Origin of the sequence: Micromonospora palomenae, assembly GCF_007829925.1 — a bacterium.
Classification (GTDB): domain Bacteria; phylum Actinomycetota; class Actinomycetes; order Mycobacteriales; family Micromonosporaceae; genus Micromonospora; species Micromonospora purpureochromogenes.
This window is the reverse complement of sequence record NZ_VIXA01000002.1, coordinates 1870911-1927539: the sequence shown is the minus strand read 5'-3', so window position 1 is coordinate 1927539 and position 56629 is coordinate 1870911. Positions and strand designations below refer to the sequence as shown.

53 protein-coding genes and 1 tRNA gene (2 of these 54 only partly in view) are annotated in these 56629 nt (G+C 73.5%); 24 read left to right on the top strand and 30 right to left on the bottom strand.

Annotated features, from left to right (window positions below; genetic code table 11):
* The 5 genes from FHX75_RS20095 to FHX75_RS20075 all read right to left on the bottom strand — a co-directional run.
* Positions 1-1436: the 5' portion of a putative bifunctional diguanylate cyclase/phosphodiesterase gene (locus tag FHX75_RS20095; protein WP_154941804.1), read on the bottom strand. The gene continues 1111 nt to the left of window position 1, outside the view; 1436 of the gene's 2547 nt are visible here — the first part of the coding sequence; the start codon lies at positions 1434-1436; the stop codon falls past the left edge of the window.
* A gap of 885 nt (positions 1437-2321) precedes the next feature.
* Positions 2322-2609 (bottom strand): DUF1905 domain-containing protein, encoded by a 288-nt coding sequence (locus tag FHX75_RS20090; protein ID WP_154941803.1) that lies wholly within the window; start codon positions 2607-2609, stop codon positions 2322-2324.
* Between the two features lie 81 nt (positions 2610-2690).
* Positions 2691-3887, bottom strand: a complete 1197-nt coding sequence (locus FHX75_RS20085) for an epoxide hydrolase family protein (RefSeq protein ID WP_154941802.1) — start codon at positions 3885-3887, stop codon at positions 2691-2693.
* Between the two features lie 283 nt (positions 3888-4170).
* Positions 4171-4593, bottom strand: coding sequence for a hypothetical protein (locus FHX75_RS20080; RefSeq protein WP_154941801.1), 423 nt, complete (start codon positions 4591-4593; stop codon positions 4171-4173).
* A gap of 325 nt (positions 4594-4918) precedes the next feature.
* A tRNA-Tyr gene (locus tag FHX75_RS20075) sits at positions 4919-5002 on the bottom strand.
* 148 nt (positions 5003-5150) lie between these two features.
* Between FHX75_RS20075 and FHX75_RS20070 the strand changes: the two genes are divergently transcribed.
* The 5 genes from FHX75_RS20070 (at position 5151) to FHX75_RS20045 (ending at position 10137) form a co-directional block, all read left to right on the top strand.
* Positions 5151-5645 (top strand): YajQ family cyclic di-GMP-binding protein, encoded by a 495-nt coding sequence (locus tag FHX75_RS20070; RefSeq protein WP_170285410.1) that lies wholly within the window; start codon positions 5151-5153, stop codon positions 5643-5645.
* Positions 5646-5945: 300 nt separating this feature from the next.
* Complete coding sequence (locus FHX75_RS20060; RefSeq protein ID WP_154941799.1) at positions 5946-6158, top strand: FIMAH domain-containing protein; 213 nt, start codon at positions 5946-5948, stop codon at positions 6156-6158.
* An 83-nt stretch (positions 6159-6241) separates the two neighbouring features.
* On the top strand, positions 6242-7819 hold the full coding sequence (locus FHX75_RS20055; RefSeq protein WP_154941798.1) for a serine/threonine-protein kinase: 1578 nt from the start codon (positions 6242-6244) through the stop codon (positions 7817-7819).
* 416 nt (positions 7820-8235) lie between these two features.
* Positions 8236-8631 carry a hypothetical protein gene (locus FHX75_RS20050; protein WP_154941797.1) on the top strand — a complete coding sequence of 132 codons (396 nt, stop codon included), beginning with the start codon at positions 8236-8238 and terminating at the stop codon, positions 8629-8631.
* Between the two features lie 333 nt (positions 8632-8964).
* Positions 8965-10137, top strand: coding sequence for a low temperature requirement protein A (locus FHX75_RS20045; RefSeq protein WP_246158235.1), 1173 nt, complete (start codon positions 8965-8967; stop codon positions 10135-10137).
* 206 nt (positions 10138-10343) lie between these two features.
* Here FHX75_RS20045 and FHX75_RS20040 read toward each other — a convergent pair whose 3' ends face one another.
* The 8 genes from FHX75_RS20040 to FHX75_RS20005 all read right to left on the bottom strand — a co-directional run bounded on the left by FHX75_RS20040 (position 10344) and on the right by FHX75_RS20005 (position 19762).
* Positions 10344-11603: an MFS transporter gene (locus FHX75_RS20040; protein WP_154941795.1), complete on the bottom strand. Its 1260-nt coding sequence runs from the start codon at positions 11601-11603 to the stop codon at positions 10344-10346.
* Between the two features lie 137 nt (positions 11604-11740).
* The gene (gene htpX, locus FHX75_RS20035) at positions 11741-12619 is read right to left on the bottom strand and encodes a zinc metalloprotease HtpX (protein ID WP_154941794.1); all 879 of its coding nucleotides are present in this window, start codon (positions 12617-12619) and stop codon (positions 11741-11743) included.
* A 310-nt stretch (positions 12620-12929) separates the two neighbouring features.
* Entirely contained in the window at positions 12930-14420 is a 1491-nt protein-coding gene (locus tag FHX75_RS20030) for an NADH-quinone oxidoreductase subunit N (RefSeq protein ID WP_154941793.1), read from the bottom strand.
* A gap of 154 nt (positions 14421-14574) precedes the next feature.
* Positions 14575-16077, bottom strand: a complete 1503-nt coding sequence (locus FHX75_RS20025; RefSeq protein ID WP_154941792.1) for a complex I subunit 4 family protein — start codon at positions 16075-16077, stop codon at positions 14575-14577.
* A gap of 205 nt (positions 16078-16282) precedes the next feature.
* Complete coding sequence (locus FHX75_RS20020) at positions 16283-18214, bottom strand: NADH-quinone oxidoreductase subunit 5 family protein (RefSeq protein ID WP_154941791.1); 1932 nt, start codon at positions 18212-18214, stop codon at positions 16283-16285.
* Complete coding sequence (gene nuoK, locus FHX75_RS20015) at positions 18211-18609, bottom strand: NADH-quinone oxidoreductase subunit NuoK (protein WP_246158234.1); 399 nt, start codon at positions 18607-18609, stop codon at positions 18211-18213. The genes FHX75_RS20020 and nuoK overlap by 4 nt, the downstream gene beginning before the upstream one ends.
* Positions 18606-19172, bottom strand: a complete 567-nt coding sequence (locus tag FHX75_RS20010) for an NADH-quinone oxidoreductase subunit J family protein (protein ID WP_246158231.1) — start codon at positions 19170-19172, stop codon at positions 18606-18608. The genes nuoK and FHX75_RS20010 overlap by 4 nt, the downstream gene beginning before the upstream one ends.
* Entirely contained in the window at positions 19172-19762 is a 591-nt protein-coding gene (locus FHX75_RS20005) for a NuoI/complex I 23 kDa subunit family protein (RefSeq protein WP_154941790.1), read from the bottom strand. Before FHX75_RS20005 ends, FHX75_RS20010 begins: the two co-directional genes overlap by 1 nt.
* Before the next feature lie 104 nt (positions 19763-19866).
* On the opposite strand from FHX75_RS20005, the gene FHX75_RS20000 reads away from it, so the two are divergent.
* Together FHX75_RS20000 and FHX75_RS19995 are read left to right on the top strand one after the other, a co-directional pair.
* The gene (locus tag FHX75_RS20000; protein WP_154941789.1) at positions 19867-20439 is read left to right on the top strand and encodes a Uma2 family endonuclease; all 573 of its coding nucleotides are present in this window, start codon (positions 19867-19869) and stop codon (positions 20437-20439) included.
* Between the two features lie 88 nt (positions 20440-20527).
* Positions 20528-23047, top strand: coding sequence for an MSCRAMM family protein (locus tag FHX75_RS19995; protein WP_154941788.1), 2520 nt, complete (start codon positions 20528-20530; stop codon positions 23045-23047).
* 110 nt (positions 23048-23157) lie between these two features.
* Here the strand turns inward: FHX75_RS19995 and FHX75_RS19990 are convergent, their stop codons facing one another.
* Positions 23158-23565: an ester cyclase gene (locus FHX75_RS19990; RefSeq protein WP_154941787.1), complete on the bottom strand. Its 408-nt coding sequence runs from the start codon at positions 23563-23565 to the stop codon at positions 23158-23160.
* Between the two features lie 134 nt (positions 23566-23699).
* On the opposite strand from FHX75_RS19990, the gene FHX75_RS19985 reads away from it, so the two are divergent.
* Positions 23700-24737: a glutathione S-transferase family protein gene (locus FHX75_RS19985; protein WP_154941786.1), complete on the top strand. Its 1038-nt coding sequence runs from the start codon at positions 23700-23702 to the stop codon at positions 24735-24737.
* Between the two features lie 10 nt (positions 24738-24747).
* Here the strand turns inward: FHX75_RS19985 and nuoH are convergent, their stop codons facing one another.
* Together nuoH and FHX75_RS19975 are read right to left on the bottom strand one after the other, a co-directional pair.
* Positions 24748-25710 (bottom strand): NADH-quinone oxidoreductase subunit NuoH, encoded by a 963-nt coding sequence (nuoH, locus tag FHX75_RS19980; protein ID WP_088960216.1) that lies wholly within the window; start codon positions 25708-25710, stop codon positions 24748-24750.
* Positions 25710-26492, bottom strand: a complete 783-nt coding sequence (locus tag FHX75_RS19975; protein ID WP_154941785.1) for an NADH-quinone oxidoreductase subunit C — start codon at positions 26490-26492, stop codon at positions 25710-25712. Before FHX75_RS19975 ends, nuoH begins: the two co-directional genes overlap by 1 nt.
* Positions 26493-26597: 105 nt before the next feature.
* On the opposite strand from FHX75_RS19975, the gene FHX75_RS19970 reads away from it, so the two are divergent.
* Positions 26598-27644 (top strand): glucose 1-dehydrogenase, encoded by a 1047-nt coding sequence (locus tag FHX75_RS19970; RefSeq protein ID WP_211364502.1) that lies wholly within the window; start codon positions 26598-26600, stop codon positions 27642-27644.
* Positions 27645-27657: 13 nt separating this feature from the next.
* Here FHX75_RS19970 and FHX75_RS19965 read toward each other — a convergent pair whose 3' ends face one another.
* From FHX75_RS19965 to FHX75_RS19955, 3 genes are all read right to left on the bottom strand, one after another.
* On the bottom strand, positions 27658-28974 hold the full coding sequence (locus tag FHX75_RS19965; RefSeq protein WP_154941783.1) for a DUF2252 domain-containing protein: 1317 nt from the start codon (positions 28972-28974) through the stop codon (positions 27658-27660).
* 120 nt (positions 28975-29094) lie between these two features.
* Entirely contained in the window at positions 29095-30978 is a 1884-nt protein-coding gene (locus tag FHX75_RS19960; RefSeq protein ID WP_170285409.1) for an MSCRAMM family protein, read from the bottom strand.
* Between the two features lie 82 nt (positions 30979-31060).
* A complete protein-coding gene (locus FHX75_RS19955) occupies positions 31061-31639 on the bottom strand; it encodes an NADH-quinone oxidoreductase subunit B (protein ID WP_154941781.1) in 579 nt (192 codons plus the stop codon).
* A 165-nt stretch (positions 31640-31804) separates the two neighbouring features.
* On the opposite strand from FHX75_RS19955, the gene FHX75_RS30890 reads away from it, so the two are divergent.
* The 3 genes from FHX75_RS30890 (at position 31805) to FHX75_RS31275 (ending at position 33882) form a co-directional block, all read left to right on the top strand.
* Positions 31805-31963 carry a hypothetical protein gene (locus tag FHX75_RS30890; RefSeq protein ID WP_170285408.1) on the top strand — a complete coding sequence of 53 codons (159 nt, stop codon included), beginning with the start codon at positions 31805-31807 and terminating at the stop codon, positions 31961-31963.
* 175 nt (positions 31964-32138) lie between these two features.
* Positions 32139-32687 (top strand): SigE family RNA polymerase sigma factor, encoded by a 549-nt coding sequence (locus FHX75_RS19950; protein WP_154941780.1) that lies wholly within the window; start codon positions 32139-32141, stop codon positions 32685-32687.
* Positions 32680-33882, top strand: coding sequence for a COG1361 family protein (locus FHX75_RS31275; protein ID WP_154941779.1), 1203 nt, complete (start codon positions 32680-32682; stop codon positions 33880-33882). The genes FHX75_RS19950 and FHX75_RS31275 overlap by 8 nt, the downstream gene beginning before the upstream one ends.
* A gap of 49 nt (positions 33883-33931) precedes the next feature.
* Here FHX75_RS31275 and FHX75_RS19940 read toward each other — a convergent pair whose 3' ends face one another.
* Genes FHX75_RS19940 through FHX75_RS19930 form a run of 3 tightly spaced genes read right to left on the bottom strand, consistent with a single transcriptional unit; the run spans position 33932 to position 37112 of the window.
* The gene (locus FHX75_RS19940; protein ID WP_154941778.1) at positions 33932-35386 is read right to left on the bottom strand and encodes a pyridoxal phosphate-dependent decarboxylase family protein; all 1455 of its coding nucleotides are present in this window, start codon (positions 35384-35386) and stop codon (positions 33932-33934) included.
* The gene (locus tag FHX75_RS19935; protein WP_154941777.1) at positions 35383-36765 is read right to left on the bottom strand and encodes an MFS transporter; all 1383 of its coding nucleotides are present in this window, start codon (positions 36763-36765) and stop codon (positions 35383-35385) included. The genes FHX75_RS19940 and FHX75_RS19935 overlap by 4 nt, the downstream gene beginning before the upstream one ends.
* A gap of 32 nt (positions 36766-36797) precedes the next feature.
* Positions 36798-37112, bottom strand: a complete 315-nt coding sequence (locus FHX75_RS19930; RefSeq protein ID WP_154941776.1) for an MGMT family protein — start codon at positions 37110-37112, stop codon at positions 36798-36800.
* Between the two features lie 61 nt (positions 37113-37173).
* Here FHX75_RS19930 and proB point away from each other — a divergent pair, with 61 nt between their 5' ends.
* The 8 genes from proB (at position 37174) to FHX75_RS19890 (ending at position 42677) form a co-directional block, all read left to right on the top strand.
* On the top strand, positions 37174-38283 hold the full coding sequence (gene proB, locus FHX75_RS19925; RefSeq protein ID WP_425463504.1) for a glutamate 5-kinase: 1110 nt from the start codon (positions 37174-37176) through the stop codon (positions 38281-38283).
* Positions 38284-38314: 31 nt separating this feature from the next.
* Positions 38315-39559, top strand: coding sequence for a glutamate-5-semialdehyde dehydrogenase (locus FHX75_RS19920; RefSeq protein ID WP_154942061.1), 1245 nt, complete (start codon positions 38315-38317; stop codon positions 39557-39559).
* A gap of 85 nt (positions 39560-39644) precedes the next feature.
* On the top strand, positions 39645-40043 hold the full coding sequence (locus tag FHX75_RS19915) for a YbaB/EbfC family nucleoid-associated protein (protein WP_154941774.1): 399 nt from the start codon (positions 39645-39647) through the stop codon (positions 40041-40043).
* A 2-nt stretch (positions 40044-40045) separates the two neighbouring features.
* Positions 40046-40372 (top strand): WXG100 family type VII secretion target, encoded by a 327-nt coding sequence (locus FHX75_RS19910; RefSeq protein ID WP_154941773.1) that lies wholly within the window; start codon positions 40046-40048, stop codon positions 40370-40372.
* A 28-nt stretch (positions 40373-40400) separates the two neighbouring features.
* The gene (locus FHX75_RS19905) at positions 40401-40895 is read left to right on the top strand and encodes a WXG100-like domain-containing protein (RefSeq protein WP_154941772.1); all 495 of its coding nucleotides are present in this window, start codon (positions 40401-40403) and stop codon (positions 40893-40895) included.
* Positions 40888-41517 carry a hypothetical protein gene (locus tag FHX75_RS19900; RefSeq protein ID WP_154941771.1) on the top strand — a complete coding sequence of 210 codons (630 nt, stop codon included), beginning with the start codon at positions 40888-40890 and terminating at the stop codon, positions 41515-41517. The genes FHX75_RS19905 and FHX75_RS19900 overlap by 8 nt, the downstream gene beginning before the upstream one ends.
* Positions 41514-42131 carry a hypothetical protein gene (locus FHX75_RS19895; RefSeq protein ID WP_154941770.1) on the top strand — a complete coding sequence of 206 codons (618 nt, stop codon included), beginning with the start codon at positions 41514-41516 and terminating at the stop codon, positions 42129-42131. The genes FHX75_RS19900 and FHX75_RS19895 overlap by 4 nt, the downstream gene beginning before the upstream one ends.
* 30 nt (positions 42132-42161) lie before the next feature.
* The gene (locus FHX75_RS19890) at positions 42162-42677 is read left to right on the top strand and encodes an SUKH-4 family immunity protein (RefSeq protein ID WP_154941769.1); all 516 of its coding nucleotides are present in this window, start codon (positions 42162-42164) and stop codon (positions 42675-42677) included.
* Here FHX75_RS19890 and FHX75_RS19885 read toward each other — a convergent pair.
* From FHX75_RS19885 to FHX75_RS32270, 6 genes are all read right to left on the bottom strand, one after another.
* The gene (locus FHX75_RS19885) at positions 42661-43491 is read right to left on the bottom strand and encodes a prenyltransferase/squalene oxidase repeat-containing protein (RefSeq protein WP_154942060.1); all 831 of its coding nucleotides are present in this window, start codon (positions 43489-43491) and stop codon (positions 42661-42663) included. The genes FHX75_RS19890 and FHX75_RS19885 overlap by 17 nt on opposite strands.
* Positions 43492-43594: 103 nt before the next feature.
* Entirely contained in the window at positions 43595-44776 is a 1182-nt protein-coding gene (gene moeZ / locus FHX75_RS19880; protein WP_154941768.1) for an adenylyltransferase/sulfurtransferase MoeZ, read from the bottom strand.
* A gap of 110 nt (positions 44777-44886) precedes the next feature.
* Positions 44887-45732 (bottom strand): DUF3152 domain-containing protein, encoded by an 846-nt coding sequence (locus FHX75_RS19875; RefSeq protein WP_246158228.1) that lies wholly within the window; start codon positions 45730-45732, stop codon positions 44887-44889.
* A gap of 83 nt (positions 45733-45815) precedes the next feature.
* The gene (locus FHX75_RS19870; protein ID WP_246158225.1) at positions 45816-46667 is read right to left on the bottom strand and encodes a DUF3152 domain-containing protein; all 852 of its coding nucleotides are present in this window, start codon (positions 46665-46667) and stop codon (positions 45816-45818) included.
* A gap of 38 nt (positions 46668-46705) precedes the next feature.
* Positions 46706-47680 (bottom strand): alpha/beta fold hydrolase, encoded by a 975-nt coding sequence (locus FHX75_RS19865; RefSeq protein ID WP_154941767.1) that lies wholly within the window; start codon positions 47678-47680, stop codon positions 46706-46708.
* A 46-nt stretch (positions 47681-47726) separates the two neighbouring features.
* A complete protein-coding gene (locus FHX75_RS32270) occupies positions 47727-50978 on the bottom strand; it encodes a hypothetical protein (RefSeq protein ID WP_425463503.1) in 3252 nt (1083 codons plus the stop codon).
* A 150-nt stretch (positions 50979-51128) separates the two neighbouring features.
* Between FHX75_RS32270 and FHX75_RS19855 the strand changes: the two genes are divergently transcribed.
* Together FHX75_RS19855 and FHX75_RS19850 are read left to right on the top strand one after the other, a co-directional pair.
* Complete coding sequence (locus FHX75_RS19855; RefSeq protein WP_154941766.1) at positions 51129-51767, top strand: TetR/AcrR family transcriptional regulator; 639 nt, start codon at positions 51129-51131, stop codon at positions 51765-51767.
* Between the two features lie 65 nt (positions 51768-51832).
* Positions 51833-52060 carry a DUF3107 domain-containing protein gene (locus FHX75_RS19850; protein WP_088960194.1) on the top strand — a complete coding sequence of 76 codons (228 nt, stop codon included), beginning with the start codon at positions 51833-51835 and terminating at the stop codon, positions 52058-52060.
* Positions 52061-52117: 57 nt separating this feature from the next.
* On the opposite strand, the gene FHX75_RS19845 is transcribed toward FHX75_RS19850, so the two are convergent.
* Positions 52118-52765: a ferritin-like fold-containing protein gene (locus FHX75_RS19845; protein WP_154941765.1), complete on the bottom strand. Its 648-nt coding sequence runs from the start codon at positions 52763-52765 to the stop codon at positions 52118-52120.
* 291 nt (positions 52766-53056) lie between these two features.
* On the opposite strand from FHX75_RS19845, the gene FHX75_RS19840 reads away from it, so the two are divergent.
* Both FHX75_RS19840 and FHX75_RS19835 read left to right on the top strand, forming a co-directional pair.
* Entirely contained in the window at positions 53057-54736 is a 1680-nt protein-coding gene (locus tag FHX75_RS19840; RefSeq protein WP_154941764.1) for a DEAD/DEAH box helicase, read from the top strand.
* 296 nt (positions 54737-55032) lie between these two features.
* Positions 55033-56190, top strand: coding sequence for a class I SAM-dependent methyltransferase (locus FHX75_RS19835; protein WP_154941763.1), 1158 nt, complete (start codon positions 55033-55035; stop codon positions 56188-56190).
* A 49-nt stretch (positions 56191-56239) separates the two neighbouring features.
* Here the strand turns inward: FHX75_RS19835 and FHX75_RS19830 are convergent, their stop codons facing one another.
* Positions 56240-56629 carry the 3' portion of a hypothetical protein gene (locus tag FHX75_RS19830; RefSeq protein ID WP_154941762.1) on the bottom strand. The gene runs 51 nt beyond the window's last position, so only the last 390 of its 441 coding nucleotides appear in the window; the start codon falls outside the window, past its right edge; it ends in the stop codon at positions 56240-56242.

The following is a 56629-nucleotide window of genomic DNA, read 5'->3' as shown; positions in this document are numbered from 1 at the left end:
GAGGGCGCGCAGGCGCGCAGCCGCTCGGCCACCTCGACCAGGACCTTGTCGCCCGCGGCGTGACCGAGGGACTCGTTGACCTGGCGCAGTCCGTCCACATCGAAGAGCAGCACCGCCACCACTTCGCCAGGTGCGCGGATCTTGACCGCCTCGTCGAGCGCGCCGGTGATCCGGCGGCGGTTGGGCAGCTTGGTGAGCGCGTCGTGGTACGCGTCGTGGCGCAGCCGGTCGACCAGGCGGGAGTTCTCCAGGGCGACCGCGGCGTGCGCCGCGACGGTCTCGAAGATGGGGATGTCACTGTCGGTGAAGTGGCCGACGTCGCTGAGCCGGTTGGCCACTTCCAGGGTGCCGATGACGGCCTGCCCGGAACGCAGTGGTACGGCGATGACGTCCTTGACGCCGGTGGTGCGCAGCGACGCCCGCAGCTCCTCGTCCCCGCCCAGTCGTACGCCGAGCGCCAGGCTCCGCTGCTGCCGTCGGGTCTCCTCCCGGATCACCTCGGGAGTGGGCGCCACGTCGAGCAGACCCGAGTCGTCCACCCGGGCGGTCAACATGACCTCCGGATGCCGCCCCTGGGCGGGCAGCCAGAGGGTCGCGTACTCGGCCTGCATCAGCGCCCGGATCCGGCCGAGCAGGACGTCCACCAGGTTGCCGCTCTGCCCCTCCGCGGTCATCGCCTTGGTCAGGTCGTACATCCCGCCGAGCGTCCGGTGCTGCCGGAAGAACTGGGCGTACGAGCGGTAGACCAGGGCGACGGCGGCCGCCAGCGCGGCGATGAGGACCGCCGACCACCAGGTGGTGTCCAGCACGATGAGTACGACCAGACCGACCACCACGTTGACCGCGGAGGTCGGCAGCGTCGACGGCGCGTTCCGTAGCACCTTGGCACCGGCCTGCCAGCCGTGCATGACCGTGATGACCCCTGCCACGCCGAACAGGGTGGCCAGCGTGAACGTGCTGACCGAGGCGAAAAGGATGCCCCAGGTGCCCGGCCCCACCCCACGGATCGGCGGGAGAGCCAGCAGCACCAGCGCGGCGAAGGACGCCGCAGCGGAGGCGTTGGCCACGTTGAACGCGAGCTTGGCGACCCCGAACCGGTAACGGAGATGGGTGAGCAGGGTGGCCAGCGTGTACGCCAGCACCACCATCAGTGGCGGCAGGAAATAGAAGGCCAGGACCAGCGGGATCTCGGTGAGCCGCACCCCGAAGGACTGCCTGCCGATCACGAAGTTGAGCATCGGCAGGCCCGCCACCACCATGACGGTGAGCAGAACCGCGGCAATGCTCCATGACCCGAGCGGCGGCGACGTGACCAGGCCGATCGCGGTGGAGAAGACGATGGCCACGATGGCCAGCGGTCCGGTGACCAACCAGGCGTGTTCGGCGGGCCGCCGAGGGGACGATGCCCCCGCCGATGACGACCGACGGTCGGCCATAACTCTCCTCATCGGTCATCGTGCCGAGGACCGTGGACTGATGGGCGTCAGGTCGCCATCGACAAGCCTGTGCCCAGACCTGGGCGGGCGCCGACGGAACTACGGAGCCGGCGGGGCCGTCCAGACATAGTCAAAGGTCCGGATCTGAACCGGCCCGTTGCCGATCAGCCCAGCGCCGACACCAGCGGCGAGGGCGACGAGCATGAGCATCACGCCGACCCGCCGGGCCAGCCTTCGACCAGACATTCGCGTGCTCCTGTCGGCAGGGTTGTCGGAGGTGAAGATTCCACGATCGTGCCACAAGCGGGTCGACCCGCAAAGCGGACGGACGGCCCATCGGAGTGGGCCGTACCGGCCGGTTCGGACGGTCGACGACAAGTCACCAGACGGGGCGACCTGCGGGCGTGAGCAGCGCACAGATGACGCGTCTTCCGTCTTTAGCCGCGATTCCCATCGTCCCCCGGCGAGTGGGACCTTTGCCCCGAGAGCCGGCCAGTCAGAAGATCCGGTCAGAAGCGACGGAGGCGGCGGTACTGCCCGGACCGGCCTCAGCCCTCCCTGGGAGGTCGCGGCCTCCGGCCGCCGCAGCCCGGCGGGTGGAGCCGGGCGAGGAATCGGTCGACCGGCGCTCCGCCGACCGCCGACACATCCACGACCGTCAGAATGCTCTACCCGACGCAGAAGCGCCAGCCCTTAGCCGACAGTAAGCGACGTGAATACGCTCACCCGTCGGCGGCGGCGGACCGGACGAGGGCCACCAACCCGCTTCTCCGCAGGTCAGGCCCCTCGGGCCCGCTGCAGGCCAGCCGCCTCGGGCCAATCACTCCGCTGGGTGCCGGGGCGGGCGATGCAGGGCCGGCACCCGGAAAGCGGGGCGCCGGCTGCTCACCCGCCGACCACGAGCTGGACCGTCACCAGGTCTCCGACCTTGAGCCGTTCGGCCGCTCGGACGCCCGCCTTCACCGGCACCACGTACCGCCCGTCCTTGGGGAACAGCGACGTCGTCCACCGGGTCCGCCCGATCCGGGCCGTGACCGGCACCATGCCCCAGCCGTAGCTCACGGACGCGGCGGTCGCGTTCAACTCCAGGCATTCCTCGTCCGGAACGGTGACGAAGTGCCAGGGCGCCGGGCCCTTCCAGAACCACACCTCGCCGCTGAACTCCAGCTCCATCGGGCCAGGATAGGAGCGCGCCCGGCGGAGTGGGGGGCCGGCGGTTCACTGACCAGGAGGGTCACGCGATCCGGGGCGGGCTCAGGATTTCCGCAGTGGCCGGAACGCGGCCCGCACCTCGGCGGAGAAGAGCTCCGGCTCCTCCCAGGCGGGGAAGTGGCCGCCGTTGCCGACCTCGTTGAAGTACGCGAGGCCGGGGTACACCGTCTCGACCCAGCTGCGCGGGGCAGCCCAGATCTCGCCGGGGAACGTCGTGAAGCCGACCGGAACCGCGACCGGCGGAGGAGCCTGGCCGGCCGCACCGGCTGCGGCCACGGTCCGTCCGAATTCCCAGTACCACCGGGCGGCCGAGGCGCCGGTGCCCGTCAGCCAGTACAGCGTGATGTTGTCGACGATGTTGTCCCGGGTGAGATTGCCCGCGGGCTCGCCGTCAACGAACGCGCGGGACATCTTGTAGTAGCTGTCCGTGTCGTGGTCGAGCATCCAGGCCGCCAGCCCGACGGGTGAATCCAGCAGGGAGTAGCCGATCGTCTGCGGCCGGGTGGACTGCTCCAGGAAGTAGCCGAAGCCGTCCGTCGTGAACGTGTTGAGCGCGTCGAGCGCCGCGCGTTCCTGCGCGGACTCCGCCGGCAGTTTGTCCTTGATACCGAGTGCCCCGGCGAGCAGGTTGACGTGGATGCCGAGCAGCCCCTCGGGTGCTTGGCGGCCCATCGCGTCCGTGACGCTGGCGCCCACGTCGCCCCCTTGGGCGACGTAGCGCGGATAGCCGAGGCGGTCCATCAGCTCCGCCCAGGCGCGTGCGATGCGGCCGGAGTCCCAGCCGAGCTCGGTCGGCTCGCCCGAGAAGCCGTAGCCGGGCAGGGACGGCAGCACGAGGTGGAACGCGTCGTCGGGGGTGCCGCCGTGAGCGGTCGGGTCGGTCAGCGGGCCGACGGTCTCCAGCAGCTCGATGACCGAGCCGGGCCAGCCATGGGTCATGATCAGCGGCAGGGCACTCTCATGTCGCGACCTGACGTGGATGAAGTGGATCTCGACCCCGTCGATCTCGGTCGTGAACTGGGGCAGCGCGTTCAGTCTCGTCTCGCACCTACGCCAGTCGTACTCATTCGTCCAGTAGCGGGCCAGCTCCTGGACCGTCGCCAGCTGCACGCCCTGGGAGCGATCGGCGACCAGCTCTCGGGTGGGCCAGCGGGTGGCCGCGATCCGGCGACGCATGTCGGCGACAGCTTCTTCCGGCGTGTCGAGCCGGAAGGGGCGGATTTCGTTGTCGTTGGACATGTTCTCCACCTGCCGGGATCGGGTCGACCGGCGCCGGGGCGCCGGCGGAGCTGGCACGCGCCCAGCTTCGCACCGGCCCGGCGACCGGCGGACCGGAACGCGATTTCGCGCTCGGGTTCGGCCCGGACCGGGATCACCTCGCCGGGCACCACAAGGGCTACCAGCCTCCCCGGACGGGGCCAAGGTCGTTCGGCTGGTGAGGCGCTCCACCTTGTCCTCGTCCGGGGAGGCTGGACGGTCTGCAACTGCCCGACGAGGAGATCCCTACCAACAGGCACGCTGACTACAGTTCACCTGCTGCGGCCACCAGCACGACTGGCAGTTCCGTATCCCACTGACCGACGCCGACACAGACACTGCGGTCCTCAAAGCGCCAGGCAGACACGGACGGCACGAAGTTCGAGAGGAGGCCGGCAAGCGCCGGGACGGCCTCTCCCTGCATCGCGCGATCAAGGACCGGACTCAGATCAACACTTTCCGCCGGCCCCCACACTCCGCCAAGTGCCTCCGTGAGCCCCACGCAGTCTTGTGAAAACTGGTCCCAGACCTCGTTGGCCTGCGACCGGTCCTCCCAGAAAGCCTCACTCGTGCTGAGGTACAGGACCAGGTAGCCGGGCCCGCCCTGCGTCGACACAGCGGCGTCGGCGCGCGGTAGCGGTGCGTTCCTCAGTTCGAGCACCCGCTCCAAGCAGTCAGTGAGATCCACGGTCCTGCACTGTAGGTGTTCCTGCGGCAGTCGCCTCAGCACCCAACCTGACAATCAGGGAGCCACGGCCGGGAGCAACCGGGGCGAACGAAGCCGGACCAGCCCGGACCGATTCAGTTGCCGTGAGCGCGGGGACCAGGGCGAGGCGGACGTTGCCGAACGGCTGTCGCGGCGCCCAGTGCCACCGTTGCTCGGCTGGACTGGTCACCGTGCCCGTTGCGTGCCCGATCGGCTGGCTGGTCAGGGCCAACGGCGGTCAACAGCAACAGGAGACGACGAAGGCCCCCAACCGGCGTTTCCGCAGGTCAGAGGCCTTGCCGATCCCTGGTGGCGGGTAGAGGATTCGAACCTCTGTAGCTTTCGCGACGGATTTACAGTCCGCTCCCATTGGCCGCTCGGGCAACCCGCCAGGGCATACCACCGCACTCGCGCGCGGCAGCGACGCCAAGGATAGCGGTTGCCCCCGGGGCCGTCGCAACCGGGTACGGTCAGGGGGTCGTGCCGCTGGTCAGTGGGCGACGGTACGTGACAGACCGCCGGACAGCAGGAGCATGAGCATGGCAGCGAACCCGTCGTTCGACATCGTGAGCAAGGTCGATCGCCAGGAGGTCGACAACGCCCTCCGTCAGGCGGAGAAGGAGCTCGCGCAGCGGTTCGACTTCCGCGGCACCGGCGCGGAGATCTCCTGGTCCGGCGAGGAGGCGATCAGCCTGCAGGCGGAGACCGAGGAACGGGTCAGCGCCGCGCTGGACGTCTTCAAGGAGAAGCTGATCAAGCGGAACATCTCGCTGAAGTCGCTGGACGCCGGCGACCCCCGCGCCTCGGGCAAGGTCTTCAAGATCGACGCCAAGGTCATCCAGGGCATCGACACGGACAAGGCCAAGGCGATCAGCAAGAAGATCCGCGACGAGGGCCCGAAGGGCGTCCAGGCCCAGATCCAGGGCGACCAGCTCCGGGTCACCGGCAAGAAGAAGGACGACCTCCAGGCCGTCATCGCACTGCTCAAGGGCGAGGACTTCGGCGTGGCCCTGCAGTTCACCAACTACCGGTAAGGCGCTCTCTGCACCGCGGGTCACCGTCTGGGGCCACGTTGCGCTACCTGCGCAAACCGTCGTCGCCGATGGTCATCATTGGTTGGCCTTCGTCCGACGTCTGTCCGGGGCCAGAAATGACCGGATCGGGGCTACGCAACGGCCAGCTGGCCGACGCGGCCGGCGTCAACTTGCAGACGCTGCGCCACTACGAGCGCCTTCAATCAGGTGCAGAGGCAACGACTCAGGTGTAACGCCCGTCCCGTCTCCCACGCCGATGGGAAGGGCGGTGCAGGCGCGGCGCGGTGGAGGAGCGCGCAGTTGACTCCGAAGGCCGCTGAGGAGCTGACAAAGCGACTGCGGGAAGCCGCCGAGAAGCAGGCTGCCGGGGAGGGCGACAAGGCCCGGGAAGAGCTAGCTGAGTCCGGCGAAAAGGTCGCCAGCCTGCGGGAGCAAGACAAGATCTCCGAGGCCGGCTACCAGACTCTCGCCGCTGGGCTGGCACAACTCGTGCCAGTCCTGCCCAGCCGCTGATCCCTCCTGCTGGTCGAGCCGGCGCCGCACGGACACGTCGGGTCACTGTTTCGTCCGGCGCCCGCCTGGGCACCGCTACCGTCATGGAGAGCGGGCATCTGCTCAACGGCCGGTACCGGCTGGTGGACCGCCTGGGCGCGGGCGGCATGTCGGTCGTCTGGCGGGCCCACGACGAGGTGCTCGGACGGGACGTCGCGGTCAAGATGCTCTCGCCGGAGCTGGCCGCCGACCCGCAACTACTGCAGCGTGTCCGGCTGGAAGCTCGTTCGGCGGCGCGGTTGCGCCACCCGAACATCGTGGAGGTCTACGACTACGGCGAGGCGGCCGACGGCGCCGGGCATCGGCTGCCCTATGTCGTCATGGAGGTCGTTGAAGGCCGCTCGCTGGCACAGCTGCTGACCGGCGGCGCGCTGCCGTGGCGACTGGCCGTGCTGATCTGCGCCCAGGTCGCCGCCGCGCTGGCGGCGGCCCATGACCGCGGCGTCGTTCATCGTGATGTCAAACCCGGCAACGTGATGGTGACCGCGGCAGGGGCCAAGTTGGTGGACTTCGGGCTCTCGGCCGCTTCCGGCGACGCGGATGGTTCGGCCGGGCCGCTGCTCGGTACACCGGCCTACCTGGCTCCCGAACGGCTGCAGATGGGGTTGGTGCAGCCGGCGACGGACGTGTATGCGCTGGGTCTGTTGCTGTATCGGGCACTGGCGGGGACGCTGCCGTGGCACGCCTCCAGCACGACCCAGATGCTGGTCGCGCACCGGTATCAGGAGCCGGCCGCCTTGCCGCCCATCGAGGAACTCCCGCCCGAGGTGACGGAGTTGTGTCGGCAGTGCCTCGGTAAGGAGCCTGCCCAGCGGCCAGACGCGGCCGAGGTCGCCATGGTCCTCGGCGACGTTGCTGGGCTCTCGGCCACCACGCTCGTGCTGCCCCAACAGGAGGCCACGGCCAAGGCAGGTCCGACGAAGGTCGCTGTATCGGGCCGGACGACCGGCGGTGCCGGCAACCTGACCAAGATCGCGGTTGGGCTGCTGACACCAGGCCCGTACGAGCAGCTTGCCGCCCGCTGGCGACAACTGTTGCCGAGCAGACGTCGCCGGGTCGCGGCCACTGGCGCTGCTGCCCTGCTGGTCCCGGGCGTATTCGCTACCGCTTGGCTGAATCACACAGCAGGTCAGGGAGAGGATGAGGCCCTGGCCGGCACGCCCAGTGCCGTCGTCGGAATGGGCGAGCGTAAACCAGCGTGCAATGTCCAGTACACCGTCCGGCGGGCCGTCAACGGCCGTTTCTCCAGCACTGTCAGCATCTCCAACACCGGAGCCACTGCCGTCAACACCTGGCGGCTGACCTTCGACCTTCCAGGCGAGCAGCGGCTTCTGCGCGGCTCTCCAGGTGCATGGAAACAGAAGGGCCGTTCGGTGGAGGTGCGAGGCGATGCACTGGCTGCGAAGAAGTCCTTCACCGCTCGCTTGGACGGGACCTACCAAGGGGTGAACTCCCTTCCCACCACCTTCACGATCAACGAGACCGTCTGCCGGTCGAATTTCTCCGTCGCCGGCCAGACCGTCCGGCCCGTTTCGCCCCCAGGTGAGGGTAAGGACGACGAGAAGAAGGACGAGGAAAAGAAGGACGAGGAAAAGAAAAACGAGGAAAAAGACGACGACTAGATTCCCACCGTACGGCCTGACTACCGCCTAGACGTGAGCCGCGTCGACGGCGTGCGGAACCAGCTCTGCCGCCGCCTGCCCGGGAACCGGATCTGGATGACGGCAGCGGCCTGCTGCCGGAGCGGCAGGAAGAGGTTGGCGTTGTCGTCATCGTGAGCGGACTCGCTACGGAGACAGACCGTGTCGTGCGGCACGTGAACATCAGCGTGACGGCCGGCATCCCCACGGGGGACAGTGGCGACGTCAGCCACCAAGGACTATCGCGATCCACACGGAGGCCTGATCCGCTACATGTGCGTCCCACCTGTCGCCAGGCGGCCAAGGGTAGGCACTGGCGCTCCATTCGAACCCGACCGCAGGTCCTCGGCGCAGTTTCAGGGAACCTGCCCAGCCATGGAACGTGCGACGATCGGTGGGTGACTCGCCGGTTCGCCGCTTGGCTCGCCATGGCGGTCGTGCTACTCGCTGGCTGTTCTGAGCCGGAGTACGTATTGCCCGACCGCGGCACCGCTGCTGTCCAGGTTGAGGAAGAGCGGCTCGCCTCGCTCTTGCCCGGCAAGTTGCTCAGCGGTCCGGGTACCTGCACCGTTCGACTGCTTGGACGGGACGGTTCCTCGTCGTTCGCCTGGGCGCTGTGCGAAAGTGCACCGGAGGCGGGGGTTACCTCGGGTGTCTCCTTGCCGGTGCGGGTAGATGGTGACCAGGTGAGCCGACCCTTGGACGGGAGCGAGTACGCCGCGAGCATCAAGCGAATGTTCCCGGCGGACCTGGCAGAAGCCGTTCTCGACTCGCCCGGCAGGATGCATCCATGAGCTCGATCTGAAGGCTGAGTTCGGGTCGTCCACGGCGATGACCGGGCAAGCCGACGTCCGCTCCCCCACGCCGCGCCCCCGCTCACCGCGCCAGCCGCCGGGCGTCATGCGTGACGGCCGCAGAGCGACAGCGGCAGCGGCCGGCGCGCGCCCAGGCGGCGGCGCGTGCGGCCCGCCAAGGGCCGCCTTGACGACGACTCACCGGCCTCGACGCCCGCCCAGGTAACGCGAGCGCCCGTTTCCAGGCCATGACCGCACATCCGAGTTCGCCAGCGCTGCCCCGTGGTACGAATGCCCCGAGCCTGCGACAAAGCCGGCAGAACGGGCGGGAAGATGACGAGCGGTGCCAAGCTGCTGCGAGGACCCGAGGAGCCGCGGACAAACTTTCTGGAGCTGTTCTTCGACCTGGTGTTCGTCGTCGCGCTCGCCCAGCTCTCGCACGGGCTGATCCAGGATCTCAGGTGGAGCGACGCCTTCCAGACGCTGGTACTGCTGTTGGCCCTGTGGTGGGTCTGGGTCATGACAGCGTCGACAACCGACTTGTATGACGCACAACGGGCGGCGATACAGCTGCTGGTCACCGTGACCATGCTCGGCAGCCTGGTGATGGTGGTCGCGGTGCCCGACGCGTTCGGCGAGCGGGGTCTGGTCTTCGCCGGCACGTACGTCGCCATCCATGTCGGCCGCCAACTCTTCCTCGTCCTCGCCCTGCGTGGCCACGAGTTGCAGAGCAGAAGTATCCGGGTGCTGTTCTGGTTCGGTATGTCCGCGGTGCCGTGGATCGCTGGGGCGCTCGCGCACGATGCGGCCCGTGGGGCGATGTGGACGCTGGCGGTGGCTGTGGACTACGCGGCGGTCGTGCTCCGCTGGCCCACGCCGGGGCTGGGTCGCTCACCCAAGTCGGATCTGGGCACCCTGGGCGAGCACCTGGCCGATCGATTCCGGCAGTTCTTCATCATCGTGCTCGGCGAGTTGATCCTGGTTTCCGGTCTGACCCTTTATGGCAGCGGCTTCGCGGCTGATCGGAGCGCGGCGTTCGTGGTGTCGTTCGCCACCACGGTGCTGTTCTGGCGGATCTACATCTACCGCGCCGGGGAACTGCTGGCCGAGGCTGCCGCAGCGGCCCCGGACCCGACCCGCGTCGCCTTCTGGGCGACATACTCCAACCCGTTCATGGTGGCCGGCATCGTCGTCACCGCCGTCGGCGTCGAACTCGTCATCGCCCATCCACTCGGGCACACGCAACCGGCCTGGATCGCCGTCATCCTCGGCGGACCCGCGCTGTTCCTGGCCGGGCGTGCCGGCTTCGAATACACGGTATTCGGCCGCGTGTCCCGGAATCGGCCGATCGGTGTGCTCGTGCTGGCCGCCCTGGCACCGGCGATGCTGTTCGCGCCGCCGCTGCTGGCCGCCCTCGCCGCGACCGCAGTCCTGGCAGGGATCGCCATCACCGACGCGGCCCGGGCGAGAGGACGCCCACCCGAGCCACCGTCACCACCTGGCTGACACCTCAACGCCGGGTTGTTCAGCGCGAGAAGATCAACAACAGCACCACGGTCAGGATCGCGCTGATCAACAGGGAGCCGAGGCATCCCACCCGGTTCGAGAAGAAGAGAAACATTCCGACGCTGTACCCCGATGAGGGGACGGCAGACCGTCGCGGCCGTTTCTCAGGGGGAACGGCCGCGACGCCGCTTCCGGCAAGGGGCCGGTCAGACCAGGCTCGGTTGCTCGGCGCGTACCGCTGTCGCCTCGGCCCGGGCGATCGGCCCGGCGGGCATCGCGGCCACCGCGGCCCCGACGGCCACCGCGGCCCCGGCGAAGAGGAACGCCCACGGCACGCCGCCGGCGTGGTCGACGATCAGCCCGGCCACCGCGCCGCCGGCGGCGCTCGCCGCGACCGACATGGTCACCACCCAGGTGTACGCCTCGTTCAGCATGCCGGGCGGGGCGATCCGCCCGACCAGGGTGTTCTCCAGGGTGAGCGCCGGCGCGATGGTGGCGCCGCCGACCACCAGCGCGACACCCAGCGCCGCCGGGCCGGGCATCACCGCGAAGACGGCGAAGCTGGCGGCCACCGCGCCGAGGAGCCAGGCGAACTGGCGGGTCATGTTCGCCGACGGCTTGCGTACGCCGAACCAGAAACCACCGGCCGCGCTGCCGACACCCCAGACGGCGAGCAGGATGCCGGCGAGGCTCTCCGGGTCGGCGGTGGGCTGGTCGCCGGCGAAGGCCGGCACGATCACCCCGGCCGCGCCGAAAGCGATGCCGAGGCTGGCGACGCAGACCAGCAGCGCGGGGAAGCCGCCCACCCGCAGCGGGCCCAGGCCCCTGGCGTGGTGCTCGCGCGGGTGCGGCTGCCAGCCGCGCATCACCCGCCCCAGCGCCACGGCGGCCGTGCCGACCAGGGTGACCAGGGCGGCGCCGACCAGCGCGGCAGCGGCGTCGGCGACGAGCACGAAACCGGCCACCAGCAGCGGGCCGAGCACGAAGACGACCTCGAAGAGCGAGGTCTCGGCGGCCAGCGCGGTGTTGCGCAGGTGGTACCGCCCGGAGTTCGCGCCGGTGAGGTCGTTCCAGGCACCCCGGATCGCGGCGGTCAGCGGCGGGTAGGTCGCACCGGCGATCCCCGCGGCCAGGTAGATCAGGCCGAGGCCGCCGGCCTCCGCGCGGCTCGCCCAGAGCAGGCCGAAGAGCGCCAGCGGGTGGGCGACGGCGGTGGCCAGCAGCACCCGGGTGGGACCGATCCGGTCGGCGACCCGGCCGGCGACGGGGCTGAGCGCGGCGCCGGAGAGGGCGTAGACGCCTCCGGCGACCGCGGCGAGCGAGTACCGCCCGGTCACCTGCTCCACCACCAGCAGCAGCGCCAGCGGGGTCATGCCGATCCCGAGCCGGCCGATGATGCCGAAGACCAGCAGCATCGGCGCGCCGGGGATCCGCCAGACGCCCAGGTACTGGCGCAGTGCGGCCACGGTCGACCTCCGAGGATGTAATGGGTGAGAGACGTTTCGACCCTAACGGCGAGCAGGACCGGAGGGAACCGATTTGTGCCCGGACACACGACTCCGCCCGCGTCCGGACCGGACGCGGGCGGAGGTGTCGGGGTGGGTCAGCGCTGGAACTGCACCGGGCCGCTGTTGGCGGCCAGCTGCTCCAGCCGGGCGACCCGCTCCTCCATCCGAGGGTGGGTGGAGAAGAGCGCGGCAATGCCGCCGCCCCGCTTGAACGGGTTGTCGATCATCAGGTGGGCGGTGCTGGTCAGCTGGCCCTGCGCGGGCAGCGGACGCGTCTGGGTACCCATGTGGATCTTCTTCAGGGCGCTGGCCAGGGCCAGCGGGTCCCGGGTGAGCTGGGCGCCGGAGGCGTCCGCCTGGAACTCCCGGCTCCGGCTGATCGCCAGCTGGATCACGGTGGCCGCGATCGGGCCGAGGATCAGGGTGAGCAGCAGCACGACCGGGTTCGGGGCGTCCTCGTCGTCGCCACCGCCCAGCGGGATGAACCAGGCGATGTTGGCCAGCGCGGTGATGATGCCGGCCAGGCCGGCCGCCACGCTGGAGATGAGGATGTCCCGGTTGTAGACGTGCGACAGCTCGTGGCCGATCACCCCGCGCAGCTCCCGGTAGTCCAGGATCTCGGTGATCCCCTGCGTGACGCAGACCGCCGCGTGGGCCGGGTTACGCCCGGTCGCGAACGCGTTGGGCTGCGAGGTCGGGCTGACGTACAGGCGGGGCATCGGCTGCCGCGCCTCGGTGGCCAGCTCACGGACCATCCGGTACAGCTCGGGGAATTCGGCCTCGCTGACCGGTTGCGCCCGCATCGAGCGCAGCGCCAGCTTGTCCGAGAAGAAGTAGGACACACCGTTCATCAGCAACGAGACGACGACGGCGATGACGAGGCCGCCGCTGCCGCCGAACCAGTAGCCGACCGCGAGGATCAGCGAGGTCAACAGGCCGAGCAGCGCTGCGGTCTTCAGACGGTTGTGATGCACGATCGCTCCTTCGGTGCGCGGGCCACGCGGGACCCGCTGACCGGTCCAACGTCACCGGTACCCGTCAACCATCCTGCTCATGACTGTGAGTTGGCTGGAGGTCGCTGTGGGCGCGCTGCGAGCGCCACCGCGCGCGCTCTGCGGCGTGTCGCGGCACCCCTCGGCGGGGACAGCACGCCTCGCCGCAAACCGCTCGACAAGGGTGGCGAGGGCGCGAGCAGGTCGAAACTGTGCGGGCGGCGGCGAAAGGTGCCGGCGAGGTCGCGACGGGTGTGGCGGGGGCGAAGGGGGCGGTAGGCAGGAGAAGGGGTCAGTGAGCGGCGAGGTCGAGGACGAGCTGCGGGGCGAGACCGACCACCACGGCCAGCGCGGTGGCCAGGGCCAGCGCGGTGGTGACCGTCCAGGCCACCCGGCCGCCGGCAGCCGGCACCCCGCCTTCCTCACCGGGCCGGGCGTCGCCGGCGTACAGGATGGCGGCGAGGCGCAGGTAGTAGGCGAGCCCGATCACCGCGTTGACCGCCACCACCAGGGCCAGCCAGCCGGCACCGCCGGTCAGCAGCGACCGGACCACGGTGACCTTGGCGAAGAGACCGGCCAGCCCCGGCGGCAGGCCGGCCAGGCCGATCAGCGCCAGCGCGAGGGCCGCCGCCACCCACGGCTGCCGGCGGGCCGACCCGCGCAGGTCGTCGACCGTGCCGCCGTCCGCGCCGGCCGGGCGCAACGCCACCAGCGCCGCGAACGCCGCCAACTCCAGCAGTACGAAGAAGACCGCGTACGCGACGGCGGCGGCGTACGCCTCCGCCCGGGCCTCGTCGGTGCGCCCGGCGGCCAGCGCCAACGCGCCCAGCGGGGCCAGGATGTACCCGGCCTGGGCCACCGACGACCAGGCGAGCAGCCGGACCGTACGGCGCTGGCGCAGCGCCACCAGGTTCCCGACCGTCATGGTCAGCACGGCGAGCAGGGCGAGCACCGGGCCGGTGACGTCGGCAGGCAGCGCGCGCTGCACCACGGCGAGCAGGGCCACCACCCCGCCCAGCTTGGAGGCGGTGGAGAGGTACGCGGCCACCGGCAGCGGCGCGCCGTCGTAGGTGGCCGGCGCCCAGGCGTGGAACGGCACCGCCGCCACCTTGAACGCCAGCCCGAGCACCACCAGCGCGACGGCGGCCGTGGCCAGCGGCAGGTCGAGCAGTTCCGGGCGGTCGCCGAGGATCGCGCCCAGCCGGTCCAGGTGCAGCCCACCGGTGACCGCGTAGAGCAGCGCCGCGCCGAGCAGGGTCAGGGTGGTCGCGACCACGCTGACCACGAAGAAGGTGACGGCCGCCTCGGCGCTGGCCAGGCTGCCCCGGCGCAGGCCGACCAGCACGTACAGCGGCAGGGTGAGCGTCTCCAACGCGACGATCAGGGTGATCAGGTCACCGGCGGCGCCGAGCACCACGCCACCGGTCATCGAGCAGGCGAGCAGGAAGCAGAACTCCCCCGGCGGCGTCGGCCCGCCCCGCAGCAGCGGCCCGGAGAGCCCGAGGACCCCGAGGGTGAGCAGGGCGAAGACGGCGGCGACCAGGGCCGCCCGGCCGTCCAGGATCCAGGAGCAGTCGGCGCCGACGCAGAAGGTCCGCCGGGTCTCCCCCGCGCCGACCAGCGCCGCGCCGACGGCGGTGGCGACGGCGCCCGCGGCGGCCACGGCCACCGTCGAGGCGCGCCGGGCCACCAGCAGGTCGGCCAGGAGCACGAGTACGGCGGTGCCGGCGGCCAGGTACGCCGGCAGCAGCGCCACGTTGTCCACGCTCTGCACGAGACTCATGCCGCCCACTCCCGCCGCCCGGCCACCCGGCCGCCTCCGCCCGCGACCCTCACGCCGCACGTCCGACGCGCGACGGTCCACTTCCGTCCCCGACCGCGCGGTCCCGCCGTCCCGTCCGCACCCACCGCGCCGCCGCCGACCGGGGTCCGGGCGCTCACCGGAGCACTCCCACCAGGGCGTCGACCGGGCCGGTGGCGAGGCCGAGCACGAGCGTGGGCGCCAGGCCGACCGCGAGCGCGAGCAGCACCAGGGGCGCCCAGGCGGTCAGCTCGGCCCCGGCCAGCCCGGGCGCGAGCCGGCCCACCGCCGGGCTGGGCCGGCCGTGGGTGACCTGCCGCAGCAGCCGCAGGAAGTACGCGGCGGTGAGCGCCCCGCCGACCGCGGCCAGCACGGCCAGCGTGGTCCAGAGCGGCCCGCCCCGCCGGACGGCGGCGAAGACGGCGAACGCCTCACCCCAGAAGCCGGCCAGCCCGGGCAGGCCGAGCGAGGCCACCGCGGCGAAGCCGAGCAGCCCGGCGAGCCGGGGCGCGGTCTCCCGCAGCCCGGAGAGCTCGGCGAGCGCGCCGGTGTGGGCGCGGTCCTTGACCGCCCCGGCGAGGAAGAAGAGCAGGCCGGTGATCACCCCGTGCGCGATGTTGCCGATCAGGGCCGCCTGGATGCCGGTGGTGGTCAGCGTGGCCACCCCGAGCAGCACGAACCCCATGTGACCGACGCTGGAGTACGCGATCAGCCGCTTCAGCTCGTCCTGCGCGAGGCAGACCAGCGCCCCGATCAGGATCGCCGCGACGGCCAGCACGCCGAGCACCGGGGCGGCCCAGCGGGCCCCCTCGGGGGCGACCCCGACCGCGACCCGGATCAGGCCGTACGTACCCATCTTGAGCAGCACCCCGGCGAGGATCACGCTGCCGACGGTGGGCGCCTGGGTGTGCGCGTCGGGCAGCCAGGAGTGCAGCGGCCAGAGCGGGGCCTTCACCGCGAAGGCGAGCCCCAGCAGGGTGAACGCCGCCAACTGGGTGCCCCGGGACAGCCCGGCCCCACCGGTGAGCGCGACGATGTCGGCGGTGCCGGCGGCGGCCACCACCACGTAGACGCCGACCAGCAGCAGCACCGAGCCGAGAAGCGTGTAGAGCGCGAACTTCCGCGCCGCCCGGCGCCGGTCCGCGCCGCCCCAGCCGGCGATGATCGCGTACATCGGGAGCAGGACGACCTCGAAGAACGCGAAGAAGAGCACCAGGTCGAGGGCGAGGAAGGTGCCGAGGATGCCCACCTCGACCACCAGCAGCAGCGCCACCAGCGCCCGCCCGCTCCCGCCGGCCGGCACCCGCCAGAGGGTGTAGCCGCAGCAGAGCAGGGTGAGCAGCGCGGTGAGCACCACCAGCGGCCAGGAGATCCCGTCCACCCCGAGGTGGAAGCGCAGGTCCAGGCCGGGCACCCAGGGCAGGTCGAGCTGGTGCCACGGCTGCACCGCCGGCGCCGGGCCGTAGCCGAACCAGCCGTGGTCGCCGAACACCAGCAGCACCGCGCCGACCAGGGTCAACGCGGCCACCGCCGTGCCGACCAGCCGGGCCGCCCGCTCCCGGGGCGTCACCGCGACGAGGACCGCCCCGACCGCCGGCAGGGCCAGCACCGCGACCAGCAGGAACTCTCCCAGACTCACGGCCCCACCTCGGTTCGCGACTGCGGGGCTCGCAACACCGGCTCACTCCTCGCGCTCACGGTGCCACCTCAGTTCGCGACTGCGGGGCTCGCAACACCGGCTCACTCCTCGCGCTCACGGTGCCACCTCAGTTCGCGACTGCGGGGCTCGCAACACCGGCTCACTCCTCGCGCTCACGGTGCCACCTCAGTTCGCGACTGCGCGCTCACGGCAGCCCTCCGATCAGGACGGTGGCCACGCCGATCAGCAGCGCGCCGGCCAGCACCGCCGCCGCCGCGCGGGGCAGCGCCGCCCGGTGCAGCGCGGCCAGGCCACCGCCGAGGCCGGACGCGCCCCGGCCGCTCCCCTCGACCAGGCCGTCCACCCCCACCTCGTCACCGGTACGCGCGAGGCGGGCGAGCGCCCTCGCCGGGCGTACGACGAGGGCGTGCTGGACGTCGTCGAGCCGGAACGCCCGGGCGAAGACCGGCCGCAGCGGGCCCAGCGCGCGGGCCGGGTCGGCGGCCGGGTCCCGGTGCCAGCCGGCCCAGGCCAGCCCGGCCCCGAGCAGCAGCAGCGCGGTCGGCAGCAGCAGCGCCGGCCCGACGTGGACGAGCAGCGCCTCGCCCGGCGCCAGCGTCGGCACGGTCGGGACGAGCAGCCGGTCCGCGAACGGCTGGACGAAGCCGACCAGCCCGAGCAGCGCGGCCGGGACCGCCAGCAGCAGCACCGGCCAGCGCATCGCGGCCGGCGGGTCGTGCGGACGCAGCAGCGGCATCCGGGGCTCGCCGAGGAACGTGCGCAGCAGCAGCCGGGTGGCGTACCAGGCGGTGACCACGACGCCGAGCAGCCCGGCCAGCCAGACCAGCCAGCCGACCCAGGCCGGCGCGGGGCCGGTGCCGTCCAGGGCGGCGGCCTCGGCGACGGCGAGCACGCCGTCCTTGCTCCAGAACCCGGACAGCGGCGGCACCCCGGCCAGTGCGCCGAGCCCGATCAGCGTGCACCAGAAGGTCACCGGCATGTCCCGGCGCAGGCCGCCCATCCGGGACATCAGCGTGCTGCCCACGGCGTGGATCACCGCACCGGCGGCGAGGAAGAGCAGCGCCTTGAAGGCGGCGTGGGTGAGCAGGTGGAACAGCGCGGCGGCCGGCGCGCCGACGGCGAGCGCCCCGGTCATGTAGCCGATCTGGGAGACCGTCGACCAGGCGAGCACCCGCTTGAGGTCGTCCTGCGCGGTCGCCGCGAGGGCACCGAGCAGCAGGGTGATCGAGGCCATCACCCCGAGCACGGCCAGCGCGGTCGGGGTGGCCTCGAACAGGGGGTAGAGCCGGGCCACCGCGTACACGCCGGCGGCGACCATGGTGGCCGCGTGGATCAGCGCGGAGATCGGGGTCGGGCCGGCCATCGCGTCCGGCAGCCAGGTGTGCAGCGGGAACTGCGCGCTCTTGCCGGCCACCCCGGCCAGCAGCAGCAGGCAGGCGGCGGTGAGGGTGCCGGTGGCGTGGTCGTGGGCGAGCACGTCGGCGATCCGGAAACTGCCCGCCGAGACGCCGAGCAGCGCGATGCCGAGCAGGAAGCCGACGTCGCCCACCCGGGTGACCAGGAACGCCTTCATCGCGGCGGCCGGCGCCTCGGGCAGCCGCCGGTCGTGGGCGATCAGCAGGTAGGAGCAGAGGCCCATCACCTCCCAGCCGACCAGCAGCATGACCAGGTCGCCGGCGACCACCACCAGCAGCATCGCGGCGGTGAAGAGGCTGATCTGGGCCGCGTACGGCGGGTAGCGGTGGTCGACCTCGACGTCGTCGTGCGGGCCCCGCTTCAGGTAGGCGGTGGAGTAGACCTGCACGGCCAGCGCGACCGCCGTGACGGCCACCGCGACCAGGGCGGCGGTGCCGTCCAGCCGCACCCCGAGGGTGACCCGCAGCCCGCCCAGGTCGATCCAGGTGGTGGAGGTCTCGACCGGGTCGCCGACCCGGGCCAGCAGGACCAGCGCGATCAGCAGCGCCCCGGCCGCGCCGGCCACCCCGAGGCCGATCGCGACCCGCCGGGCCCGGTCCTCCCCGGTGGTCGCGCCGCGCGGCGACGGTGGCAGCAGCAGCCCGATCAGGCCGGCCACCAGGGGTACGGCCGGCAGCGCGGCCCCGAGCAGCCCGGTCACCGGTCCCCCTCCGGCCGGTCGGCGGGCCCGCCCGACGGCCGCTCGACCCCGGCTGCCGCGGCGAGCGGCTCGGCCGGTACGAGCGCCGGAGCCTCGGTCAGCGGCACCTCGTCCACGGCGACGCTGGCCCGCAGCCGGTAGAGCTGGAGCACGATGGCCAGGCCCACGCCGATCTCGGCGGCGGCCAGCACGATCACGAAGAGCGCGAAGACCTGCCCGCCGTGCGGCAGGGCTGCCTTCGCCGTGGTGTCGGCGGTGACCAGGATCAGGTTGACGGCGTTGAGCATCAGCTCGACCGCCATCAGCACCAGCACCGCGTTGCGGCGGCGCAGCACGCCGTAGACGCCGAGGCCGAACAGCAGCGCGGCGGTGACGTACGGGATGACGGGTCTCACCGGCGGACGCCCTCCTCGTCGGGGGCGGCCGTCGGGCGGTCGAGCGGTCCGGCGGTCGTGTCGGGGCGGCGGCCGATGTCGGGGCGGGAAAGGACGATCGCGCCGACCAGGGCGGCGAGCAGCAGCACCGAGAGCACCTCGAACGGCAGCACCCAGGAGCGGAAGACCTGCTCACCCAGGCGCTCGGCGGTGCCCGCCGCCGGCAGCTCGACCCGGGTCCAGCGGAACGCGTCGACCAGCAGCACGGCCAGTCCCAGCCCGCTGCCCGCACCGATCAGCGCGGCCGGCCAGCCGGGACGGTCCAGGTCGTCGGAGGCGCCGATCGGGGCGCGGGTCAGCATCACCGCGAACAGCAGCAGCACCACCACCGCGCCCACGTAGATCAGCACCTGCACCCAGGCCACCAGCTCGGCGGTGAGCACCAGGTAGTCACCGGCCAGCGCGCCGAGGCAGACCACCAGGTAGAGGCCGGCCCGCACCAGGTGCTTCGTGCCCACCACCAGCACGCCCGACCCGACCGCCACCGCGCCGAGGGCGAGCAGCAGCACGTCCGCACCGGTCATCAGGGCGTACCCCCGTCGGCGGCGGGGCCGGACTCGGGGCGTACCACGGTGGGGTGGGCGGCGGAGCTGGTCGGGGCCGCGGCCTTGCGCGCGGCGGTGGCCTCCTCCTTGGCCGGCTCGCCGTTGTGGTCGTGCGCGGGCGGCGGCGGGACCGTCCCCATCCACTGGCCGAGGTGGTCCTTGTCGTGCAGCAGGTCCTTGATGTCGTACTCGGCGTACTCGAACTCCGGCGACCAGTAGAGCGCGTCGAACGGGCAGACCTCGACACAGATCCCGCAGTACATGCAGAGCGAGAAGTCGATGTCGAACTTGTCGAGCACGTTGCGCTGGCGGGGACGGGCGGCCCCGGCCACCACCACCTCCTCCTTGTGGGAGTCGATGTAGATGCACCAGTCGGGGCACTCCCGGGCGCAGAGCATGCAGACCGTGCAGTTCTCCGCCAGCAGCGCGATCACGCCCCGGGAGCGGGGTGGCAGCTCGGGGGCGACGTCCGGGTACTGCTGGGTGGTCGACCGGCTGGTCATCGTCTTCAGCGTGACCGCCAGCCCCTTCACCAGCCCTTCGCCGGGAATGCCGCTGCGCTCGCTCATGACGCTCATCCTGCCCTGTGCCCCCGGCGCGCGCGACCACCACCCGTCTGTCGGCGGCGGTACCGTGACGGTGGGGAGAACGACGCACCGGGAAGGACCCGTCGATGACCGCCGCGCTGCACGACGACTACCCGCCGCCGGGCGAGTGGACCACCGACGACCTCGACGCCCTGCCGGACGACGGCCGCCGCCACGAGCTCCTGGACGGAACCCTGCTCATGTCGCCCTCCCCTACGCGACTCCACCAGTCCATCGCGCTGATGCTCGGGGCAGCCCTGCAAGAGAGCTGCCCCGCCGACCTCGACGTGACCCAGGCCGTCGAGGTACGGCTCTCCCGGACCCGCGCGTTCATCCCCGACCTGCTCGTCACCCACCTCGACGCCGCCGAGCGGAACCCGTCGCACTACCGCCCGCACGAGGTGCTGCTGGTGGTGGAGATCGTTTCCGAGGGCTCCCGGAGCGTGGACCGGGTCCTGAAGCCCGCCCTGTACGCCGAGGCGGACATCCCCTACTTCTGGCGGATCGAGACCGCCGACGGGATCGTCGTGCACGCCTACAAGCTGGACCCGGTGAAGCGGATCTACGTGGAGCAGGCCCGGATGACCGACGGCATCCTGCTGCCCGAGCCGTGGGAGATCGACGTGCCGCTGGCGCGGATCACCCCCCGCCGCGCCTGACCTCATCCGGGCGCTCCCGCGTGGGACGCCGCCGACGTTGTTGATCATCTATGCTGCTCCGGCCGACGTACGAGGGGGCCACGGCCGGATGAAGAAGACCACGACCAGGGTGACGGCGGCGCTGGCCGTCCTCGCCATGGTGCTGTTCGGAGCGACGGCCGCCCAGGCCGAGCCCGGCGCCACGATCACCGGAACGGTGACCGACCGGACGACCGGAGCGCCCCTCGCCGGCGCCTGCGTCTCGCTGATGTCGACGGCGGAACTGGCGCTGGCGACGCGCTGCACCGACAGCACCGGCACCTACACCTTCACCGGGGTCACCGGGCAGTCCTTCTGGGGCGTGCACATCCGGGCCCGGGCGACCGGCCGGCCCGACGTCTGGTGGCCGAGCGCCCCGGACTACTTCAACGGCGAGCCGCTGCACGTGGAGCCGGGTACGACCGGCCGGGCCGACTTCAGCATGGTCACCGAGGTGGGCGGCTTCCAGGGCCGGATCACCCACCCGGACGGCAGCCCCGCGTACGCCAGTGCGGTGACCGCGGTGGCCGTCGACGGCGACTGGCGGGCCCGCGCCCTGACCGACAACGAGGGCCGGTACCGGCTGGTCAACCTGCCGGTCGGCGCGTACCGGCTGGGCGTGGGGCCCGAGGGCTGGGTCCCGCAGCAGTGGGTGCCGGGCAAGGCGAGCCAGGGCGACGGGACCGTCTTCACGGTCACCGCCGGCAGCACCACCACGGTCGACGAGCGGTACGTCTCCGTCGCGCCGCCGACGAGCATCGGCAACGGCACGATCGCCGGTCTGGTCACCGCCCGGGCCACCGGGGAGCCGGTCGCCGGCGCCTGCGTGACCGCCGTCAACGCGGACCTCGGCGGCGAGGTCGGCCGGTCGTGCACCGACGCAACCGGCCGTTACCGGATCGAGCGCCTCTGGTACCAGTACCGCTACCGGCTGCGGGTCCAGGCGACGGGCTTCCCGGAGCAGTGGGCCGAGGACGCCAACGACTTCGACAACGCGGCCCTCTACCCGGTCTCCGGGGAGGAGGTCACCACGGTCGACGTGGCGCTGCGGGTCGGTGGCGGCACGATCCGCGGCCGGGTCACGCCGGAGGAGGGCGGCACCATGCCCTGGTCGCTGTCCGTGGTGGCCAGGGCGGTCGACGACTCGTGGCGGGGCGGCGTGATGGCCGTCGACGGCGAGTACCAGCTCGATCGGGTGCCGGCCGGTGACTACCGGGTCTACTTCTACGCCGCCGGCCGGACCCGCCAGTTCCACCCGGGCGTGGCCACCGCGGAGGAGGCGGCCATCGTCCACGTCGCCGAGGGCGGGACCACCGTCGTCGACGAGCGGCTCGTGCCCGCCGGCTCGGTCGAGATCGACCTGGTGGACAAGAGCACCCGCCGCCCGGTCAGCGGCTGCGTCGAACTGGTCGAGTCGGTCGAGAAGGCCTGCACCCCGAGCGGCTCCAACCGGGTCACCTTCCCGGTGGTCTGGGCCACCACCCAGCGGGCGGAGACCGCGCGGGTGACGCCGGGCCCGGGGTACTGGCAGCGCTCGGTCGGCAACATCCAGGTGACGTCGGGCAAGGCCACCCGGCTCACCCTGGAGATGGAGCCCGCGGCCACGGTGAAGACCAGCGTGGTCGACGGCGCGGGCAACAAGGTCGCCGGGGTCTGCGTCAAGCCGGTCTCCGGCCACTCGGTCCCGACCATTCCGCTCCGCCAGGAGAACGAGAACCGTCGGTACTGCTCGGACGCCTCGGGCGCGGTGACCCTCGGCCCGCTGCCCGCCGGCCCGACGCAGCTCTTCGTGCAGTCGACCAAGCCGTGGGGCGCCCAGTGGTACGCCACCACCGGCGGCACCGGCGACCGGCGCACCGCCACCACCCTGAACCTCGTCGCCGGCACGGTGACCAGCACCGCACCGATCCGCCTCGACCGGGCCGGCTCGATCACCGGAACCGTCAACGGAGCGGACGGCAAGTTCGTCGAGGGCTGCGTGCAGGCCGGCGCCGACCAGCCCGACCTGCCCGGCGGCGCGGCCAAGGGGTGCACGGTGTTCACCAACCCGTACGAGGGTCGGTTCACCATCAGCGGGCTCGGCCCGTACCGGTGGCCGTTGCAGTACACCGGGCAGTGGATCGGCGACGACAAGCCCTTCGCACTGGCCTGGTCCGGCAACGCCACCAACCGGTACCTCGCCACCCCGGTGCAGGTGAAGGCGGACGCGACCGTGACCGCCCCGCCGGTCACCCTGCGCTACGACGGCAGCATCCGGCAGTTCGACGTGGGCGCCGGCGCGGGCACGTACTGGTCGGTCGAGGCGTACCACCCGAGCACCGGAGACCTGGTGGCGGTCTACCGCCGGGCGTACGACGAGGCGATGGTCGGCCTGCCGGCCGGTCCGCTGCTGCTGCGCTACGTCCCGGGCAGCGGCAAGCCGTGCTGGTACGTGGCCGGCGGCGCGACCGGGGGTGCCGGGAGCACTCCCCGACCGACCGTGGTGACCCTCGCCGCGCGGCAGGTCATCGACAGCGTCCGCCTGGTGCCGGGCAGCACCTGCCTGGCCGTCCCGGTCGCGACCCGGGAAGGCCCGTCGAAGCCGGGCTGAGCCCCGGCGCGTCCGCGGCCCGTGCCGGCGTCCCCCGCGAAGGGCGCCGGCGCGGGCCGCGGTCGTTCCCGCCGCAGTGGACCCCGGACTGCGGCCCGGAGGGGCGCCGGTCAGGTCGGCGGCAGCATCTCCACGCCGAGCTGCTGGAGGAGCTGGAACAGCTCGTTGACGCTCCACACGTCGACGATCCGCCCCTGGGCGTCGAAGCGCAGGAACGTCGCCCCCGAGTAGCTGACCACCTGGCCGGTCGGCGGCACCGGGCCGAACTGCCCGGCCTGGGTGCCGGCCGCCCGCCAACGCACCGCCACCCGGTCGCCGGCGGCCACCACGTCCACGATCTTGTAGCGCAGGTCGGGGAAGGCCGCCCGGCGGTCCCGGTGCCAGGCCAGCGTCGCCTCCGGCCCGGCCCCGCCGAGCCCCGGGCACTCCGCCCCGATCAGCTCGTACGCGGACTCCTCGCGCCCGCCGTTCCACACGTCGGCGACGAACCGCCGCGCCAGCGCCTCCAGATCGATCATCCGGGCAGCCTAGCCGGGCCGGGCCGGGGCGAAATGCGGCCGTGCGACCGCGGAGACGGACGGTCCCCGGGCCAGGGGACGGGAGATCGGCAAAGATGGGAGGGGGACACGACGAACGGACTCCAGGGGGCGACGTGGGCGAGGCGGCAGGCGGGACGACCGGCGGCAAGTACGTCGAGCCGGGCGGTGAGTTCACCCGCGACCAGCGCTACATCGCCACCCGGATCACCGCCGACGGGCGCGACGGCTACCCGGTCGAGCCGGGGCGGTACCGGCTCGCGGTCAGCCGCGCCTGCCCCTGGGCGAACCGCCTGATCATCGTGCGGCGGCTGCTCGGACTGGAGGACGCCATCTCGATGGCGGTGGCCGGGCCGACCCACGACGCCCGGAGCTGGACGTTCGACCTGGACCCGGGCGGGCGCGACCCGGTGCTCGGCATCGAGCGGCTCCAGGAGGCGTACTTCGCCCGTTTCCCCGGCTACGAGCGGGGCATCACCGTGCCGGCGATCGTGGACGTGCCGACCGGGCAGGTGGTCACCAACAACTTCGGGCAGATGAGCCTGGACCTGTCCACCGAGTGGACGGCGTACCACCGCGAGGGCGCGCCGCAGCTCTACCCGGAACGGCTGCGCGACGAGATCGACGAGGTGAGCGCGGTGCTGTTCCGGGACGTCAACAACGGCGTCTACCGGTGCGGCTTCGCCGGCAGCCAGGAGGCGTACGAGAAGGCGTACCACCAGCTCTTCGACCGGCTGGACTGGTTGACCGAGCGGCTGGCGGGCCAGCGCTACCTGGTCGGCGACACCATCACCGAGGCGGACGTGCGGCTGTTCACCACCCTGGCCCGCTTCGACCCGGTCTACCACGGCCACTTCAAGTGCAACCGCAGCAAGCTGACCGAGATGCCGGTGCTGTGGGCGTACGCGCGGGACCTGTTCCAGACCCCCGGCTTCGGCGACACGGTCGACTTCGACCACATCAAGCGGCACTACTACGAGGTGCACCGGGACATCAACCCGACGGGCGTGGTACCGCTCGGCCCCGACCTGGCCAACTGGCTCACCCCGCACGGCCGGGAGGAACTCGGCGGACGGCCCTTCGGCGACGGCACCCCGCCGCCGCCCCCGCCGGCCGGCGAGCGGGTCGACCCCGCCCACACCCCGCTGCGCTGAGCGCGGGCCGCTAGAGCGCGACGCGCACGGCGGCGGTGAGGACCAGCTGGGCCAGGGAGAGCGGCACCAGCACCAGCCAGCAGAGGCGTTGCAGCTGGTCCTCCCGCAGCCGCGGGTACGAGACCCGGAGCCAGATGATCACGAAGGAGACCGCGAAGACCTTCAGCAGCGTCCACAGCCAGCCGAGCTGACCGTCGGCGAACGGGCCCTGCCAGCCGCCGAGGAAGAGCACGGTGGTCAGCGCGGCGATCACCACGATGCCGACGTACTCGGCGAGCAGGAAGAAGGCGAAGCGCAGGCCGGTGTACTCGGTCATGTAGCCGAAGACCAGCTCGGAGTCGGCGATCGGCATGTCGAACGGGGGCCGCCGGATCTCGGCCAGCCCGGCGACGAAGAAGACGAACATCGCGGGCGCCTGCCAGAGCAGCCACCAGGGCTGCCACGCCTCGACGATGCCGGAGAGGCTGAGCGTGCCCGCCGCCATCGCCACCGAGGCGGCGGAGAGCACCAGCGGCAGCTCGTAGCCGAGCAGCTGGGCCGCCCCGCGCAGGCCGCCGAGCAGGCTGTACTTGTTGGCCGAGGCCCAGGCCGACATCAGCACCGCGACCACGCCCACGCCGACCACGGCGAGGACGAAGAAGAGGCCGATGTCCAGCGGCTGCCCGACCAGGTCGTCCGGGCCGAGCGGGATGACCAGCAGAACCAGCAGGTAGGGCACGAGGGCCACCACCGGGGCGAGCCGGAACACCGCCCGGTCCGCCTCGCGCGGGGTGACGTCCTCCTTCTGCACGAACTTCACCCCGTCGGCGACCAGCTGCGCCCAGCCGTGGAAGCCGCCCGCGTACATCGGGCCGAGCCGGCCCTGCATGTGCGCCATCACCTTGTGTTCGGCCTGGCCGACCACCAGCGGCAGGGTGAGGAAGGCGACCAGCACGCCACCGACCCGGATCACCAGCTCCAACCAGGTGGGCATCAGGCCGTACCTTCCTCGTCGCGCGGCGCCGGGCGGTCGCCGGTCGCGGGCTCTCCGGCCGCCGCCGGGCCGTCGCCGGTCGCCCCGGCCCCCGGGGTACGCGCCGCACGCGCGCCCGGAGCCGGCCGGGCGGGCCGCTCCCGGACCGGGCGGGCCGGAGTACCGCCGCGCGGCCCCTCGCCCACCCCGGCCGCCCCGGCGGGCGTCGGCGTGGTGCCCCACTCCCCCGGCGCGGGTACGCCCGGCGGCCGGATCGGCCGACGACCGCCGCCGGCCTCCGACTCGCCCGGCTCCTTCGCCCCCGGCCAGGGCTTGGCCACCCGGGAGGCGAGCACGAACTCCTTGCGCAGCGGATGCCCCTCGAACTCCGGCGGCAGCAGCAGCGGGGCCAGCCCGGGGTGACCGGCGAAGTCGATGCCGAACATCTCGTGGGTCTCCCGCTCGTGCCAGGCGGCGCCCGGCCAGAGGTCGACCACCGAGGCCACCGTCGGCGACTCGCGGGGCACCCGGGTGCGCAGCAGCACCCCGTGCCGGTGGGTGGTGGACCAGAGGTGGACCACCACGTCGAACCCGTCGGCCAGCTCGTCGACCGCCGAGAGCCAGTCGAAGAAGTCGCAGGCCAGCTCGGCGTCGTCGCGCGCCGCGCGCAGCGCGTCGGTCCAGCTCGCGAGGGGTACGTCGACGGTGGCGCGGGCGTGGGACTGACCGCCGGAGACCGACGCGGTGGCCTCGACCGGCGCGAGCAGCGCGACCACCCGCTGGCCGACCTCTTCCGGAGTCATGCCGCTGATCCTAGGGCCGCCGGCTCGCGGCCGTGTCGGGCCGCCCGGGCGGCATCTGGCCGCTTTACCCGGCGGGTGGACGCCGGAGGGGGAAAGATGGTCACCGTGCGTGCTGTCACTGTGACTCCCGGGGTGCCCGACTCGCTGCGGCTGGTGGACGACTGGCCCGAGCCGCCGCCCGAGGAGGGCGCGATCCTGGTCGAGGCGATGGCGGTCGGCATCTGCGGCACCGATCTGGAGATCGTCGCGGGCGAGTACGGCGAGGCCCCGCCCGGCCAGGAGCGGCTGGTGCTCGGGCACGAGTCGCTGGGCCGGGTGCTGGAGGACCCGACCGGCACCCTGCAACCCGGCGACCTGGTGGCGGGCGTGGTCCGACGCCCCGACCCGGTGCCCTGCCCCAACTGCGCGGTCGACGAGTGGGACATGTGCCGCAACGGGCAGTACACCGAGCACGGCATCAAGGGCCTGCCCGGCTTCGCCCGGGACCGGTGGCGGATCCAACCGAAGTTCGCCGTCGGCCTGGACCCGGCCCTCGCCCCGGTCGGGATGCTGCTGGAACCGACCAGCGTGGTGGCGAAGGCCTGGGACCACATCGAGCGGATCGGCGCCCGCGCCGAGTGGAAGCCGCAGACCGCGCTGATCACCGGCGCCGGGCCGATCGGCCTGCTGGCCGCGCTGCTGGCCACCCAGCGCGGCCTGGCGGTGCACGTCCTCGACCGGAACACCACCGGCCCGAAGCCGGACCTGGCCCGGGCGCTCGGCGCGACGTACCACACCGTGCCGGTGGCCGAGCTGGACTTCGAACCGGACGTGGTGATCGAGTGCACCGGCGCGCCGCCGGTGCTGCTGGACGCGATGTGCAAGGCCGGGCCGATCGGCATCGTCTGCCTGACCGGCGTCTCCAGCGGCGGCCGGCACATGGACTTCGACGCGGGCGCGCTCAACCGGGATCTGGTGCTGGAGAACAACGTGGTCTTCGGGTCGGTCAACGCCAACCGCCGGCACTGGGACCTGGCCGCTCAGTCGCTCGCCCGGGCCGACCATTCCTGGCTGAACTCGCTGGTCACCCGCCGGGTGCCGGTGTCGGCGTACGCCGAGGCGTACACCCACACCGGCGGAGACATCAAGACGGTGCTCGAGTTCACCGCCTGAGCCGGCGGCCGCCTCAGATGCCGGGCAGGCGGCCGTTGCGGAACAGGTCCACGAAGAGCTGGTGGTCCTCCCGGGTCCGGACGCCGTACGCGTGCGCGAAGTCGACGAGGTGGGCGACGAAACCCGCCTCGTCGGCGTCGACCGCCGCCACGATCGACTCCTCGGTGGAGTAGTCCACCAGGTCGTGGCTGGACTCGTCGTCGGCGACCGAGTGCATCCGGGCCACCGCCCGGCCCAGGTCGCTCAGCACCCCGGCCAGCTCGTCCGGCTCGTTGACGTCCGCCCAGTCCAGGTCGGCGGCGTACGGGGAGACCTCGGCGACGAGCTGGCCGGTCCCGTCCAGCTCGGTGAAGCCCAGCCACGGGTCGGCGTGCGCCTGCAGTGCCCGCTGCGACTCGGCCGTCCGGTGGCCCTGGTGCCGGAAGTAGCCGCGGACCCGCTCGTCCTCGATGTGCCGGGCCACCGCGGGCACCTGCGCCTGCTTCATGTAGATCACGACGTCGTTCTCCAGCGCCTGGGTGTGCCCCTCCAGCAGCAGGTTGTACGACGGCAGCCCGGCCGAGCCGATGCCCACGCCCTTGCGCAGCACCACGTCCTTGATGTGGGCCGCGACCGGACGCAGCCGCGCGGTGGTCGCGGGCAGCGTGGTCAGGTAGTGCTCGAAGGCCGCGCAGACCTTCTTCCGGGTGGCCGCGTCGATCTCGAACACCCCGTCGCCGAGGGAGAAGCGGCGCTCGTAGTTGTCGATGGTGGTCTGCGTGGCGAGCAGGTCCACCCGGGTGTTGAGCCGGGCCTGCTGGAGCACCCGGCGCAGCACGCCGTCGGCGTTGTCCAGGGTGATCGAGCCGATCGCGTCGTCCCCGCCGGCCGCGATGGCCCGCAGCTCGGTCAGGTACGACCGGGCGAACCGGGCGACCAGCTCACTGATCACCTGGTCCGACAGGGCCTTGGCGTAGCAGAGCAGGGCGACGCTGGCCGCCAGGCGCTTCAAATCCCAGGAAAACGGCCCGACGTACGCCTCGTCGAAGTCGTTGACGTTGAACACCAGCTGCCCGGAGCCGTTCATGTAGGTGCCGAAGTTCTCCGCGTGCAGGTCGCCGTGGATCCACACCCGGCTGGTCCGCTCGTCGAGGAACGCCTCGTCGGCGAAGTCGCCGCGCTGGTCGGCGTAGAACAGGGACGCGCTGCCCCGGTAGAAGGCGAACGGGGAGGCGGCCATCTTGCGGAACTTGCGGCGGAAGGCCGCCGGGTCGAGTGCCATCGACGCACCGAACTCCTCGGTGAGCACGTCGACGATGAAGGCGGAACGCTGCTCCGCGGACTGGGTCATGGACCGCAGGCTAACCCCCGGCCGCCAGCCGAGGCGCTCGGCCGAGCGAGCGAGCCGGGCGGACCGGTCCGGCGGGTGGGCACCCACCGGACCGGCCGCCCGGCCGGCCGGACGGTCGAGTCAGCTCGGGGCGGTGGTGCGGGTCTGCGCGCCGGTCACCGGCGCGCGAGCGCAGGTGCGGGTCTTGTCCGCGGCGATGGTGGTGGTGGCGCCGGCCTTCATCGCCACGGTGGTGGCGGACCGCACGCCGTACCAGCACTGCTTGCCGACCCAGTACTCGACGTACACGTCCTGGGTGCGGTGCCCGCGCAGGCTGAAGGTGCCGTCGCGGGCGATGTTGGTGAACGACGGGCTGGCGATGTCCAGCGTCCGGGCGTTGTACGTCCAGACGTAGCCGCCGTCCACGACGCCGGACCCGTCGGTGACCTTGCCGGCGAGCACGCCGCCGGCGACCAGCTTGGCGTCCACGGTCGCGGCGGCGCCCGGGTTCACCTTGGTCAGGGTGGCCGCGAACCGGTCGGCGACGTCGCCGGACCACTGCCAGGCGTACCCGGTGCTGGCGTTCGGCGTGAACTCGACCGGCCAGCGGTACGGACCGAGGTCGTCGATGGTGTAGCGACCCTCGGAGTTGGTGCAGTTCGCGCCGAAGATCGCGCCCTGGTTGGGGTGGAAGGCGAACGGGTAGGCGCAGACGCCCGGGACGACCGCGCCGGCGGGGTTGCGGACGGTGCCGGTGATGGTGCCGGGCGGGTCCATCCTGATCGTCGGGATGGTGACGGTCTGCTGGGGCTTCACCGTCACCAGCAGCGCCTCCCGCTGGTCACCGCTGCCCCCGTTCGCGGTGACCCACTGGTCGCCGTAGCGCTTGGCCGGCGGCTCGTACGGGTTGGTCGCCTGGTACGCGTAGAGCTGGTACGTGCCCGCCTCGCTGAACGGGCCCATCTCCAGCAGTCCGTCGTCCCAGGCGCAGTAGCTGCCCATCCGGGCCGACTGGCCGCCGCCCTTCGGGCGTACCACCCGGACGCAGATGTCGGTGGCCGGCCCGCCGGTGGCCGAGTCCAGCACGGTCGTCGTGATCGCGCCGGCAGGCTTGAGCTGGAACGAGACCCGGGTGACCTGCCCCCGGGTGACCGGGTAGTACTCCTGCGTCTCCTCGATGGCGAAGTACGAAGGGCCGGCGCTGACGGAGAGCTGCCAGCTGCCCGGTCGGACCTTGGGAATCCGGACCAGTCCGTTCGTGCCGCAGGCCTGCGCGTCGTTGCCGCCGGTGGCGAGGACGTAGAGGCAGGGCCGGCGCACCGGCATGCCGGTCACCGCGTCGGTCACCCGCGCTTCGACCGTGCCCATCGGCAGGAAGCTCTCGTTCACCACGAGGGCGTCGCCGTCGGCGAGGGTGAAGACGGTGGCCTCGTCCCGGGTCTCCTTCTGCGGCACCCACTGGTAGCCGCGCACGTTGTCGGAGATGGAGATGCGGTAGCGGCCGGGCGGCAGGTTGTTCAGGGCGTAGCGCCCGGCGCCCAGGTCCCAGGTGTACGCGATGGCTTCGTAGTAGAAGTCCTCGCCGTAGATCGTGATGGTGGCGTCGGTCGCCGCGCCGTACTCGTCGGTGATCCGGCCGCTGATGCCGGCCGACCCGCGGCTGAGGGTCACGTCCCGCTCGACGAGTTCGTCGCGAGGGAACCAGACGGCGTCGGCGTTCAGGTGGTCGGGCGCGTTGTACCACCACTCGGTGCGGAAGCCCTCGGCGTGCATCCGGACCTTGTAGCTCGACGTGTCCGCCGGGCTGGGGATGGTGTACCGGCCCTCGGCGTTCGAGCAGTACTCGGCCGCGACGGCGGTGGGCGAGGTGTGCAGGGCGAAGCAGGCGTTCGCGACGGGCGTGCCGTCGGAATCGCGGACGACGCCGGTGTAGCCGACGGTGTCGGCGGCTGCCGGAGCAGCGGTGAGAGGAACTATGGCGAGCGCCGCCAGGAGGGCGGCCCCCGTTGCCCGCATGGATCTCATGTCAGCAAGATAACGACGCCGGACTACATCGAAGATCATCCGGTCGGTCCGGAAGGCGCCGCCGGTCGGGCCCGGTGGCGGTTCAGGACGTCGGCGGGCGCACCGGCGGGGAGGTGAGGGAGCTGACCGAGCGGGGTGGGGAGTCCGGGCGGGGCGCGGCGTCCGCCGGCGAGGCGAGCGCGTCGGGGCGGGCCACCCCGCCGATCCCGGACTGCTCGGCGGCGATCTTCTCCTGGAGGCGGAGGATGCCGTGCAGCAGCGCCTCCGGCCGCGGCGGGCAGCCGGGCACGTAGACGTCGACCGGGATGAGCTGGTCGACGCCCTTGGTCACCGAGTACGAGTCCCAGTACGGGCCGCCGCAGTTGGAGCAGGCGCCGAACGAGATCACGTACTTCGGCTCGGGCATCTGGTCGTAGAGGCGCTTGATCGCCGGGGCCATCTTGTCGGTGACCGTGCCGGAGACCACCATCAGGTCGGCCTGCCGGGGGCCGTGGGCGAACGGGATCACGCCCAGCCGGATGAAGTCGTGCCGACCCATGCTGGTGGCGATGAACTCGATCGCGCAGCAGGCCAGACCGAAGTTGAAGACCCAGAGCGAGTAGCGGCGGCCCCAGTTCAGCACGAACCGGATCGGCTCGCCGAGCACTGCCGGCAGCTGCACGATCGCCCCCTTCCTGTCTCCCACCGGACAGTCAACCACAGCGCCCGGGCTGCAACCGGAACGGCCGTCGCGGGCTTCTACGGGTGTGACGAGGCGGACGGAACCCACCCGCGCGGCACCAACGGGCGCGGCCGACGCCGCGCCCGACGATCACGGGGAGAAGGCATGAACGTAGGAACCGGAAAACGGGTCGCCGGCGCGCTGCTCGGGTCGGCGCCGGCCGTCCTGGCCGCGGCACCGGGCGCCGTCACCACGACGACCGACCGACCGGCCGCCGTCTCGGCGGGCCGGCTGGTCACGCTCGACGCCGCCGACCACGGCTGACGTCCATGAGCCACCGCCGGCCGGGCACGGGGGTCTCGGCCGGCGGTGCCCGTCCGGATCCGGTCGTCCCGGTCCCGACCGCCCTCCCCCGTCGAACGACGACAACCGGCCGGTGCCGGCACCGGAGTGACCGGTGCCGGCGGGTACGGACCCACGGCCGCCACGGGGAGGACGAGTGACTGTGACGAGAGACGTGCGGGTCGCCGGGCCACCGCCGGGACCGGCTCCCCAGCCGCCCGAGCTGATCTTCGACGACTTCTACCACGCGCACTTCCGGGGGCTGGTCGTCCAGCTCACCGCGTACACCGGTGACCTCGGCCAGGCACAGGACCTGGTCCAGGAGGCCTTCTGCCGGGCGTACGTGCGCTGGGACCGGGTGGCCGGCTACGAGGACCCGCTGGCCTGGGTACGCAAGGTCGCCTGGAACCTGGGCCACCACCGCTGGCGGCGGCTGCGTACCGCCGAACGGTTCCTGCGCCGGCAGCGGGAGACGCACGTGGCCGGGCCGACGCCGGACCGGGTGGCGCTCGACCAGGCCCTGGCGCAGTTGCCGCCCAAGCAGCGCCGCGCCGTGGTGCTGCACTACCTCGCCGACCTGACGGTTGCCGAGATCGCCGCTCAGGAGCAGGTCGCCGAGGGCACGGTCAAGTCCTGGCTGCACCGGGGCCGGACGACGCTCGCCACCCACCTGCGCGAGACCACCGAGGAGGTGCGGGATGCCTGAGCAGGAGGTTCTCGCCGCGGAGTTCGCCCGCTACCGACAGGCGGTGATGACCGAGATCGAGGTGCCGGGACCGGCCGCCGTGCGGCGGGCCGTACGCCGGCGGCGGCGCAGCCACCTCGCCGCGGGGGCGACGGCCGCCCTGACCCTGCTGGCCGGGCCGGTCGTCGGGTACGCGGCGCTGGACCGCCCGGCCCCCGGCCCGACCCCGGTCGAGCCGACACCGAGTGCCACCGCGAGCCCGTCACCGACGCCGAGCGGCTCCGGCAGCCCGAGCCCGTCGTCGGCGACCACCAGCACCAGCCCGACCGGGGCACCGGACGGCCGGATCAGCCGGGCCCAGCTCCTGGCCGGCCCGGTCACGCTGCCCACCTGGCACGTCGACGCCGGTTGCCCGAACGGCCGGGTCCGGTTGACCGGCGAAGCCGGGTGGGAGACGAACACCCTGCTCGCGCTCGACACCGGTGACATCGACGGCGACGGGGCGGCCGAAACCGTGGCGCTGGTGCAGTGCGTGCGGGGCACCGGCGGCCCGCAGCAGGTGGTGGCCTTCGACCGCGACCGGTCCGGCCGGATCGTCACCGTCGGCCAGGTGACGAGGACCCGGTTGGAGCGACCGCAGTGGCTGATCGCGCTCGATGCCCGCGACGACGGTGTGGTCCGCGTGCAGGTCGGCGACATCGCACCCGGCGGCGGCTGGCCCGGTGACTGGTCGCAGCGGCAGTGGCGCGGTTACCGCTGGGACGGCCGCTCGTTCGGTCAGGTCTCCGGGCCGACCGCCTTCGGCCCGAACCGGCATGGGGTGAACCTCGTCCTCACCGCCACCGATCTGGTGCTCGCCACTGCTCCGGACGGCTCACACCCGGGCACGGTGACAGTGCGGATCCGCAACGCGGGCACCGGCCCGGCCGCCTACGTGGCGCTCCGGCTGGACCTGCCGTCGGCGCTGCGCCCGGACGGCGACGGCTGGGCCCCCTGCCGCAACACCCCGGCGACGACCAGCCAGCCGGTCAGCTGCGAGCTCGGCAGGCTCGACGCCGGTGCGGAACTCCGGCTCACCCTGGGCCTGCGGGCCGCGGCGGGGGTGACCGTGGGCCGGGGAACGGCCGACGTGGAGGCCCGCCCGATGGACGCCCGGTCCACGGTCGTCGAGGAGGTCTACGGCGTCGACAATCTCGTCCGGATCGACTACCGGTGACCGGTCGCGGCCCGGCGCCCACCTGCCGTGCCGGGCCGCGTCCCCGGTGTCACCAGCGAGGGCGTTGCAGCAGGCTGACGAACTCGACCAGCAGCCGCTCGCGCAGCGCCGGCGGGGCGGCGTCCAGCAGGGTGTTCACCACGGCCATCCGCTCCGGCACGCCCCGGTCCCCGTCGAGGCCGAGCCCGGCGGCCAGGCCGGCGACCAGCTCCGGGGTGAGCGCCTGCGGGGTCAGCGCGGTCGCCAACGCCCGCAGCTCGGCGGGGAGCCGGACCGGACCGGCCGCCCGGGCCGCGGCCACCGCGGCGGCCAGGTCCGGGCCGAACTCGGCGACCCGGGGCGCGACCGAGGCGGTCACGGTCAGGTGCACGCTCGGCGGCAGGTCCGCGTACCGGAGCTGGGGCTGGGTGTGCCAGTCCCGGGCGGTCAGCTCGTCGACCAGCACGAAGAGGTCGAGTTCCGGGTCGGTGGCGGTGAAGCAGACCACCGTCGACTCCGGCTCGGCCATCAGCCGCAGCCCGTCGACACCGCGCACGGCGTCGGCCAGCGCGGTGACCGCGTCCCGGGTCGCGGCGGCCAGCCGCAGGTAGCCGGCGTCGCCGAGGTGCCGCAGGGTGGCGTACGCGGCGGCGATCGGCCCGCCGGAGCGGGTCGAGGCGAGCACCGGGTTGACCATCGTGTACCCGGGCCAGTCCGCGTACGCGAAGTACTGCGGGGCGCGCAGCGCCGGGTCGCGGTGCAGCAGCACCGACACGCCCTTCGGGGCGTACGCGTACTTGTGCAGGTCCACCGAGATCGAGGTGACCCCGTCGACGGCGAAGTCGAACGGCGGCACCGGCGCACCGAGGCGGCGCAGGTAGGGCAGCGTCCAGCCGCCGAAGCAGGCGTCCACGTGGCAGCGCACCCCGGCCGCCGCGGCCGCCGCGGCGATCTCCGCCACCGGGTCGATGACGCCGTGCGCGTACGAGGGGGCGGAGCAGGCCACCAGGACCGTCTCCGGGCGGATCGCGGCGGCCACGTCGGCGGCCGCCGGGCGCAGCGTCTTCGGGTCGACGGGCACCGTGTCGAGGGTGACCCCGAGCAGGTGGGCGGCCTTGGCGAAGGCGGCGTGCCCGCTGGCCGGCACCACGATCCGGGGCGCGGTCAGCTCGGGGCGGGCGTCCCGGGCGGCCTTGACGGCGAGGATCAGCGACTCGGTGCCACCGCTGGTGACGCTGCCGACCACCTCCGGCGCGGTCGTGCCGGGGCCGCCGCCGAGCAGCCGGGCGGCCGCCCCGACCAGCGCGTTCTCCATCGCCAGCAGGGACGGGAAGGCGGTCGGGTCGAGCCCGTTGACGTGCGCGCTGCCGGCGTGCGCGGCCGCGGCCAGCTCGTCCAGGCCGGGCACCGCCGGGTCGTAGACGTAGGCGAACAGCCGCCCGCCGTGCGTCGGCCGGTCGAGGGCCCGCAGCTCGCGGATCTCCGCCAGCACCCGCTCGGCGGGTACGCCGTCCTCGTCGATCATCGGTCGCCCTTCGGGTCGGGGTCCAGGGTCCAGCCGCGCAGCAGCAGCACGGCGAGCCCGACCAGCAGGGCGGGCAGCACGGTGAAGCCGAGCAGCACGCCGAGCCGGGCCTGGTCGGACTGGGCCGCCGCGGTGCCGGTGTCGGAGGAGACGTAGCCGGAGACCTGGAGCACCAGGCCGTAGAGGCCGGGGCCCAGCGCCAGGCCGAAGGTCTCCCCCGCCGTCCACAGGCCGGTGAAGACGCCCGCCTGCCGGCGACCGGTCCGCGCGGTCTCGTGGGCGACGCAGTCCGGCAGCAGGGCCAGGGCGAAGACCTGCTGGCCGGCGTACCCGACGCCGAGCAGCGCGACCACCGCGTAGACGGCGGCGGCGGGCAGTGCGGGCGCGGCGACCAGGGCGAGCGCCCCGGCGGCGAGCAGCAGCGAGGCGGCGACCAGGGCGGTCCGCTTGCCGAGCCGGGCGCCGAGCCGGGACCACAGCGGCATCACCAGCAGCGCCGGCCCGACGAAGCAGGCGAAGAGCAGGGTCGGGCCATTGTCCGGGTCGCGCAGGATCTGGTCGGCGAAGTAGCTGACCCCGGCCAGGATGGTCGCCACCCCGGCCGACTGGATCACGAAGCAGAGCAGCAGCGCCCGGAACGGCCGGTTGCCGGCGGCCACCGCGAGCTGGGCGCGCAGCGTCGGCTCGGTCTCGGTCACCGCGCCGGTCGCGGCCGCGCGGGTGCCGAGGAAGGCGCCGACCGCGCCGAGGGCGATCAGCGCGGCGACGAAGAGGCCCATCCACCGGTGCCCGGCGAGGCCGTCGCCGGTCGCGGTCACCACCATCGGGGCCACCGCGCCGGAGACCAGGATGGCCAGCGCCAGCACCGCGATCCGCCAGGTCATCAGCCGGGTACGCTCCGCGCGGTCGCCGGTCAGCTCGGCCGGCATCGCCACGTACGGCACCTGGAAGAAGGCGAACGCGGTGGCGGTGGCGAGGAAGGCGACCGCCACGTACGCCCCGGCGGCGGGACCGGCGCCGAAGGGCGCGGCGAAGATGGCGCCGAAGAGCACCGCGAGGGCGAGCCCGGCGCCGAGCAGCCACGGCCGGCGCGGCCCCCAGCGGGAACGGGTGCGGTCGGAGAGGCGCCCGGCCACCGGGTTCACCAGCACGTCCCACGCCTTGGGCAGCAGCACCAGCAGGGCGGCCACCCCGGCGGCCACGCCCAGGGTGTCGGTGAGGTACGGCAGCAGCAGCAGCCCCGGCACGGTGCCGAACGCGCCGGTGGCCAGCGAGCCGAGGGCGTAGCCGGCGTGCACCCGGCGCGGCAGCGGGTCCGGTCGCCGCGCCCCGGTCGGGCCGGCGACCGAGGGGTCGGCTTCAGCCGGCGGCGCGTCCATGGGGCCGAATGTTACTCACGTTATGGCCGGGGTCACATTCCCTCTTCCGGCCACCAGCTCGCCGCCGACATGTCCACCCCGGTGGCCCGCAACGGGCAGCCCTCGGCCCGCAACCGGGCCCGCGCCTCGACCTCGTGACCGGGCGGCAGCCGGCCGGCGGAGGTCACCACCCGGTGCCAGGGCACCCCGCCGCCGTGCCGGGCCATGATCGAGCCGACCAGCCGCGCGGAGGCCCGACCCGAGCGCTCGGCGAGGGCGTCGGCGACCGCCCCGTACGACATCACCCGGCCCGGCGGGATCCGCTCGACCAGCGCGAGCACCGTCTCGACGTACTCCTCAGGCGTCACGACCGGCCAGGATATGGGAAGCCTGCCGGGCCGCGCGGGACCGACCGCGCAGAATGGGCGGGTGCGCGAAGCAGTCACCCAGGCCCGGCGGATCGTCGTCAAGATCGGTTCGTCCTCGCTGACCACCGGCGGCGGCGGGCTGGACGACGCCCGGGTCGACGCCCTGGTGGACACCCTCGGCGCGCTCGCCGCCCAGGGGCACGAGGTGGTGCTGGTCTCCTCCGGCGCGATCGCCGCCGGCCTGGCCCCGCTCGGGCTGGCCCGGCGTCCCCGCGACCTGGCCACCCAGCAGGCCGCCGCGAGCGTCGGGCAGGGCCTGCTCATCGGCCGGTACGCGACCGGCTTCGCCCGGCACCGGCTCACCGTCGGCCAGGTGCTGCTCACCGTCGACGACGTGACCCGGCGGGCGCACTACCGCAACGCGTACCGGACCCTGCGCAAGCTGCTCGACCTGCGCGCCGTGCCGATCGTCAACGAGAACGACACGGTCGCCACCGAGGAGATCCGCTTCGGCGACAACGACCGGCTGGCCGCGCTGGTCGCCGCCCTGGTCGACGCCGACCTGCTGGTGCTCCTCTCCGACGTGGACGCGCTCTGGACCGGGGACCCGACCCAGCCGGGCAGCGCCCGGATCACCGAGGTGCGCGGCGAGGCCGACCTGGCCGGCATCGACATCGGCGGCGCGGGCCGTTCCGGCGTCGGCACCGGCGGCATGGTCACCAAGGTCGAGGCGGCCCGGATCGCCACCGGCTTCGGCATTCCGGTGGTGCTGACCGCCGCGCCGCTGGCCGCCGAGGCGCTGGCCGGCGAGCCGGTCGGCACCTTCTTCCACGCCAGCCGGCGGCGGCCCGCGGCCCGGCTGTTCTGGCTCGCGCACGCCACCGCGCCCCGGGGGCGGCTGCACCTCGACCCGGGGGCGGTCCAGGCGGTGGTGGGGCGGCGCAAGTCGCTGCTGCCGGCCGGGATCACCGCCGTGGACGGCGCGTTCACCGCCGGCGACCCGGTCGACCTGGTGGACGCCGAGGGCGCGCCGGTGGCCCGAGGGCTGGTCAACTACGACGCGGTGGAGCTGCCGGGGCTGCTCGGCCGCTCCACCTCCGAACTCGCCGCGGCGCTCGGCCCGGCGTACGAACGGGAGGTCGTCCACCGTGACGACCTCGTGCTGCTGTGAGGAGTTGCCGATGACGCAGCGGAGTGCCGGCATGAGCGTCAGCGAGCAGGCCCGCCGGGCCCGGGACGCGGCGGGCGAGCTGGCGGTCGCCACGCGTACCGCCAAGGACGCCGCGCTGCACGCGATGGCCGACGCGCTGGTGGCGCGTACCCCGGAGATTCTGACCGCGAACGAGGCGGACCTGGCGGCCGGGCGCGAGGCCGGGCTGAGCGCGGCCGTGCTGGACCGGCTGGCGCTCGACGCCGGCCGGGTGGCGGGCATCGCGGACGCGCTGCGCCAGATGGCCGCGCTGCCCGACCCGGTGGGCGAGGTGGTCCGCGGCTCGACCCTGCCCAACGGGCTGGAGCTGCGCCAGATCCGGGTGCCGTTCGGGGTGGTCGGCATCATCTACGAAGCCCGGCCGAACGTGACCGTGGACGCCGCCGGGATCTGCCTGAAGTCCGGCAACGCCGCGCTGCTGCGCGGGTCCTCGTCGGCGGCGCACTCGAACGCGGCGCTGGTCGCCGTGCTGCGGGACGCGGTCGCCGGGGCCGGCCTGCCGGCGGACGCGGTGCAGCTGCTCGACGCCACCTCGCGCGACTCGGTCAAGGAGCTGATGCGGGCGCGCGGGCTGGTCGACGTGCTGATCCCGCGCGGCGGCGCGTCGCTGATCCGCACCGTGGTCGAGGAGTCGACGGTGCCGGTGATCGAGACCGGGGTGGGCAACTGCCACGTCTACGTCGACGCCGCGGCGGACGTGGCGAAGGCGGTGGCGGTCACCCTCAACGCGAAGACCCAGCGGCTGTCCACCTGCAACACCGCCGAGTCGCTGCTGGTGCACGCGGCCGTCGCGGACGCCTTCCTGCCGCCGGCGCTGGCCGCCTTCGCCCAGGCCGGGGTGACCGTGCACGGCGACGACCGGGTGGCCGCGTTCTCCGCCGCGGTGGTGCCGGCCACCGACGAGGACTTCGCCACCGAGTACCTCTCGGCGGACATCTCGGTGGCCGTGGTCGACTCGCTCGACGCGGCGGTCGCGCACATCCGCCGCTACGGCACCGGACACACCGAGGCGATCCTCACCGACTCCGCCGCGGCGGCCCGGGAGTTCGTGGCCCGGGTGGACGCGGCGGCGGTGATGGTGAACGCGTCGACCCGGTTCACCGACGGCGGCGAGTTCGGCTTCGGCGCCGAGATCGGCATCTCCACCCAGAAGCTGCACGCCCGCGGTCCGATGGGTCTGCCCGAGCTGACCTCGACGAAGTACGTGGTCACCGGGGACGGGCACCTGCGCGGCTGACTGTCCGGGTTGGACGGGCGTACGCGGGGGTGCGCGGGGCCGCTAGTCTGAGGCCGGTTCGGCACGGCTTGTCTGGGGAGGCGGCATGCTGGGCGAGAGCGCCCTGGAAGAGCAGTTGGCGCAGGCGCGCGCCGCGCTGCGGGAGGTCAGCCGCACCGTCACGCCCCGGGAACGGGTCGAGTCGGTGGGCGAGGCCGCCGACGGACGGATCCGGGTCACCCTCGGCACCGACGGGCGGGTCACTGCCGTCGACCTCGACCCCCGGGTGCTGCGCGAGGGGGCGGAACACCTCGCCGAGGAGTTGCGCCGGGCGGTGAACGCGGCGCTCGACGGGCAGGACGACCCGGCCGCGGCCGAGCCGATGCCCGATCTCGCCGCGATGACCGCCACCGTCGAGCACCTCCAGGACCAGGGCCTGCGCCAGATGCGCGAGATCAGCCAGGCCATCAGCGAGACCATGCGCAAGATCCAGCAGCGGAGCTGACGATGGAGAACCTCGAGGTCGACATCGACGCCCTGCGCCGCGGCGCGGACGAGCTGACCCAGGCCAAGGAGGAGGTCCGGCAGGCCTTCGAGACGTTCCAGGCCGCGCTGGGCAGCTACGCGCAGGCCTTCGGCGGCGACGAGATCGGCATGCTGGTCGGCGTCGCCCACCAGGCCTGTGTGGACGCCCTGACCGAGTGCCTCAGCACCAACGTCGCCGAGCTGGAGAGCTACGCCGACGGCCTGCACGGGATGGCCGAGAACTACCGGGCCATCGAGGAGGACGTCACCGCCTCGTTCCGCTCGATCCTCGGCTCGCTGGGCGGCTGAGCCCTCCGCACGTACGAAAGGAGTCGCCGTGGGCCTGACGCTTCCGGGTGAGCTCGCGTCCCTGCTCTCGATGATCGGGTACGACTGGCCGGAGTCCGACGAGACCGCGATCTTCCAGCTCGCCGGCGAGTGGACCGGCATGGCCGACCGGATCAACGGCTCGGTCGCCCGGTTGGAGTCGGCGGCACGGACGGTGCTGGAGACCAACCGGGGCGAGAGCATCACCGCCTTCGCCAGCGAGTGGAACGACAAGGAGTCGGCCGCCCGCAACATCGCCGACGCCACCAACCCGACGAACGTGATCGCCATCGGGCTGATGGCCGCGGCGGGGGTGGTGCTGGCCCTGAAGATCCAGGTGATCATCCAGCTGATCCTGCTGGCCATCCAGATCGCGCAGGCGATCGCCACGGCGGTGGCGACCTTCGGCGCGTCCCTGCTGGAGATCCCGATCTTCAAGATGATCACCGGGCTGATCGTCGACCAGCTGATCGGGCTGGCGGTGGACACGGTGCTCAATGGCTAAGAAGCGGACCGCGCCGCCCCGGCAGGCCCAGGCCAAGGGCGCCAAGATCGTCTCGGCGTACCTGGAGAATGCCGACGTGTTCCGCACCGCCAAGACGGCCGGGACCACGCCCAACGGCCCGGCGGTCCTGGTGCTGCGCAACCGGCCGGATTTCGACAAGCGGGACTTCGACCGCAAGGCCCGGGACCTGGTCCGGCTCGGCCAGGAGGGCCGGCTGAGCAAGGCGAAGTCGGACCGGACGGCCAACAACGTCTACCACCGGGGAGGCCGAGGGACCAAGCCGGGCACCCGGACCCGCACCAACGTCTTCCGGGACCGGGTGACCCGTCGGCTGACCAGGAACAAGCGGCTGACCCAGCAGCACGGCACCCCGGAGACCAACCAGTACCTGGCCAACAAGAGTCTCGTCGACCGCCTCTACGACGGTCGGGGGCCGATCACCGCGCGGGGCCAGGGGCTCGACCCGGACCACGTCCACGAGCTACAACTCGACGGAAAGGACGAATACGCTAACCTCAGGCTGATGGACGCCTGGACCAACCGCCAGATCGGCAGCGACATCTCCGTGGCGTTGCGCGACGTGCCCGCAGGCACCCCGATCATCGTGAAGGTCCTGCCATGACCGGGCCGGACCCCGCCGTCCTCGCCCGGATCGCCGAGAAGCTGGAGCTGCTCACCCGGGTCGAGTCCGAGCACGGCTTCGGTGTCCGCATCGACGGACCGGCACCGCTGGCGCCGATCGCCGACCTGCCCGGCGTAGCCGAGGTCTATAGCCTGTTCCAGCGCCTGGAGGGCGACAACTTCCGGTTCCACGCGCCGAAGGAGATCCTCACCCCGCAGGCCTGGGCGGCGTACGAGGTCGACCCGAACGACCCGATGGGCAGCCCGCTGATCGTCGGCTACGAGATGGACAGCGTCCCCCCCGGTCTACGCGCCGAGATCCGCGGCGGCGATCCGATCTACCTCGACCTGGAAGATCTGGACGTGTACTACATGGAGTCCAGCGCCTACGTCTACCAGTACGAGCACCCCGACGAGGACGTCGAGTTCACCGTCATCGCCCCCGATGTCGCCACCTTCTTCGACGAACACGTGCTCGGCCCCCGCTACCCGGAGCTGACGGCCGTGGTCTTCGGCCCCGCCGCTGGAGAGCAACGGCTGCGCAAGGGCCGGCACGCCGGCGAGTACGCCGACAACTGGCGGCGACTGCTGATCGCCGCCGGTCTGTCCTCCTGACCCACCCGTCGACCCTGCTTAAGGACGGTCATGGCAGCTGATCCGCGGTTCACCGCGTTGTGGAGCGAGGACGAGCTCATCCCGTACCCGCGCGAGGCGTGGCTGGAGGGTGGGTTCAGCCCCGACCTGCTCCCCGCCGGCGACGAGATCCCGCTCGACGTGGCGGTGGTCTTCACCGCCTTTCTCGAGGGCGACATCGAGCTGTACGACACCATCCAGCTGACCACCGAGGACGGTTCGCTGGACGTCCGGCTGATCGTGGTGGGCGCGGTCGCCGACAACCCCGACCTGCTCTACGTGCTGGACCCGCGCAACGGCGAGATCCTCCAGTTCGACCTGGACCAGCAGGACATCCAGGGCGTCAACAGCAGCTTCCGCACCTTCGTCGAGTTCCTCTACCAGTTCGCGCTCTTCGTCGAGGCGGACGAGGGCAAGGCGGGCCGGGCCGAGCGGGCCGAGACGCTGCGGATGGTGCTGGAGAGCATCGACCCGGCCGCGTTCGCCCCGGACGGCTGGTGGCCGCTGGTGATCAGCCAGTTGAAGTGACCGTCCGGCAGGCCCGGATCGCCCGCAGCGTGGTGTGCACGTCGAACTGGTGACCGTCGTCGCTGTCCCAGCCGCCGTCGCTGCGCTGCGTCTCGGCGAGCCGGCGGCGGGCCGAGACCAGCAGCCACTGCTCCTCGCCCACCTCGACCCGACGCAGCGTCGCGGCCAGCCAGGCCACGTCGGCCGGGGACATCTTCGGGATCCGCTCGGCCAGCACCGCCTGGATCCGCGCCGACTCGTAGTACATCTCCTGCCGGTGCAGCACGGCCGCGCTCAGCCAGCCGGCGGGCAGGAAGGACGGCCAGCCGCCGTCGGGGGCGAGCTGCGCGGCGACCGCGTGCGCCGCCGCCTGCACCACCCCGGCGTACGCGCCGCCGACGCGGTGGTCGAGCGGGCCGGCGGCGCGGGCGTCCAGGCCGGCCACGGTCAGCCAGAACCCGGCATTGGCGGTGAGGTAGAACCGGGCCTCCGGATCGCCCGGCCGGGCCCACTCCGGCGCGAGGCCGGCCAGCGACGGGTCCTCGTCCCAGCCGCCGTCGGGCAGTTGGCGGGCGGCGAGCCAGTCCAGCGCGTGCCGGGCCGCCGGGCGGCCGAGGGCGCCGAGGTCGTCCAGCTCGGCCAGGCGGAAGCAGGTCGCGTCGACGGAGCCGACGGCACCGTCCAGGACGGCCGGCCAGCCGCCGTCGGGCGTCTGCCCGGCCTCGGCGGCGTCGAGCAGCTCGACCGGCACCGGCGCGCCGGTGCGCAGCCGGGAGAGACGCGCGCGGTCCACCGCGTCCCCGTGCGCCACGACGAAGCCGATAGCGGCGTCCATGTCCACCACGGCGGTCACGCTACCTGCGTAAAGGTGATCGCGCCTCGGGGAATCGGCCGAGGCCGGGGCGGGTGAGTGGCCCGCCGCCGGCCCCGGCCGTCGCTCAGTACGCGGGCAGCGAGGGATCGATCTGCTTGATCCAGGAGAGCACACCACCCTGGACGTGCACCGCGTCGCGGAACCCGGCCGCCTTGAGCGCGGCGAGCGCCTCGGCGGAGCGGACGCCGGACTTGCAGTGCAGCACGATCTGCCGGTCCTGCGGCAGCGTCGCCAGCGCCTCGCCGGAGATGATGTCGCCCTTGGGGATCAGCGTGGCGCCGGGGATGCGGACGATCTCGTACTCGGCGGGCTCGCGGACGTCGACCAGGAAGATGTCCTTGCCGGCGTCCTGCCACTCCTTGAGCTCCAGCGCGGTGATGGTGGCGTCGATCACCGCCTCCTGCGCCTCCTCGGAGACCGCGCCGCAGAAGTCCTCGTAGTCCTCCAGCAGGTCGGTGACCGTCGGGTTCTCGCCGCAGAGCACGCAGTTCGGGTCCTTGCGAACCTTGATCTTGCGGTACGACATCTCCAGGGCGTCGTAGACCATCAGCCGGCCGACCAGCGGCTCGCCGATGCCGGTGAGCAGCTTGATCGCCTCGTTGACCTGGATCGAGCCGATCGAGGCGCAGAGCACGCCGAGCACGCCGCCCTCGGCGCAGGAGGGGACCATGCCGGGCGGCGGGGGCTCCGGGTAGAGGCAGCGGTAGCAGGGGCCGTGCTCGGCCCAGAACACCGACGCCTGGCCGTCGAAGCGGTAGATCGAACCCCAGACGTACGGCTTGCCGAGCAGCACCGCCGCGTCGTTGACCATGTAGCGGGTGGCGAAGTTGTCGGTGCCGTCGACGATCAGGTCGTACTCGGCGAAGATCTCGCGGACGTTCTCCCGGTCCAGCGCGGTGTTGTGGATCCGCACGTTCACCAGCGGGTTGATCTCGCGGATCGAGGCCGCGGCGGACTCCGCCTTCGGGCGGCCGACGTCGGAGACGCCGTGGATGACCTGCCGCTGGAGGTTGGACTCGTCGACGGTGTCGAAGTCGATGATGCCGAGCGTGCCGACGCCGGCCGCGGCGAGGTAGAGCAGGGCGGGTGAGCCGAGACCGCCGGCGCCGACACAGAGCACCCGGGCGTTCTTCAGCCGCTTCTGCCCCGCGACCCCGACGTCCGGGATGATCAGGTGGCGCGAGTAGCGGCGGATCTCGTCAACGGTCAGCTCGGCGGCGGGCTCGACGAGCGGGGGCAGCGACACGGTGGACTCCCCGGGATCGGCTGGTGGCGAACCGCGTCATTGTCGCTCGCCGGGGGTCCGGTCGGCCATGAGCAGTGACACGTAGCCCGACATGCGGGAGCGGGAATAACTCAGGCACCGGGGACGAGCGCGCCCTCATGGCGCACCCCGTCGACGTACGGCCAGGCGTTGGCGACGCAGCCGTCCAGGCCGTACGTCTGCTGCTGCATGACCGGGGCCGGCGCGCCGGGGCCGGGGCAGGCCTGGTGCTCCTCGCCCAACTCGTGGCCGACCTCGTGGTTGACCACGTACGTCCGGTAGACGGCCAGCGGGGCACCGTAGTCGGGCACCGAGTCCATCCAGCGGGCCAGGTTGATGATCACCTGACCGGGCAGCCGGCAGGAGGTGTACCCCTCGGTCATCAACCCGCCCTCGGCGCACATCCGCTCGGAGGTGGCCGGGGTGGCCAGGTAGACGGTGAAGTCGGCGGCGGCGGCCTCGGGCACCCGCTGCACCCGCAGTTCGCCCGAGGCGATCCAGCTGCGCCGGTCGGCGAGCGCCTCGTCCACGGTGTCGGCGAAGAGGTCGACGTCCTGCCCGGTGTCCTCCTCGACCGCCACCCGGTAGCGGCGCAGCGGGCCGTCGTACCCGCGCACCGGCGAGCGGCCATCGGCGGCGGCGAAGCGACCGGAGCCGCTGGTCGGGTACGCGGCGGGCGCGGCGTCCTCGCTGGCGTCGACTTCGTGTGGCCGTGACAGCCCGGCGGAGGCGGGCACGGACGGCCCGTCGTCGGCCCGGACGAGGGCGACGCCGGCGACGGTCGCGCCGAGCGCCACCAGGCCGAGCAGGGCGGCACGCCGCCGGCGGCGGCGCATCCGGACCAGCCCGCGTCGGGTGTCGCCAGCGGGTCGGGCGGGGTCGGCCGGGTCGGCCGGTTCCGGTTCGCCACCGTCGGCGAGCGGGGAGAACGGAGTCACCCGATCAGCATGACAGACTAATCGGGCATATCAGCGCTTATCCGGTCGGTTACGTGAGTATGTTTCAGATCGCGCGACGGGGCTCAGACCGGACGGCCGGTGTACCGCCGCCCGTCGACGTACGGCCACGGGTTGGCGGTGCAGCCGTCCAGGAAGAGCGACTGCTGCTGCATCACCGGCGCCGGCCGGCCCGGCCCCGGGCAGCGCTCGTGGTGGTGCCCCAACTGGTGGCCCACCTCGTGGTTGACCACGTAGGTGCGGTACAGCGACAGCGGCACACCGGCCCGCACGAAGTGCGGCACCGAGGTCCGCCACCGGTCCAGGTTGATGATCACCTTCCCCGACGCCCGGCACGACGTGTACGGCCGGCCGCCCACCCGGATGTCCACTCCCCCGGCCCGGCACATCCGCCCCGCCGTGTTCGCCGTGGCCAGGTAGATCGTGAAGTCGTACGCCTCGCCCGCCGGCACCCGGCGCAGCCGCAGCCGCCCGCTGTCCACCCAGCTCCCCGGCCCGGCCAGCGCCGCCTGCGCCTCGTCGGAGAAGGCGTGCACGTCCTCACCGGAGCCGTTCTCCACCGCCACCCGGTACCGCTGCACCGGGCCACCCCGCCCCAGCACCGGACCGGCCCGGTCGTCGTACCCGAAACTGCCCCGCCCGGCGGACGGCACCGGGCCCGCGAGCTGGAGCAGCGGCGGGGCCGGGCTGGTCGCGGACGGGCTCGGGGTGACCACCGGCAACGGCGACGGGGTGAGCGGCGCGGCGGTCGGTCGAGGGGCGGGCGTCCCGGCGGCGAGCGTCTCGGCCACGGCCCCGGGACGGCCGGCGGAGAGCGCCCCGCCCGCACCGACCACCACCGCGAGCATCGCCAGCAGCAGGACCGTCCAGCGACGGCCTCCGACGGGCGCACGGCGGCCACGGGGGGTCGCACGCACGCGCCGGTGACCGTGGGGGAGGAACTCGGGCATCCGGGTCAGCCTGCCATGTCGGAGCGCCTCCCGGCCTCCTCCGTTTCGGCGAGCAGGTGCAGCACCGCCCGCGCCACCGTGCGCGGCACCTCCACCTGCGCGACGTGGCCGACCCCTTCGAGCATCATCAGCCGGCTGTCCGGGATCGCCCGGGCCGCCTGCGGCGCCACCCGCACGTCCACCAGCTTGTCCTGCAGGCCACCCACCACCAGCGTCGGGGCCTGCACCGCCGCGGCGATCCGCCACATCGACCCCGCCCCCGGCAGGTACGAGCGCAGGAAGCTGGAGACCAGGCCGCGGAACGTCCGGACGTACGCGGCGGTGTAGTGCGCGGCCTCGTAGCGCACCCGGATCTCCTCCAGCGCCTCCTGCCGGCGCTGCTCGCTGATCCGGGTCAGGTCGGCGAAGCACGCCTCCAGCACCTGCTGGACCATCACCTCGGGGGCGAGCTGGGCCAACCGCCAGGCCGCCAGCCGCTCCCCGCGCGGGATGGCCAGCAGCGGCAGCATCCGCCCCTGCAACGAGCGGCGGAAGTCCAGGAACGGCAGCGCCGGGGAGACCAGCGTGAGGGTACGCACCAGCTCCGGTCGCAGCCCCGCCACGTGCACCGCGACCGCCCCACCGAGGGAGTTGCCGAACAGGTGCACCGGCCCCCGGTCGGAGTGCTCGATCCAGCGGACCACCCGCTCAGCGAAGGCCGGGATCGTGTAGCGCCGCCCCGGCTCGCTGCGGCCGAACCCCGGCAGGTCGATGGCCTGCCCGTCGAGCCGGTGGGCGAGCAGGCCGGCCAGGTCCGTCCAGTTCTGCGACGAGCCGCCCAGCCCGTGCACGTACAGGGCCGGCTCCGCGTCCGCACTCGTGGCCGGGGTGTCCCGGACGTAGGTGACGGTGCCGTCGAGGCGTACCTCCCGGCCCGGCCAGGGCGGCGGAACGTGGTGCGGGGGCAGCAGATGCTCGGGCCAGAGTGCGGCTCGCTTCATGCCTTCCAGTGTGCCCAGCACGACCTGCCGGCGAACCCCGAGCCGCTCAGGCCAGCAACGCCTCCAGGCGCCGGTTGACGGCGGCCAGCGTCGCGCGGACCACCGCCTGCCGCGGGTCACCGGCGACCAGCGCGGAGCCGGCGAGCTGCTCGACCCAGCCGTCGCAGACCAGCAGCACCACCACCGTGGCCACCTCGCAGTTGCCGAACGGCACCACCGCGGCGTGCTCGACGAAGCACCGCCCGCGCTCAGCCGTGCCGTCGGCGCCCCGCAGCAGCTGGTCCACCGCCGCTGCGGCGGCGACCGCGCAGAGCCGCAGGACGTACCCGTCCACGGCCGGCCCGGTGGAGTGCCCGGCCGCCGTCTCGCCGCCGGCGAGCAGGCGTACCTCGACGGTGGCGTCGAGACCGAAGGTGCTCACCTGGACGTGGTCGATCACCACCCGCGGCCCCGGCGCGCCGCCGGTGTCCAGCGGTCGGGAGGGCGCGCTCTCCGTCGTGGTCATCTGCCCGCCGGAGTACGACGTGCCGAGCGTGGCCGGGCTGCCGGTGGCCGGCGGCGCGGGGGCCCCGCTCGCCTCGTCCACACTGGCCCGCCCCCGGTGCGCGGAGACCTGCCGGCGCCGGCGCGGCACCCCCTCGACCGTGCCCGGGTAGTCCTCGACCCGGCCGGGCGCGGGGGCGGCGGTGGCCGCCTCGGCCGGCGGGCGGGCCCCGGGCGGCTGGTCGGCGACGCCGCGCCCGGTGCCGGCGGGTGCGCGACCCTCACCCGACGGATCGGCCGAACGGGACCGCCTCGACGGGCCGGCCCCGGGCTCCTGCCGGCGCAGCTCGCCGGGGCGGGACTCCGCGTCGCGCGGCCGGGCCGGCACCTCGCCGGGGCGCGGCTCGGCACCCCGCGGCTCGGGCGCCCGGGTCTCGGGCGCGCGGGTCTCGGTGGAGCGGCGGCGCAACGGCGCCGGGGCGGGGGTCGTGCCGGGCAGGTTCTGCGGGGCCGCGGCCAGCCCCATCCGCTCCTGGAGCAGTCGGGCCACCATCCGGCTCACCTCGGCCGGGTCGGCCCCGTCGGCGAGGTCCAGCCGGAGGCTGTGCGCGCCGGCCGGGGTACGGCGCAACGCGGCGTCGCGCACGCCGGCCACCTCCCGCACGGCGTCCAGGATGGCGTTGACGTCGAAGCCCTCCGGCCGCTCCCGCAGCGGGGCGGGCTCGTCGTCGCGGCGCAGGTGGGTGGCGATGCGGGCGAGTTCCGGGGTCTCGGCGGGTGGCTCCACGGCTGGCGGCTCCGGCACAACGGGCACGTCCGGCTCGGCGGGGACGCGCTGCGGCAGCACCACCGCGCCGGGCTCCGGCGTCCCGTCCTCCACGGCCGGCTCGGCCGGAGGCGCCGGATCGGGTGCGGAGCGGCGGGCCGCGTAAGGGGGTGCGCTCGTCGGAGCGGGCGCGGAGGAGGTGCGGTCCAGGCGGCGCGGCCCGCTCGTGGCGGGGTCCGGCGCGGCGCCGGGACCGGTGGGGGTCGACTGGTGGCCGGGAAGCTCCGCCGGGGCGCTGGCGGTCTCCGCCGGCACGGACCGGAGCCGGAACGGCCGGTCGGCCCGGTCGGTGGTCGGACTGCTGTCGGCGGCCGGCGCCTGGGCGGGCGGCGCGCTGTAGGGGGCGGCCGGAGGAGCACTCCGGGGCGCGGCGGGCGGCGCGCTGTAGGGGGCGGCCGGAGGAGCGCTCCGCGGCGCGGCGGCCGGCGCCTCGACCTGCGGGGCGGCGGTGGGCGTCGAGCCGTAGGACCCGGTGCTCGGTGCGGCGCGGTAGGAGCCGCCGGCCTCCGCCCGGCCGTACCACCCCATGGCCGGCGCCGATCCGTAGGACCCGGCGGTCGGTGCCGAGCCGGAGGACTCGGCGGTCGGTGCCGAACCGTACGACCCGGCTGACGGCGTCGAACCGTAGGAACCGCTGGTCGGTGACGCGCCGTAGGCCGTACCCGCCGGGGGTTCACCGTGCGGCGCGGCGGCGGGCGGGGCACTGGCGGGCGCGGCGGCGGGCGGGGCGCTGGCGGGGGCGACGACGGGGGGCGCGCTGGCGGGCGCGGCCGGCGGGGCGCTGCGGGGGGCGGCGGAGGGCGACGCGGCGGCGGACCGGGTACCGGCCCACCCGGCGGCTCCGTCCACGGCGGACCGGTCCGGGGCCGGCCGGTCGATCGACTGTTCCCGTTCGCCCCGGGTCTCCCGCTCGGCGCGGGTCGGCTCGTACGGCCGGGGTTCCTCGGACCGCACCGGCTCGTAGGGGCGGGCGGGTTCGGCCCGGACCGGCTCGTACGGCCGCGCCGGCTCGGCACGCACCGGCTCGTACGGCCGGGCGGGCTCGGCCGACCACTCCGGGGTCCGGTCGGACCGGGACCGGCGGCTCGTCGGCGGCTCGTCCTCGCGGGCCCACGGCGGCGCCCAGCCGCCGCCCCAGCTCGGCCGGTTCCAGCTCGGGCCGGACCAGTCCGGTTCGTCGGCGGGCCGGTGGCCGGCGTAGGGCTGCTCGGCGTGCGGGTCCGGCTCACCGCGCCCGGCGGCCGCCTCGTCGCCGCCGCGGGCCCCGGTCGACTCGTCCGGTGAGCCGGGGTGGGGACGGTCGGCCCGGGCGCGGGACACGTCGGGCGGGAACTCGTCGGCCTCGGCCCGGTCGGCCTGGCTGCGGTCCGGCCGGGGCGCGTGGAAGCCCGGCGGGACCTCGAAGCCGGAGGCGGCGGTGCCGACCGGCGGGACCTGCACGGCCGGTGGCGCGGACGTGGGCAGGCCCCCGTCCGCCCAGCGACTGAGCCGCGGCGGCTCCTCCGAGGAGTGCCGCGCGGCGGCGTCCGGGTCGGCCGATCCGGACTGCTGCTCGGGCGAGGGCGCCGGCCGCTGCGCCGGTACGACCAGTCGGTCGCCGTCGGCGTCCCGCCGCAGGTCGGCGCCGAAGCGGGGGGCGTCGGCGGGCGGGGCACTCACCGGGGACGGTCGGCCGCGCGGCTCCTCGCCGGGGTGGCCGACGCCGTTGAGATGGGCGCGCCCGTTGCGCGGTGCGGAGTCGGGCTCGGGGTCGGTCAGCGGCGCCGGCAGGTCGCCGTGGCGCGGGGAGGAGGCGTCCCAGCCGGTTGCCGGGTCGGGCCGGTGCCAGGGGGCGACGGTGTCCCGGTACGCGGGGGCGTCGGCCCCGCCGGACCACCCGGTCGCCGGGGGTGCCCACCCGCTGACGGAGCGGGCCAGGTCGTCCTGCTGACCCGTCCCGTCACCGTGCTCTCCCGGGGTGGCGGCACCGGGTTGCCCTGTTTCACTCACCGCGCGCTCCTTGGTCGCCCTCGCTGAGGCTACCGTGTGGTGACAGTGGCGATAAGTTACAGCGGCGGGCCAATTCCGGGACCGGGGAACATGCCCCAGACCGGTACGGGGTAAAAGTGCCGGCTCGTACGAAGAAACTCGGAGGTTCCCATGACCGCTGTGGGGAACGGTGCGCAGACCGCCGGCCGGCCCACCAGGCTGCCCCGCTCGGCGCGACGTAAGCAGCTGCTCGCGGCGGCGCAGGAGGTGTTCGTCGCGCAGGGTTACCACGCCGCCGCGATGGATGACATCGCCGAGCGGGCGGGGGTCTCCAAGCCGGTGCTCTACCAGCACTTTCCCGGCAAGATGGAGCTCTACCTGGCCCTGCTCGACACGCACTGTGACGCGATAGTCGCCAAGGTGCACGACGCGATGCGCGGTACCAATGACAACAAGGAGCGGGTCGGGGCCTCGGTCCGGGCGTACTTCGACTTCGTCGACCACGAGAGCGAGGCGTTCCGTCTCGTCTTCGAGTCGGACCTGCGCAACGACCCGGCGGTGCGGCAGCGCGTCGAGCGGGTCGAGCAGGGCGCCATCGCGGCGATCACCGACACCATCATCTCGGACACCGGCGTCAGCCGGGCGCACGCCGAGCTGCTCGCCTCCGGCCTGGTCGGTGCGGCCGAGACCGCCGCCCAGTTCTGGCTGGCCGGCGGTCGCCAGGTGCCCAAGGCGGAGGCGGAGGCGCTGGTCGCGGCGCTGTCCTGGCGTGGGATCGCGAGCTTCCCGCTGCAAGGTGAGTCAGCCTGAACATCCGGCCCCGAGATCGGATAGCCTTCCCAACGGCGGCTCTTTCGCCCACCTGAGGAGGCACAGTGGAGGTCAAGATCGGCGTGCAGTACGCGCCGCGCGAGCTGGTTCTGGAGAGCGCGCAGTCGCCGGCCGAGATCGAGCAGATCGTGACCGACGCCTTCGGCAAGGACGAGGGGACGCTGTCCCTGACCGACGAGAAGGGCCGGCGGGTCATCGTGCCGGTCAACAAGGTCGCCTACGTCGAGATCGCCGAGGCGTCCCCGCGGGCGGTCGGGTTCACCGTCCGCTGATCCGGTCCGGCCACCGCGGCGGGTCCGCCCGCCGCGGGCCGGGCCCGACCGGGCGGGTCAGTTGTTCAGCCCGACGGCGGCCATCCGGGCGGTGTGCTTGGCGGTGAGCCGGCGGAACGTCGCCTGCACGTCCGTGCCGTCCCGCGCGATCAGCGCGGTCAGCGCGCCCCGGTCCGCCGCCGCGACCCGGCCCGCCTGGGACAGCGCCTCGCCGACGAGCCGGCGCGCCCACATCGACAGCCGGTTCGCCACCCTGGGGTCGGTCTCGATCGCGGCCCGGATCTCGGCGGCGGCGAAGTCGGCGTACCGGGATTCGTGCAGCACGTCGCGCACCAGCCGCCGGTACGGCTCGTCCAGCCGGTCGGCGATCTCGCCGAGGAAGTCGTCGGTGATGGCGTCCCCGACGTACGCCTTCGTCACCGCCTCCAGCCAGTCCTTCGGCTCGGTCGAGTCGTGGTACGCCTGCAAGGGCTCCACGTACGGGGCCATCACGTCGTCAGGCGTCGCCCCGAGGGCGGTGAGCCAGTCCGAAAGGCGCCGGTAGTTGCCGATCTCGGCGGCGGCCATCTCGCTCAGCGCGGCCCGGCGGCGCAGGTCGGGGGCGAGTCGGGCGTCGGCGGCCATTCGGTCGAAGGCGAGCAGCTCGCCGTAGGCGACCAGGCCGAGCAGGTCGACCACGGCCTCGGGTGTTGTCGGGGCGGACACGAGCGCAGGGTACCGCCCAAACGGGCACACCGAGACCCCGAAACAGTGGCGCAGGTCACAATTGGCACCCCCGGAGGAGACCCGGTCACCGCGCTCCGGGACGCGCGCAGGGCCGCTCGGGTAGTATGGAGCAGTTGCCGCGGGCGCCGATCTGATCGAAGTCCTGCCTGCGGCGCGCGTGCGGCCCGGTCCGGCTCGGCGAATCCGCCGCCGACCGCGTGGCCCGCGCCATACCGAACGCGCCCTGAGGACAAGACGGGGCGCACCACGAGAGGGCACCCCCAGATCCAGATGAGCGAACAGATTCTCGAAGAGCTGGGTGGCCACGAACTGGCCCCCACCGCCCCGGTCCGTCCGGAGGCTCCCACCTTCGCCGCGCTCGGTGCGCGGCCCGAGACCGTCGAGGCCCTGGCCGCGGCGGGCATCACCCGCGCCTTCGCGATCCAGGAGTACGCGATCCCGATCGCGCTGCGCGGCACCGACATGATCGGCCAGGCGCCGACCGGCACCGGCAAGACCCTCGGCTTCGGCGTACCGCTGCTGGAGCGGGTCTTCGCGCCGGGCGAGGGCAGCGACGGCGTGCCGCAGGCACTGGTCGTCGTCCCCACCCGCGAGCTGGGCATCCAGGTCGCCAAGGACCTCGCCGCCGCGGGCCGGACCCGGGGCATCCGGGTGCTGCCGATCTACGGCGGCGTGGCGTACGAGCCGCAGATCGACGCGCTGCGCAAGGGCGTGGAGATCCTGGTCGGCACGCCCGGCCGGCTGATGGACCTGCAGAAGCAGAAGCACCTGCGGCTCGACCGGGTGCGCGCGCTGGTTCTCGACGAGGCCGACCGGATGCTGGACCTGGGCTTCCTCGACGACGTCGAGAAGATCCTGGCGATGCTGCCGGAGGACCGGCAGACCATGCTCTTCTCGGCCACCATGCCGGACCCGATCGTCACGCTCTCCCGGCGCTTCCTGCGCCGTCCGATGACGATCCACGCCGGGCACACCGCCGAGACCGGCCCGTCGCCGCAGACCCAGCAGCTGGCCTACCGCACCCACTCGATGAACAAGGTCGAGATCGTGGCCCGGATCCTCCAGGCCGAGGGTCGCGGGCTGACCATGATCTTCACCCGTACCAAGCGGGCCGCCGACCGGGTGGCCGAGGACCTCGACTTCCGCGGCTTCGCCGTGGCCGCCGTCCACGGCGACCTCGGCCAGGGCGCCCGGGAGCGGGCGCTGCGGGCGTTCCGCGCCGGAAAGATCGACACTCTGGTCGCCACCGACGTGGCGGCCCGGGGCATCGACGTCAGTGGCGTCACCCACGTCATCAACTACGACTGCCCCGAGGATCAGGACACCTACACCCACCGGATCGGTCGTACCGGCCGGGCCGGGGCCACGGGCGTCGCGGTGACCTTCGTCGACTGGGACGACATGCCCCGCTGGCGGATCATCGACAAGACGCTCGGCCTGGACATGCCGGAGCCGCCGGAGACGTACCACACCTCTCCGCACCTCTACACCGACCTCGGCATCTCCACCGAGATCACCGGCACCCTGCCGACCGCCGAGCGGACCCGGGCCGGGCTCTCCGCCGAGGTCGAGGAGGACCTGGGCGGCCGGCCGCGGCGCGGCGAGAGCGGCCGGGGCTCCCGGCGCGGCGACAGCCGTGGCGAGAGCCGAGGCGAGGGCCGGGGCCGGGGCGAGCGCCGACGCGGCGGTCACTCCGACGCCGGCACGCCGGACGCCGACGCGCCGGCCGACGCCGCCGCCGAGGAAGGCACCCGCACCCCCCGCCGCCGGCGTCGCCGCCGGGCCGGCGAGGCGGTCGCGGGCGAGTCGACCGCGGTGGTCGCCACCGACGCCGGCTCCCCGGAGCCGGCCGTGGCCGCCGCCGAGGGCGAGTCGTCGAAGCCGCGCCGTCGCCGGCGCCGCCGTGGCGGCTCCGGTGCCGGTACCCCGGCCGAGGCGATCGCCGACTGACCGCTGTCACACCCGACGTCCCCCGCACCGTTCACCGGTCCGGGGGACGTCCCCTTTTCCGGTGCGGGCTCTCGACGGTTCTCCGGCGGGCTCCCGACGTCGACCGAGCAGTCGACGTGCCCACCCGGCCGACAGCGAGGTGTTGCCGTCGAGGCAGCAGAGCAAAGCGTCCGCTCCGGGTGCTCCGGTGTCGGCCGACGCGCCGGGGACCGGTGTCGGCGCGGCGGACGAGCGACGCACGGCACCATGCGGTGGCCTGCCGACGGGCCGCCCGGACCAGGAAGGAAGATGGTGGAATGCCGGAACCGTTGGACGCCGCCCTGACCGAGGTCCGGGCCCTGCTGCTCGACCCCGCGCTGACCCGCGCGATCGCCGCCGGTCGCCGCCGTGGGCAGCGCCCCTCGGTGGTCCGCGCCGAGCTGCGCCCGGTCGCGCTCAAGGCCGGCCCCCGGTTGCAGATCTCCACCTCCGACGGCGCCCGGCCGTACACCCGCAACGTGGCTCCGGGGGCGGAGGCCGGCGCGGCGGTCGACGCGCTGCTGGCCGAGCCGTTCGGCAACTGGCACGTGGAGACCGCGGACGCCACGCTCCAGCTCCGGGTGACCAAGTCCGGCGAGGCGCAGGTGCACCGGGCCGCGGCGAGCCGCCCGGACGCCGAGCCGGGTGGCCACGACCGCGCCAAGGAGTACCTGCTCGACCCGGGTGACCCGATCTTCGCCGAGATCGGCGGCTCGGCCGCCAAGCGCCGCCAGGTCGACGCGTTCCTGCGCGCGCTCGCCGCCACGCTCCCCGACGAGCTGACCGGCCCGCTGCGGGTGGTGGACCTGGGCTGCGGCAACGCGTACCTGACCTTCGCCGCGCACCGCTACCTGACCCAGCGGGGCCTCGACGTCGAGCTGGTCGGCGTGGACGTCCGCGAGGACCAGCGGCGGCGCAACACCGAGCTGGCCGAGCGGCTCGGCTGGGCCGACCGCGTCTCCTTCGTGGCCGGCACCATCGCCGACGCGGTGGTCGAGCCGGCCCCCGACCTGGTGCTGGCGCTGCACGCCTGCGACACCGCCACCGACGAGGCGCTGGCCCGCGCGGTGCGCTGGGACGCCCGCTGGGTGCTCGCCGCCCCGTGTTGCCACCACGACATCGCCGCGCAGCTACGCGCGCACCCGGCTCCGGCGCCGTACGAGCTGCTGACCCGGCAGGGCATCCTGCGGGAACGCTTCGCCGACGTGCTCACCGACTCGCTGCGCGCCGGCCTGCTCCGGCTGCACGGCTACCGGGCCGAGGTGGTGGAGTTCGTCGACTCCCGGCACACCCCGCGCAACCTGCTGATCCGGGCCCGCCGTACCGGCACCGCGCCGACGCAGGCGCAGCGGGCCGAGTACCGGGACCTGGTCGACCAGTGGCGGATCACCCCACGCCTGGAGACGCTGCTGGCCGAGGCCGGCCCGACAGCCTGAGACCCGCCGCCCCGGCACCCGTCCGGGCGCCTGAGGTCGGCGGCGCGGGTCAGCGACGGCGGTCGCCGCCCCGGTCCCGTCCCGACCGCTCGCCACCCGGGGCCCGGTCGAACACGGAGATCCGGTCCCGCGACGATCGCTCGTCCTCGCTCGGCGCGGTGGGGAACGGGACGACCTTGCCCGACGTCTCGGCGTTGCCGGCGGCGGCGAAGGCGTTCCAGGAGATGTCGACCAGCAGCCGCTTCAACTCGGCGTGCCGGACGGCGGCGCTGTGCTGCAACGCCAGCCGGATGCCGAGCACCACGCCGACCAGGGTGGTGGTGATCGCGCCGGTGGCGGCCAGCACGTGCGCCCCGGTGGCGTCGTCGCCGGTCAGCACCAGCACCAGCAGCCAGATCCAGAAGCCGAGGGCGAACACGCCGGCCTTGGCCACGAAGAA

Bases quoted from the DNA above. Each gene is read 5' to 3' on its own strand.
- FHX75_RS20085 (WP_154941802.1), bottom strand. From the start codon at position 3,887: ATGTCCAACGACAACGAAATCCGCCCCTTCCGGCTCGACACGCCGGAA.
- FHX75_RS19965 (WP_154941783.1), bottom strand. From the start codon at position 28,974: ATGACCCAGTCCGCGGAGCAGCGTTCCGCCTTCATCGTCGACGTGCTC.
- FHX75_RS20010 (WP_246158231.1), bottom strand. From the start codon at position 19,172: ATGACCGGTGCGGACGTGCTGCTGCTCGCCCTCGGCGCGGTGGCGGTC.
- FHX75_RS19960 (WP_170285409.1), bottom strand. From the start codon at position 30,978: ATGAGATCCATGCGGGCAACGGGGGCCGCCCTCCTGGCGGCGCTCGCC.
- FHX75_RS19900 (WP_154941771.1), top strand. From the start codon at position 40,888: ATGGCTAAGAAGCGGACCGCGCCGCCCCGGCAGGCCCAGGCCAAGGGC.
- FHX75_RS19910 (WP_154941773.1), top strand. From the start codon at position 40,046: ATGGAGAACCTCGAGGTCGACATCGACGCCCTGCGCCGCGGCGCGGAC.
- nuoH (WP_088960216.1), bottom strand. From the start codon at position 25,710: ATGCCCACCTGGTTGGAGCTGGTGATCCGGGTCGGTGGCGTGCTGGTC.
- FHX75_RS19865 (WP_154941767.1), bottom strand. From the start codon at position 47,680: ATGAAGCGAGCCGCACTCTGGCCCGAGCATCTGCTGCCCCCGCACCAC.
- FHX75_RS19915 (WP_154941774.1), top strand. From the start codon at position 39,645: ATGCTGGGCGAGAGCGCCCTGGAAGAGCAGTTGGCGCAGGCGCGCGCC.
- FHX75_RS19855 (WP_154941766.1), top strand. From the start codon at position 51,129: ATGACCGCTGTGGGGAACGGTGCGCAGACCGCCGGCCGGCCCACCAGG.
- FHX75_RS19940 (WP_154941778.1), bottom strand. From the start codon at position 35,386: ATGATCGACGAGGACGGCGTACCCGCCGAGCGGGTGCTGGCGGAGATC.
- FHX75_RS20005 (WP_154941790.1), bottom strand. From the start codon at position 19,762: ATGAGCGAGCGCAGCGGCATTCCCGGCGAAGGGCTGGTGAAGGGGCTG.
- FHX75_RS19920 (WP_154942061.1), top strand. From the start codon at position 38,315: ATGAGCGTCAGCGAGCAGGCCCGCCGGGCCCGGGACGCGGCGGGCGAG.
- FHX75_RS30890 (WP_170285408.1), top strand. From the start codon at position 31,805: ATGAACGTAGGAACCGGAAAACGGGTCGCCGGCGCGCTGCTCGGGTCG.
- FHX75_RS20055 (WP_154941798.1), top strand. From the start codon at position 6,242: ATGGAGAGCGGGCATCTGCTCAACGGCCGGTACCGGCTGGTGGACCGC.
- FHX75_RS19890 (WP_154941769.1), top strand. From the start codon at position 42,162: ATGGCAGCTGATCCGCGGTTCACCGCGTTGTGGAGCGAGGACGAGCTC.
- FHX75_RS19835 (WP_154941763.1), top strand. From the start codon at position 55,033: ATGCCGGAACCGTTGGACGCCGCCCTGACCGAGGTCCGGGCCCTGCTG.
- FHX75_RS31275 (WP_154941779.1), top strand. From the start codon at position 32,680: ATGCCTGAGCAGGAGGTTCTCGCCGCGGAGTTCGCCCGCTACCGACAG.
- FHX75_RS20030 (WP_154941793.1), bottom strand. From the start codon at position 14,420: ATGAGTCTCGTGCAGAGCGTGGACAACGTGGCGCTGCTGCCGGCGTAC.
- FHX75_RS20000 (WP_154941789.1), top strand. From the start codon at position 19,867: ATGACCGCCGCGCTGCACGACGACTACCCGCCGCCGGGCGAGTGGACC.
- FHX75_RS19935 (WP_154941777.1), bottom strand. From the start codon at position 36,765: ATGGACGCGCCGCCGGCTGAAGCCGACCCCTCGGTCGCCGGCCCGACC.
- FHX75_RS19990 (WP_154941787.1), bottom strand. From the start codon at position 23,565: ATGATCGATCTGGAGGCGCTGGCGCGGCGGTTCGTCGCCGACGTGTGG.
- FHX75_RS19895 (WP_154941770.1), top strand. From the start codon at position 41,514: ATGACCGGGCCGGACCCCGCCGTCCTCGCCCGGATCGCCGAGAAGCTG.
- FHX75_RS19885 (WP_154942060.1), bottom strand. From the start codon at position 43,491: ATGGACGCCGCTATCGGCTTCGTCGTGGCGCACGGGGACGCGGTGGAC.
- FHX75_RS20070 (WP_170285410.1), top strand. From the start codon at position 5,151: ATGGCAGCGAACCCGTCGTTCGACATCGTGAGCAAGGTCGATCGCCAG.
- FHX75_RS19840 (WP_154941764.1), top strand. From the start codon at position 53,057: ATGAGCGAACAGATTCTCGAAGAGCTGGGTGGCCACGAACTGGCCCCC.
- FHX75_RS20045 (WP_246158235.1), top strand. From the start codon at position 8,965: ATGACGAGCGGTGCCAAGCTGCTGCGAGGACCCGAGGAGCCGCGGACA.
- FHX75_RS20090 (WP_154941803.1), bottom strand. From the start codon at position 2,609: ATGGAGCTGGAGTTCAGCGGCGAGGTGTGGTTCTGGAAGGGCCCGGCG.
- FHX75_RS19975 (WP_154941785.1), bottom strand. From the start codon at position 26,492: ATGACTCCGGAAGAGGTCGGCCAGCGGGTGGTCGCGCTGCTCGCGCCG.
- FHX75_RS19995 (WP_154941788.1), top strand. From the start codon at position 20,528: ATGAAGAAGACCACGACCAGGGTGACGGCGGCGCTGGCCGTCCTCGCC.